This is a genomic window from Pseudoalteromonas sp. MMG005 (assembly GCF_018101015.1).
GTDB classification, from domain to species: Bacteria; Pseudomonadota; Gammaproteobacteria; order Enterobacterales; family Alteromonadaceae; genus Pseudoalteromonas; species Pseudoalteromonas aurantia.
Genome location: NZ_JAGJEK010000026.1, coordinates 1 through 57,671 on the forward strand (window position 1 = coordinate 1; position 57,671 = coordinate 57,671).

Genomic DNA, 57,671 nt, shown 5'->3' on the forward strand with positions numbered 1-57,671 from the left:
TAAACCCCTAAAAGGAAAGGTCATTTTAACCTATCCACATACTGATGATGCTGTGCTATATCAATTTTGGAATCTAAAAGAGCAGTATGGGTGGGAGTATTTAGAAAAGCTGGTTGCAACAAACCCGACTTGGGTACGTGGAACTTCTATGCCGTATGTCGCGATCAGTAATGGTTGGTACGGTGCCAGCTTTACAACATCTTGGGCGTTTGTACCTTGGCCAAACAGTGATACGCGCCTTATTTTACCTAAAGAAGACTATTTTTTAACTTGGTTTCAAGTTGCTGCAATTCCGAGAAATGCGAAGAATAAAGCGGCTGCAAAGTTATACCTAAACTGGATGATATCTAAAGAGTTTCAAAGTAAATGGTTACAATTTCCAGTACGTATGGATGTTAAATCTCCAGGCGGTTATAAATCGGTTCAGCACTACAACACATCACCAGCCGATTTTCATCGATTTATGCTAAAGCGTGACATGGTGGAGCTTTTCCGGTTACAACTAGAACAGTTGATCGGATCATATAAAGGACCAGCACCATTAGAGATGGATTACACTAAGAAGCCATAAAGAATATAAATTGTGTACCTTACGAAAATGTCCGATACTGTCTAGTATTGGACATTTAATGCGTAAATCATTCGCTTAATACAAATCAAAATACCAGCATATTACAATAACTATTAACCTCCTATAATTTATATTATGTTAAATTACCTTTTTCCCGTATATTTGTTGTTGTAAGGGGTCGTTCATTTCTAGATTTAATGATGAAGTGATATTTTAGATTTGATTGCTCTGAAGCCCCTATTAACTAAGGACTTCGCCTAGACTAACGCTAAAATCATCACAAATCAAATTACGTTTGTTTTTAGACAAAACCCGCTCATTTTGACTCATTCCACGATCATTCCTGCTCATTATACGTTTAGAATTAGATCACAATCCTTCACTTTAAAACGTGTTTAAAGCGAGTTTAAATAACGTTTAAACCCAGTTTTAACACCGTTTAAAGTTTCTCTACGGCAACCACACGATTAAAATCAGCCATCACTTGAATTGTGATCAGCGCACTGTCAGTTGTTAGCTTTAGCACGCTTTGATTGTATGCCGCTGAACTTGCTTGCTGAATTAGCTGCATTAAGTTCGCTGTTTGTTCAAATCCAATTGCTGCCAGCGACACACTTATCATCGCGTCATCAATGACCACCAAGGTACTGTGTTCTAAAGCTGACTTAGCAATAACTTTATCAACCGCATTGTTATTCAAGTGCCCGACTATCAATTTTGCACCATCATCTAACTGTCGTCCTAAAGCTTGTTTAGCAGCTGTTGTTGCTATGTGTTTTTTAAAATGTGACTCGCCAGTATTCACCGCATCATTGAACTTTGGGATCAACATCTCTCTAATGTGTTTGTCTTGCTTACAGAGTGTTTTACCTGCAGATATGTCACCACCAAGCCACGCTTTACCTGGATTATAGTCCCAACCCAAATCAATGCCTGGTAAACGTTGTAATTCCTCACCTGTGTTAGCGTCTACCTCAGTAAAATATTTGGTGTGTTCTTTTAATGCGTTTTCAGGTGTGACCGTTAAACCTTGCCGTTTTATCTCAGCTTCACTCAGGTTTACAACTTTGCACCGGCACAGCCAGCCGTTTGGCGGATAATGGGTATCCCAGAAATTATGTTCAATTGGCAATAAAATGTAATTCCACTTGCCATGTTGCGGCCTTCCGCGTTGATCACCAGCCGTCAAATACAATAAATATGGCCTACGCGCTTTTACCCGTTGCTGTTGTTCCCAACGGCCAGCTGCTCGTGCTGTATTTTTGTTATTACGATAAATCGTTTTAGTTCGCCAGCCTCGTTTGCCATTGTATGACCAACCATGCTTAGCAACGATGTCATCAAAGCGTTTTCTAAATGCTGTTCTTTGTTAAGCAGCGGTGAACGGGTACTTTCTCCAAAACAGAGAATATCGAAATCAGCTCAATGGCCCGCAGGTATAACGCAGGGAGCCAAGCAAATAGCGGTTCAAATAATGGTAATATAAGCTTTAACATTACCAATCAAGTTGTCGTGCAGGACGCTCAAGATGATGCAGCCGCAACGCGCACCGGTGAAAATATCGGCCGCCAAATTACCGCGTTGATTTTAAATGATATTCAGAGAATGGTGTTATTATCAAGTCAATTAGGAATGCGGCTTAGTTCAGTTTTATAAGGATAGTAATGATTTCAGGTTTAATGGTTGTGCTTTCATTTATGTTTCTCATTTGTGTATTTTTTTCAAAAACAATTGGTAAAAAATACACAAGTGAGGGTTTTATCAAATCGTGAGTTACTTTCCAATTATTGTCTTCATGAGTATTTCACTGCTTTATTTAAGAGTATTTGGAATAGACTTACGTAACCCAAATTTAACTGATTGGGTAAATGTTGCAACATACTTTAACAACGCATTCAGCCCCTTTTTATTGCTAGTGACAGTGGTATTACTTTACAAAACATGGGACACAAGTAAAACCGAGCTTGAAGAAACAAAAAAAGAATTAAAAATACAAAACACCATATCTAGATACCCTCATCACATTGATATTGTCAGGCATCGATTGAAAACTCTTGAACAGAACCTGAAAATGAACTGTTCTTCCCAGCTGGTTGATGATGCATTCGTATACTTTATGTGTCTTATACAAGAGAACAGAGAGGCGTTAGATAAATTAAGCAGGTTTCAAATTGATTGGACCTTAGGAAACGCTCCTCGCCCTGTTCACCATGACACCCCTATTGAAAAGTACCCAGAAAAATTCAAAAAATCATTTAAGTATCAAATAGAACTTGCAATGATGAATTGCTATCAGGATAAAGAAACCATCGTAGAAAAATTCAGCAATGATGGTGATTTACAATTATGTATTGAGGCAATTGTCAGCTTATTAATAAATCAGCTACTCTTTAAAACTGACCCTCACCTTTACGATGAAGTTCACGCACTTGAGCAGTATAAAATGCTAATTACTGACATCGTAAACGAACAAGATGAAGAACTGCAAAAATTACTCAAGAAAGAGGTAGATTACTATTTCAAACCAAAACTCATCAATGCTTTAGATACTCACTTACGCTCACTACCGGAAAATAACGAGCTGCTAGGTATTTATAGGAACTTACATCGCACCATGTAAACCTAAATGGCCAGCAGATATCATGGCTGAAAGCGAATCAAAAGTGCTTAGAACGAGGATGGTTTAGCTTTAACATTACGAACCAAATTGTCGTCCAGGGCGCACAAGATGATACAGCAGCAACGCGCACTGGTGAAAACATCGGCCGTCAAATCACCGCGTTGATTTTAAATGATATTCAAGAAAACGGTGTTATTATCAAGTCAATTAGAAATGCGGCTTAGCCGTAAAAAATGAACGAGATTAAAAAATTTAAGGACAATAATGGATGTATCTACCTTAATTATCATCTTTGCAATAATTTGCTTAGTGATAGCGTACTACATTGGGGATAAAGCCAAAGAAGATAGGTTTTTACATTACCTAGCCACATTCATATTCTTTTCTATCCTAACCGTGTCTACCTTGTATTTTAATGTATTTGGTTTGGATGTTAATAATTCTAGTTTAGAGGGGTGGACTGGTGCTGCCACATATTTTAATAACGCGCTCAGTCCATTTTTATTGATAGCCACTATAGCCTTACTCTACAAAACATGGGCTACGAGCAAGCAGGAACTTAGTGATACTAAAGATATTTTATCGGATCAAAAAGGGATAACTGAAAGTCAACTAAACCTTCAAAAACTCCAAACTGGTTTAGAAAAAGAAAAGTGGCTAAAATACAAGGTGGAAAGCAGAGCCAAGAATTTAACTCAGTTACTTCAATCAAAAATTGACCCTCTCATAGTAGGTATCTTTATTGAAGAAATTCGATTCAAATTACACGACAAACAAGACCTACCTCATTATAAAATGCTGGAAGATGCATACAACGATCTAGTTTCAGGCAAAGCAACTCACGCAGCCAATACATTAACAAAAGCCCAGCGAGGACTTGAAATCCCTACACCTCAATTCCAACAGGCGCTTGTTAACGATATCATCTCTAAAACACAAGTTGTTGATATTGTTTGCGTCCCTCGATTAACACGTTCTAAAAAGGAAAAAACTGAAGATATCACATCTTTTGGTACATTTTCATCAATAGAGCTAATAAAAGCGACTGATGCCATATTAGGTAGGCCCACTCCAATAAACCTTGATTGGAAATCAGAATTCCCCGTTATCATAGCTGAAGCTGCCTACATGGCAAATAATGGCTTTTTAACCTTAGATAAATTAACTAATAATAAGCATAACGTGCGTAATTACAACATAGATGTCAAAAACTCACTTAATGATATTATCGCTTTAATAAATGACACTGAAGGCTTGGTCGATGACGCCGATCGATTAAAAAGAGAGCTTGTTGAATATCTAAGGTTAACATTGGGGGAAGAGCTGTATTTAAAGATATATCGAGAATTTAACTCAGAGCCTCATATTGGTAAAGTACTAACCCGCTAAGATATGGCAATCAATTTACCTATGTAAACCACTTTCCACACTCCCAAGGGCTCCATAAATTTTTAAACTCGTCACATCAAAACATCGACGAGCGAGAGAATTATGGAGTTTTTACCACTCCCCAAACATCCAGTTACACGTTAATAAAGTCAACAATGCGACAGAAGTATTTGATAATGAAGGCGCGTATTGGGAGTTTGACGTTGAATTTGCAAATGTACCTGAGCCTGCAGCATTAGAGCTTGATGGCTTTTTGGCAAAGCTGCGCGGTTCAGTTGATGCGTTCTTGCTGCATGATGCGCGGTTTGAGCAAACGAATTTAGACACGGTTGCTTATGTGTCGGGCTCTAACCAAGATGGTAATACACTGGCGGTGACTAACCTGCCCTCTGGCCAAATTTATGCGCGGGCTGGCTCTAAAATTCAAATTGGTTCAGGTGGCAGTGCTGAGCTAAAAATACTCACTGAAAATGTAGTCCCACATCGCACGGGGGCGACGATGCTGCGCTTTGAGTCCCCACTGCGCCGTATTCCTGCGCATAACACCCCTATTTACTTTTCAAAACCTACGGGTGTATTTCGCCTGGCGAACAACAAGCAAGGTTTAGCAGACGCACAGTACAAAAATGAGGTTGTGGTACTTGGCAGCTCTTTAATTTTAGTTTAACCATCAGCTTAGCGGCGCGATAACGGCTTAATTCAAAATCGTTATTCGTTGCGATTGCCACGATTGTTCGTGATCCAACTGAACCGCCGCTCATTCTATGTATGGCTTTAACTTCAGCTTCTAACCTTACTTACTTTGGTGTAGGTGTTACATGTCGAATAGCCCAATATTTATAGCTTCTACGATGCACATTGAATACGCGACACAACACGCTAATTAGGTAACACTCTCGTTGATTTAATTTCTCGTTTAACTAGAATTGTTCAGGGAATCGGACATCAAGAGAGCTGTAGCCTTTGTTAATATACCCTTTTCGAATTCAATGCGTTGGATTTGCTTTTTAAGCTCACGGATTTCAATCTGCTCGGGCGTCATTGGTGACGCTAATGATGTCTGGCCATTTCGTTCTTATTTACTTACTGTTGATTTACCAACACCCATAGCTTTGGCCGCATCTTCTTGTGTGTAACCTTGGTCGACTACAAGCTGAGCTGTTTCTAATTTAATTGTCGCAGAATAGGTTGCGCGTTTTAACTTCGTCATTTTTTCACCCAAATTTGTATGCTTATTAGCATAACATTTCTTTCTTAACGGATGGCCAAATTAACTATGCCACTACAGGTTAATGGTAATACGAAGTTGATTAAATTAAGCTTTTTGTCACCACTACTGCCGTTACGAACGAATTAAACTCCTAGTGATTGGACTGTTGGCTTGGTCATAAATGATAGAAATTTTTTGCGATACAAATATTATGTTAAATCTATTGTGATTCTATATTTACTCTTCCACCACTCCCCACTCTTTTTAATAGGGTTATTAGATTACTTGACGTTATACACATCAACAACTGCGTACTCATTTCTATTACACGATCACTAAGTACCAAGGTTTATTTTACATATAAAACATTGAATTTAATTTAAAAAAATTTAATCATAGGGTCTAAAAATAATTGGCTGATGTCAGACTCATGATTCGTTTGATTTCACTCATATAAAATTTGGATTGCTCTGTTATATTATGAACATTAAATATATTTTTATTAGCATCATATCAGTACTTTCTTTGTCGATATGCTCTCACTTTTTTGCCATTGGCCACAACTTAACTTGGATTGGATTCACCCAGCCGCAACAGTTTATTTTATTATTGTTAAGGTTACTGTTTTTATCACTCATCGTTGAGCGTATTGTCGAATTGTATGTCATAGCTTACCGACAACCTGGAAAAATTAAACTCGTAAATAGAATTGATAATGGCAATAAAGATGAACGGATTGAAGCGACAGAATTATTAGCTAGCTACCGGGCAGAAACAACAAAACAAGCGGGCATTGTAGGGTTTTTAATAGGTTTAACCATGGGGCTAGTTGGAATACGTATTTTTTCAGATGTATTTTCTTTTTCGGGGATCCCTACACACCAGCTCATTTTGTTCAATGCATTTGAATTATTTACGATGGGTGCGCTAATGGCCGGTGGGTCAAAAGGAATTAATAAAATAGTTAGCGGTATTGAAGCTTTTGCAAGTATAGGAAAACGCAAGTCTGCGCATTCTGATTGAGCATTACCAGTTCTTTGGTGATGAAATATATGGTCATTTACATTATGTTAAAATGACCATAAACTTTAATTGGCAACGCACGGGTGAAGTTACTTTCCAATTTTTTTAAATTTTAGTGGGCCTTTTTTTCCATCTGAGCTGTAATAGCCAACTAACTGCGTACCGTCATTTGAAAGTGCCAAAGTATGAGTGCCTTCTGTAGTCCAACCTGGAATAGCTTGAGTCACCTTAACCTTATATTCTATCGTATTTCCTGAACGACTTCCGATACCATACTCAACCAGGGGAAGACCTTTAAACTCTACGTAATGGGTTATATATATAGCGTCTTTATCTTGGGATACAATCATGTGTCCATTTTTAAAATGTTCATTATTTACATCCTCCCAAAGACCATTAATATTTTTTGTCTGTGCTGCAGAAACAGAAAACACAGCTAGAAAAGTACTTACAAATAACAAGGTTAATGAATTGTATTTTTTCATCGCTAACTCCATAGCATAAGTATTCCAATAGATTGTGAGACAATGTAGCGTTTAATGAGCTTTATTTCAATTGAGAACGATTACAATATATTTAAAACACTTGCGGTCTTTGCTTATAACTGGATAGTTTCTGAAAGCATTGAAAATAAAACACGAAAATTAGTGATTAATAATATATAAAAATTATTATCGTAGCTATGAATTAAATATTTAAAAACCATAGATATAAAAATCCCCACAACTGTGGGGATTTGAGAATCGGTCACTATTGAAAACATGACAAAGTAGATCTTAGCTCATTGCCATCATCATTTTGGCAGGATTTTCTAAGTAGGCTTTCCATAAGTTATTAAAGCGTGCGATTGTACCACCATCTATTACACGGTGATCGCCAGACCAGCTAACTTGCATTATTGAGCGTGATACAACATTACCTTGCTCATCGAAGCGCGGTAAATGTTGCAATTTACCCAGTGCAACAATGGCGACTTCTGGTTTATTAATGATAGGCGTTGCGGTTGTGCCACCAATTGCACCAATGTTTGAAATTGAAATCGTGCCACCTTTTAAATCATTTGGTGAGACTCGCCCTTCTCTTGCGGCATTGGTTAAACGAGTTACTTCTTGAGCAACATCAACAATTGATTTATTTTGGCACTGTTTAATGTTCGGGACTAATAAGCCCAGTTTAGAATCAACCGCCATGCCAATATTATGATCATCAAAATATGTTAGTTCAGTACAAGCATCATTCACTTGTGAGTTAACAATTGGAAACGCTTTAATTGCTAAAGACAATGCCTTAATGAAAAATGGCATCATGGTTAGCTTTATACCGTCTTTTGCATATTGCTCTTTCAGATCTTTCCGTAGAGCGATTATGTCAGTTAAATCAATTTCATCACTAAATGTAAAGTGCGGGATCGTTGAAACGGATGCGACCATTTGTTTCGCCATAGCCGCTTTCATGCCTCGAATTGGTTCAACGCGTGTGCTGTTTCCTATGATTTCAACTGATTTATTTACAATATCAGTTTGGGTGTCGACCTTGTGATCCGATGTATTTACCGGTGCTTGCTCAATCTTACCTGATACAAAGCGAGCTATATCTTCTTTAAAAACCCGTCCATTTTTACCCGAGCCTGGCACTAGATTAATATCTAGGTCTCTTTCTTTTGCTAACCTTCTTACCGCAGGAGATGCAATCGCTTTGCCATTTGCAGCGAGTTGTGTTTTTACGGGTTCAGCAGCAGTTTTTATGTTTTCTGTTGGGGTCTGTGAAGTGACACTTTGACTTGAAGTTCCACCACAGTCACCTGCTAAGCGCATTTGAAATAACGGGCTATGTACCTGTGCAATCTCACCTTTTTGGTAATAGAGCTTTTCAACAACTCCATCATATTTAGCCGGTATTTGGACCAATGCTTTGTCAGTCATAACATCGCACACAGCTTGATCTTCTTTAATCTCATCCCCTTGTGCAACAAGCCATTCGACAATTTCACATTCAACAATTCCTTCACCGATATCAGGTAAAATAAAATCTTCAAAATGTGTTGCTGAATTTACATTATCTTGCGTGTTATTTGCCGGAGAATCATTGACTGACTCCACGCCAGCAACTTCCATTGCAAAAAGTGGCTCATGTACCTTAGCGATTTCACCTTTAGCATAATGTAACGTTGTTATCACGCCATCATGTACAGCAGGAATTTGAACAAGTGCTTTATCTGTCATAACATCACAAATTGGCTGATCTTCTTTCACTTCATCACCGACAGCAACAAGCCATTCGACAACTTCGCACTCCACAATACCTTCACCAATATCAGGTAAAATAAATTCTTTAGCCATGACTACTCCTTAAAACTCTACAGACTTTTTAATTGCAGCAAATACTTTAAGCGCATCTGGCACATATTCTTTTTCTAACGCTAATGGATATGGCGTGTCGAGACCACACACTCTAGCGATAGGTGATTCTAAGTGTAAAAAACATGTTTCTTGAATCGTGGCTGCTATTTCCGCACCAAAGCCATTTGTTATTGGTGCTTCATGACTAATAATGAGTCTGCCCGTTTTCACAACAGACTTAGCTATTGTGTCAACATCCCACGGGAGAATGCTACGCAAGTCAATGATCTCACAACTAACCCCTGCTTCTTCTGCCTTTTGAGCTGCTTGCTCGATGATCTCCATTTGGGCTCCCCATGCTAAAAGAGTGACGTCTGTACCCTCTTTTACCACTTCAGCCTTGCCGATTTCGATACTATAGTCTTCTTCAGGCACCTCACCAATCGACGCACGATACAAACGTTTGGGCTCAAAGAAAATAACGGGGTTATCGTCTTGAATACATGCACGCAACAAACCTTTTGCTTGGTATGGATTACGTGGCACAACCAGTTTTAATCCTGGAGTATGGGCGAAATATGCTTCAGGTGATTGTGAATGATATAACCCTCCTGCGATACCACCACCATATGGTGTACGAATGGTCAAATTACCTACATCGAATTCATTGCCACTGCGGTAGCGGAACTTGGCAGATTCATTGACGATTTGGTCAAATGCAGGGAAGATGTAATCAGCAAATTGGATCTCAGCTAATGCCGGCGCACCAAAAGCGGCCAAACCATTAGCAAAACCTAAGATACCCTGTTCCGTCAGTGGTGTATTGAAAACACGGTGTTTACCATACTTCTCTTGTAAACCTGATGTGGCTCTGAAAACGCCACCAAAATGACCTACATCTTCACCAAAAATACACGCTTGGTTATGTTCAGCCATTGTAATATCGAGTGCCGAGTTAATGGCGTGTAACATGTTCATTTTAGCCATTATTTAATTCTCCCTGCGGTCACTGGATATGCTTCTGGATGTTGTTTTATGTGCTCTTTAAGTTCTTCGTATTGTTTTTGCAAAGCCGGTATCGGTTGATCATATACATCTGATACTAACTCTTCGAGCGCTGGCTTTTGAATTTTTTCTGCTACTTTTAATGCTGCTAAAATATCTTCTCTGATCTTATCTTTTTCAGCTTCATCTTCTTGTTCATTTAGCCACCCTTGTTTTAATAGCCATTTTTTGTAACGTTCAATTGGGCAACTATCTTTAAATTCGGCTTCTTCTTCTTTACTACGATACCCAGATGGATCATCAGATGTTGAATGAGCACCTAAACGATAAGCGATAGACTCAATTAAAATGGGTTCACCATTTTCAACAGCCATTTTTCTAGCAGCTTGCGTTGCTGCAAACACTGCTAATGCGTCACCGCCGTCCACTCGAATCGTTTTTATGCCGTAACCTACGCCGCGAGAGGCAATCCCGTCGCCTTTAAACTGCTCGTCGGCTGGGGTCGAAATTGCATAACCGTTGTTTCTTGCAAAGAATAATACCGGCGCCTCATGCACTGCGGCCATATTCAAACCTGCATGAAAGTCACCTTCAGACGCGGCGCCTTCGCCAAAATAACAAATGGTCAAATTATCAATTTCAGAACTAAGTTCACCGGTTTTAGGATCAATATGTTTTAGTTTCTGTCCATAGGCATATCCTGTCGCTTGTGGGATCTGGGTACCTAAAGGCGATGAAATAGTTAGGTAGTGTAATTCATTTGAACCGTAATGAACGGGCATTTGACGCCCTTTACCCAAGTCTTTTTCGTTAGAGAAAAGCTGGTTCATAAACTGTTCTAGAGTGAAACCTCGGTATGCCAATGCTGCTTGTTCACGATACTGGGCCATGATCATGTCTTCTGGCTTAAGCGCAGCTGCACTTGCTGTAATTGCAGCTTCTTCTCCTAAGCACTGCATATAAAAACTCACTCGCCCTTGGCGCTGTGCAGCTTGCATACGCTCATCTAATAAACGAATAAAGCGCATAGTCGAATATAGGTTTAAAGCAGTTTCTTGATCGATATCAGGGGCTGTTGCGCCTTCTAATATCTCTCCATTTTCACCAAGTATTGTCAGTGTTGGAATATTTAGGGCATGGCTATCAATAAACTTCAGCGCATGACTGATATTTAGCGATATGTTATTGGGGTTAGTCATAACCTACCTTCTCTTGTTGTCGAAACACATTTGCAAACTATGAGACACCAATTTTTGAGCTTTGGAATATCTACACATTCGCGTTATTTCTTATACGAATAATCTGTGCGACAAATGCAAATTGATTAAATTAAAGCGACCTTCACTTTACGTTAACGTAAAGGGTTATTCAACTGATAGTAGGTGAATAACCCTTAATTTGCATTATATAAGTTGGAAAGTTTTCAATACGGAAATGAAAAACCTTTTATAACAATGAATTAAATGAACTTTTCATTTATTTCCATTGGAATAACAGTTAACAGTGCACGTTGACCTAGTGCAACTTTGGCATTTGGAAAGATTATAGCCTCACCCTCGACTTCCGCAAAATACTGTGTATCACCATCTGTAGCCAATAACGCATTTTTAGAAAAACCCGTGAAATTCACTGCGCTGTCAGGGAATGGGAAAGAAAATTCATCATGAGTTCGGTTTATTGTTCGATGAACTTGAAACAACTCAAAGTCCTGCGCATTAAAATCTCGATATTTCACTTCCTCTTGGCTAATTAATGCGGTCAATGTATCTTTGGTTTTTGCAAATCTAGCCATGTCATTTTCACCGAATGGTTTTACTTGCCCAAGTTCGACGGTAAAGGCATCGGCACCAAATTGAAATGACGAAAAATAACTAAAGGTTGTTGCTGCAGAACGCATTGTTAATACCGTATTTACGCCACAAGACAGTAAAAACTGTAATTGTTGTTTTTTCCATGGTTTGCCATGCAAATATGGATAGACCGCAAATTTTTCATTTTTAGAACCACGAATTGCCGTGTGCAAATCGTAATGGCAGCGGTAACGCCCTTCTTCTACACTGGTAAAGAAGTCAGTCACATAGGTTTCTAATTTTGCTGCTCGAACGCGCTCTGAGTTTGTGATCTCTCCCTTTGCATGTTCACCATTAAAGAGTCGATTTAAGTTTTCTTCAACAAATCGGTTAGCGATATTAATTGATTTCGGGTTACCATAAATAAACAATACTCGCTGTTTTAGTATGAGTTCGCCCTTTATGATCGATTGAATTAACTGATCGCATATTTCGATGGGCGCTGTTTCATTACCATGTACCGCACTTGATAGAACAATATCCTTTGAGGTGTTGCCTTGGGGAGTAAACTGAATAACGCCTGTATCAAGTACTTCCACTAATGTGCCGTTATCCAGCGTGAAATTGCTAGCCGGTAAGTCGAATTCATTTTCACGTGTTAGGGTTAAAAAATCCCCAGTTTCTTTTAATGCTTCAAGGTACATACAGCCACCTGTTATAATAATGTGAGAGTAAATACCCTTAATTAACCCGACTACAATGACGTCTGTCTGCTTATTTAAGGATACAAAAAAGCCATGCATCACGCATGGCTTCAAATAAAAATAAGTTAGCTAATAACAGAATCAACTAACTCTTTTGCTTCTTGCTCAAGCTGAGCCAGATGTGCTTCTCCTTTAAATGATTCAAGGTAGATTTTATATATATCTTCGGTACCTGAGGGGCGTGCAGCAAACCAGCCAAACTCAGTCACAACCTTTAAACCACCAATTGAGGCATTATTGCCAGGTGCGCGAGTTAAAATCTGGGTGATTTTATCACCGGCCAATATGTTCGCTGTTACGTCGCTTTCACTCAGGGCTTTCAGCCTATCTTTTTGAGCTGTGTCAGCTGGTGCGTCTATCCTTTTATATAGTGGCGCGCCAAATTTGGCCTCTAACTCTTTATATCGCTGCGAAGGGGTTTTGCCAGTCACAGCCAATATTTCCGCTGCCAATAATCCAAGGATAAATCCATCCTTGTCGGTATTCCAAACGTCACCATTCAAACGCAAGAAAGACGCTCCGGCGCTTTCTTCCCCACCAAACGCCAACCATTGCTTATTGAGCCCCTTAACAAACCACTTAAACCCAACAGGTACTTCATATACTTCATGATTATTGGCTTGTACTACTTTATCAATCATGCCTGAAGACACTAATGTCTTACCGATTTTAACGTCGCTTGGCCAGTCTCTGTGATTTAATAAATAATCAATGGCAACGGCTAAAAAGTGATTTGGATTCATCAACCCATCTTTGGTTACAATGCCGTGACGGTCATAGTCTGGGTCGTTACCTATGCCAATGTCAAAATCATCTTTAATAGCGATTAAATTAGCCATTGCAAAAGGAGATGAGCAATCCATACGAATTTTGCCATCTTTATCCAGTGGCATGAATCCAAATGCTGGGTCGACAACATCATTAACTACGGTTAGATTTAGGTCATATTTTTTAGCTATAATTGGCCAAAAGTTGATGCCAGACCCCCCAAGTGGGTCAACTCCAATGGTTATGCCTGCAGCAGCAATTGCCTTTAAGTTTATAATGTTCTCTAAGTCATCTATATACGGTGTCATTAAATCTTCGTATTTAATAAAGCCAGAACGTTTTGCTTTAGCATACGGGAATAGCTCTACTTCAACGAGATCTTCAATGAGTAATTGATTTGCTCTGTCTTCAATCCATTTCGTGACATCAGTATCAGCAGGCCCCCCATTCGGTGGGTTATATTTAAAGCCACCATCTTGGGGGGGATTATGTGACGGCGTGACAACAATCCCATCGGCTAACTCATTAGGGTGAGATTTATTGTAGGTGACAATCGCGTGGCTAATCACAGGTGTAGGCGTATAATCATCGTTATCTTGTGTAATAACTTGCACTTCGTTTGCGACTAATACTTCTATAGCTGAATTGAAGGCGGCTTCAGATAGTGCATGGGTATCTTTACCTAAAAATAATGGGCCAAAAATATTATTTGCTTTACGGTAGTCACAAATAGCCTGCGTTATCGCTAAAATATGCGATTCATTGAATTTGACATTGTAAGAACACCCTCGATGCCCTGAAGTACCAAAAGCCACACACTGTTCTGGATTTTGCTCTAGATCGGGTTCATTCAAATAATATGCAGACATCAATTTAGGGATATTAACTAACTCTGATTGCGCAGCTTTTTTTCCTGCACCGGGATGAATTGCCATTAAGATTTCCTTATAGGTAGTCTCGGATAGTTTCAGCTTGTGCTTCATTATAACCAAGGCCAAGTGCAACCTCGTGAAGCATCATTTTTTTACGAGTTGTGTTTGAGTTGGTCATCACCCAATATTCACTGTCCAGAATATTTTTTGGGTTCATACTACTACCACTTTCAAGCAACGCTTCTTTGCTTGTCGCAAAGTAAATTCGATCTCGGCCTTTGATATCAAGTACTTTTTTAAACGCTGTTTTATGTGTACGATGTAAGGCACATAAAATAAACAAAAACCTGCCAACAACACCTTTTTGCATAGCAAGCTCTTCTTTATTTAAAATATTGAATACGTTAGCTGAAGATTCTGACACTTTAGTGACTGTGTCTTCGACCGCCACTTCAGTAGCTACTGGTTCCGCGTCATCTTCCGTAATCGATTGAATACTATTATCAGGAGTCAAATTTAATAAACGACGTAAGATTTGCGAGGCACTCTCACCAATACTTTGAGTGTTACTGGCAATATATTGATAAAGCTCGTCATCTATTTCTATTTTTTTCATGCTTTTCCTGTCATTACTGGTATTAATGCATCTAAAAATGATTATATCCTGATTTCACAGATTACTCTACGGCTTTGCATTTATGTCTTTGACTGGCACAATTAGCACAGATACATTGGAGAAAATATGTTACTAAACTATAAGCAAACAGGAACAGGTCCTAACCTAATTTTGATGCATGGCCTGTTTGGCTCACTAGAGAACCTCAATATAATCGCAAAAGCCTTGTCTGAACACTTTACGGTGGTCAATGTTGACTTGCGTAATCACGGGCAATCATTTCATGATAACCAGATGAACTATGACGTCATGGCAAACGATATCGTTGAATTAATGCACCACCTTGGCATAGAGAAAGCGCATGTTGTAGGCCACTCTATGGGTGGCAAGGTTGCCATGCAGTTCGCGACCCTATACAAAGAAAAGGTCACAAAACTTGTGGTGCTCGATATTGCACCTGTTACTTATCAACCCCGCCATAACGAAATTATTAACGGCCTTAATAAAGTTTCTCTACATCCACACGTCGTTAGTAGAAAACAAGCAGATGAGATTCTATCCGAGCACGTAGAAATGGCGGGGGTTCGTCAGTTTTTATTGAAAAGTTTGGCCAAGAATCCAAACGGCAATTTTAGTTGGAAATTTAATTTACCTGTTATCTCTGCAAACTATCAGAGTATCATTTCTAACATAAAAGCTTATGCAGGCAATTCATGCGACGCATTGTTTATCAAGGGAAATAACTCTGATTACATTCTTGCTGAGCATCGCGAAGCAATTGTGGCCATATTTCCCAACGCAACTGCTAAAGTTATTCATGGTACTGGCCATTGGCTACATGCAGAAAAACCACTGCCTGTAAATAAATCAATTATTGATTTTCTTCAATAATTGTTCGGTTTTTGTTGTACCGCTCTTAATTTATCTTTATTGAGTATGGTATAGTAGCCGCCGTTTAAGTTTTCAGTTGGGTGCATATGGTCAGCCAGTATATTAATGAATTTGAAACCTTAGGACTGTATTTCGCTTTAGCGGGTATTTTCTTTTTTATCGGAATGGCAATTCAAGACGTTTTAAAAAAAGGTGATGTACCCAAGTTTGGTCGATATACTGTGTGGTTAGTATTGTTTCTAGGCTGCTCTGGTTTTATTGCCAAAGGGCTAATTCAAGTCTTTTGGCAAGGCGCAGGTGTTGGATAAAAATGGCCAAATCTGAAACAGACAGAACAACGATTGATTTGTTTGAAAATGAAAAGCGACCAGGAAGACCAAAAACTAACCCACTCCCCAGAGAGGTTCAGTTGAAAGTCAATAAGCGCAATCAAATAAAAAGAGATCGCGCCAGAGGTTTAAAACGTGTTGAATTTAAGGTTTCGTCAGAGCTTTACCAAGCATTGAGCGATATGGCTGATGAGCAAAACATTAGCCGCAGTGCTCTGATAGAGACTATCTTGCAAGAGAAATTAGCGAATAACAGATAGAAGGTAAGTATTTAATGGCAAGCGTAGGTATATTTTTCGGCAGTGACACCGGTAACACAGAACATGTTGCTAAAATGATTCAAAAAGAGCTAGGTAAGCAGCTCATTGACGTCAAAGACATTGCAAAAAGTAGTAAAGAAGAAATTGCTGAATTCGATTTAATTTTGTTTGGCATCCCTACTTGGTATTATGGTGAAGCACAATGTGACTGGGATGATTTCTTTCCAGAACTTGAAGAAGTCGACTTTGAAGGTAAACTAGTCGCGATTTTCGGTTGTGGTGATCAAGAAGATTACGCTGAGTACTTCTTAGATGCTATGGGTATGATCAACGACATTGTGACCGAGCGTGGCGCGATTGTTGTTGGACATTGGGCAACTGAGGGTTACCAATTTGAAGCATCTAAAGCCATGGCTGATGACAATCACTTTGTTGGCTTAGGGATTGATGAAGATCGTCAACCAGAATTGACAGAACAACGTGTAAAAGCATGGTGTAAGCAAGTATATGATGAAATGTGTCTTTCAGAGCTTGAAGACTAAATAAAAGACTACTTTGCACTTCACGCTTTAGCGCGTTATTCTTAAGTCAAAGCAGCGTCGTGCGAATGACTTAAGACAAAACTATAATTAATTGAGACAGAGTGAATGACTGATCACAACTTAGAGTTAAAAAAAGCAGGTTTAAAAGTAACATTACCAAGAATAAAAATTCTTGAAATATTACAATCACCTGACAACCAACACATCAGTGCTGAGGATGTGTACAAGATTTTACTCGATAAAGGTGAAGAAATTGGTTTAGCAACAGTATACCGTGTACTAAACCAATTTGATGATGCTGGCATTGTTACACGTCACCATTTTGAAGGTGGAAAGTCTGTTTTTGAATTATCAGGTAGCACTCATCATGATCACTTAGTATGTTTAAAATGTGGTAAAGTTGTTGAGTTTGAGGATGAGATGATTGAATCTCGTCAAATACAAATTGCTAACGAAAATGGCATACGTTTGACTAATCACTCGTTGTATTTATATGGTGAATGTGAAGACACGGAAGCGTGCAAAAAGTATGCGGATGAAAACGGCAACTAATATTGTGCATTTTTAAAACCGGCTACCTAGCCGGTTTTTTCATGCATTTTTTTCGCTTTCCTGTTGGCTCTTTAAGTTATACATGCCACTTGCTTCAAAGTAATCAACTATTTAACTTTCACTCTTTCCTCCCCTTTTATTGTTAAGCCAGATTAAACACGACTACCTACTGGATATTTAAACAGTCTAAGTTACAATACCTACCTTAGTCATAAAGGATAATTGCAATGTACAAGCTTTTTGAGCGTTTCACTGACCCATTTCCTCAATCCAATGTAGCTCAGCCGCCAAAGTCACTTTTTTCATTTTGTCGTTTTTATACCAAGGGTATGGAGTGGCCGCTAGGTATTATGTCTTTGAGCGCAGCTTTGTTAGCAATACTCGAAGTGGCTTTGTTCGGCTTTATGGGGGACTTAGTTGACTGGCTATCACATTACACACCGGATACGCTCTTTATTGAAAAAAAATCAGAGCTCATTTTCATGGCCATAGTTACGGTTATTGCCTTGCCTCTCATTACTTTTTTTCACTCAGCAATTATCCATCAAAGCTTGTTGGGCAATTACCCTATGTCTATTCGCTGGCAAGCTCACCGATATTTGTTACAGCAAAGCATGGCTTTTTATCAAGATGAATTCGCTGGTCGAATTTCAACGAAAGTAATGCAGACTGCCCTAGCCGTGAGGGAAACTGTAATGAAGTTACTTGATGTTCTGGTTTATATTCTTGTTTATTTCACCGCGATGCTCACCCTTGTAGCGAGTTCTGATCCTCGACTGATGGTTCCTTTAGTACTGTGGTTATTTTTGTACATTGCGGTTCAGTTGTACTTTATTCCTAGGTTGAAGAATATTTCAACTGAGCAAGCCAACGCGCGTTCAGAAATGACAGGTCGTATCGTCGACAGCTATACTAATATTTCTACTGTAAAGTTGTTTTCTTATACACAACGGGAAGAACAGTATGCAAAAGAAAGTATGGAAGTATTTATTGAACCGGTATACAAACAAATGCGCCTTGTAACCAGTTTGAATGTCTGTGTTCAAACTGTTAACTATTTATTGGTATTTACCGTAGCCGCCGTCGCAATCTATTTATGGTCATATAGTGCAATAACCGCAGGCGCTATTGCGATTACAATTGGTTTAGCATTGCGGTTAAATGGGATGGCTCAATGGATAATGTGGGAAATAAGTGGTTTATTTGAAAACATTGGCACCGTTGCCGACGGGATATCCAGCCTTTCTCTAGAGCTCGATGTCACAGATAAACCAAACGCACCTCAACTAGAATATCAGGCTGGAAAAATAACCTTCAAAAATATCCAGTTTGCCTATAAACGCAAAGATAAATCCAAAGAACATAGTGTTATTAATAACCTCAACTTAACAATTCAACCCGGTGAGAAAATTGGCGTAGTTGGCCGCTCAGGGGCCGGAAAGTCAACACTTGTCAATTTACTGCTGAGGTTTTATGACCTAAATAGTGGCGCAATAACGATAGACGACCAAAATATTTCAGATGTGAAACAAGAGAGCTTACGCCAGCTTATTGCAATGGTTACGCAAGATACGTCTTTATTGCACCGCAGCATTGCAGATAATATCTTGTATGGTAAACCGACAGCAAGCGAAGAAGAATTAATCATCGCCACAAAAAAAGCACAGGCATTTGACTTTATAAAAGATTTAGAAGATAGCCACGGTAACACAGGCTTTAATGCACAAGTTGGTGAGCGCGGGATAAAGTTATCTGGGGGGCAGCGTCAGCGCATCGCCATCGCAAGAGTGTTACTAAAGAATGCGCCAATCCTTATTTTAGACGAGGCTACGTCTGCCCTTGATTCAGAGGTTGAGTCTGCAATTCAAGATAGTTTAGATGATTTAATGACCAGCAAAACGGTTATCGCTATCGCCCACCGGTTATCAACTATAGCACAAATGGATCGCCTCATTGTAATGGAACAAGGAGAAATTATTGAACAAGGGTCGCACGAGGTACTATTAAAACAAAATGGTGTTTACGCCAAATTATGGGCTCATCAAACTGGGGGCTTTATTGGGTTGGAGTGACCCCATAACAAAAGATCCGGCATGCTTGGTCAACTAATTCATCAAGCGCGGCTTCACTAAGTGGCGCTTTCCAACTAATTGTTTGCTCCCAGTAGCTCAACTTTTTAAGTCCTCCCCAAAAAAAACCTGCCGCAAATTCTGGACTAAATTCACCTAAACACTGGGTATCTGCCGCATCTTGAAACCATTGCAACATTGATTTCTCACAATTTAAAAAGCGCCCTTTCAAACTTTCAGCGCGCTCTTTTGAGCGCATAGATTCAATCATGACGATTCTCGACAAAGTAAGGTAATCTTCATCATTCAATAGCGCTAGAGCACTAATTGCCAAATGTTTTAGCTGTGATTCAAATTGGTAGTTCGGAATAAATTGAATCGCAGTCAATGGTGTGATCCGCTCAATTAATTGCGAAACTACGGTGTCAAACAATGCGTCCTTAGTCGGAAAGTGTTTATATAAGGTTCGCTTTGAAACTTTTGCTTCGCTACTAATCGCTTCCATTGTCGTTGCTGATAAACCAAATTGGGCAAATTGCGCAATTGCCGCTTTTAAAATATCTTGCTGTTTGATGGAATAATCCGGCATAAGTTACAAATATAAATAATTGGTGGGCCACATTTTAATAAAAAATAGCACAAATAAATAGTACACGATACCGTTTACCTTATATAGCAAAAAGTATACACTTGTGTTTACTTGCATAAAAGTCACCCTAATTTCTTTACATTATGTCGTATTGGGTATGAAATGAACTATGCAAGGTAGTCTATTTGAGTTGTCAATCGCCCTGACCCACTATATTGCCAACTCGTGATAACACTTATGTCTATAAATTTACTTATAAACATAAAATAGGATTTGGAGTGTTTATGTATCCCCCACTTAACAGTCGTTTAAAAAAAATTTCCGTGTTAATAGCATCTTTTACGCTATTAACCGCATGCCAAGATATGCCTGAAGCACAATCAGCAGGCGGTATGCCACCCGCTCAGGTAAGTGTAGAGCCTGTATCAAGGACATCGGTACCAATCATAATTAAATTGCCTGCAACCCTCGCTGGTAACAAAGAGGTTGAGATCCGTGCTCGCGTGTCGGGTATCGTTGAATCTCGTAATTTCGAAGAAGGACAGAAAGTATCTGCGGGTCAGTCCCTATTTACCTTAGACTTAGAGCCCTTTACATTGGAAGTAGAAAAAGCTCAAGCTGAAGTCAATGTGGCGGTTGCAACCGTAAAACAAGCAAAACGAGAACGCGACCGATTACAAAAACTCAAAAATGAGCGTTCAGTATCAAAACGAGATTTCGATAATGCTGCATCAAACTATGATATCGCAGTGGCGAACCTCGCTTCCTCCAAGGTTGCTTTGAATGAATCAAAGTTAGACTTGGAATACGCACACGTAAAGGCGCCTGTTTCAGGCATGATCGGCCGTGAGTTAGTCTCTGAAGGAAGCTATGTATCAGGCCCTGAACTGTTGTTAACCGAGTTGACCGAAACTGACACTATGCGTGTACGATTTGGCTTTTCTGAGCGCGAACAACTTCAAATGCGTAAAGATGTTGAGAATGGCAACTTAAGCTTACCCAAAAATAATGAATTCGATACAAAATTGATTCTTCAGGACGGGTCCACTCACGAGAGTATGGGCAAAGTAAACTTTAGTGATGTTCGCGTTAATCGGTATACCGGAACAAGTGAACTCCAAGCCAAAGTTGAAAACTCCACGGGTCAACTACGACCAGGGCAATTTGTTCGTGTAGAGCTTATTGGCGCCGTGCGAAACAATGCAGTACTTTTGCCACAACGAGCCGTACTTGATAATGGCACAGGTAAGTTTGTTTATGTTGCCACGGAAAATGAACAAGGGACTATGGTCGCACTACCAGCACCTGTCGAGGTTGGAGAATGGGTACATTTAGACGATAAGAACTATTGGGTAATTCGAAGCGGATTAACCGATGGTCAGCCTGTCATCACAGAAGGGTTCGCGCGTATCTTCTTTCCTGGAATGCCTATCGCAATAGCTGATAAAGGAGAGTAACACGATGTTCTCTCGCTATTTTATAGACCGACCAATATTTGCTTTTGTGATCTCTATTGTCATTGTATTAGCAGGGCTTGCTGCAATGCGAAGTTTGCCCGTAGCACAGTACCCTGAAATCGCCCCTCCTGTTGTACAAGTGACTGCAGCGTACCCAGGCGCTTCTGCTGATGTATTAGAGCAAACGGTTGCAGCGCCAATAGAAAATGCCATCACCGGTGTTGAAGGTATGATGTACATGAGTTCGACTAGCACAAGCTCAGGAGCAACCACAATTGCTGTTACATTTGAAATCGGCACTGACGTTGACCAAGCTGCGGTAGACGTAAACAACAGAGTGAAACAGGTTGAGGCTCGATTACCAGAAGAAACCCGACGCCAAGGCGTTCAGGTAACGAAAGGTTCATCTAGCTTTTTACAAGTTCATGCGTTTTATTCACCTGACAATACTCGAACCAGTTTATGGACTTCTAACTATGTCACCATGAACATTCTTGATCGTATTAAACGGATCCCTGGCACCACCAGCGTGCAAATTTTTGGCGCCAAAGATTATGCGATGCGCGTATGGTTAAGACCCGATATTATGAGTCAGCTAGCTGTTACCGTTGAAGAGGTTGCATCCGCTATCCGAGAACAAAACTCACAATATGCAGCTGGTAAGATAGGTGCAACCCCAACCTCAGTGCATGCTCAAGAACTTGTCTATAGTGTGACGGCACAAGGCAGGCTTTCAACACCTGAAGAGTTTGACGACATCATCATTCGTGCAAACCCGGATGGATCAAATCTACGATTAAAAGACATTGCCCGTGTTGAGTTAGGCTCTAAAGATTATGACTTTGCCGGAACAATCAACGGAAAAGAAGCTGTGTTACTTGGGATATTTTTACAACCTGGCGCTAACGCATTAGATGTTGCGGCTCAGGTAAATAGTACAATTGAAGAGTTAAAAACACAATTCCCCATTGGGCTAGCTCATGTTACGTCATACGACACAACACGTTTTGTAGAAGTGTCTATTCGCGAAGTGATTATCACCTTAATGGAAGCCATGGTTTTGGTATTCTTAGTGGTCTATTTATTTTTGCAAAACTGGCGAGCAACACTGATTCCAACATTAGCCGTGCCGGTATCTTTACTAGGTACATTTGCAGGCATGTATATGCTTGGCTACTCAATAAACACCCTCACATTATTCGGTATGGTGTTATCTATTGGTATTGTTGTCGATGATGCGATAGTGGTACTTGAAAATGTTGAACGTATTATGCACGAACAAAAAGCCTCCGCTCGTGATGCTGCAATACAGGCTATGAAAGAAGTCAGTGGCCCCGTAATCGCGATTGTACTTGTGTTATGTTCTGTGTTCGTGCCCATCGCGTTTTTGGGCGGTTTAACGGGCGAATTGTTCCGTCAGTTTGCCATTACAATTTCAATCGCGGTGAGCTTATCTGGTGTGGTCGCGTTAACAATGACCCCCGCTTTATGTGTGCTTATTTTAAAACAAGAACACAAACAAACTGCGCGATTTTTCTTGTGGTTTAATGCGTGGTTTACCCGTGTTACTGGTAAATACGTCGGTGCTGTGAGCTTTATGGTCCGTCGCGGGTTACTTGGGTTCATTTTAGTTGCCGCAATGATCGCTTCAACCGCAACCCTTTGGAAAAGTACACCCGGTTCTCTAGTGCCTGATGAAGATCAAGGTTACTATGTATCTGCTATTTTCCTGCCTGATGGTTCTTCACTTGAGCGTACAGCTAAAGTCGTCGAAGAAGTTATTGCTGCAGTTCAATCTAACCCTGCCAATGAAAATGTTGTCGCTTTTACTGGATTTGACTTCATCGGCGGCGGTTATAAAAACAGCGCTGCGACCCTATTCGTCACTCAAAAACACTGGGACGAACGAGAAATTGACACAAAGTCACTTGTTGGTGAGCTTTATATAAAAACAGCGCATATTAACGAAGCGTTAGTACTGGCATTTAACCCTCCGCCAATATTCGGACTAGGCAGTACCGGTGGGTTTGAAGTATATCTACAAAATAAAGGTGCTGGCGGCCATGAGAAGCTTAAGCAGAATATGCAACTGGTAATGGCTGAGGCACAGAAAAGCCCAGTGTTAGCAAGTTTGCAAACCTTGTGGCGACCTAATGCGCCTCAGCTCAAAGTACATATGGACCGAGAACAAGCCCGTGCTATGGGTGTTAACATCAATAGTGCATTCACCGCGTTGGGAGCTAACTTAGGAACGTACTATGTAAACGACTTCAATAAATTTGGTCGCGCTTGGCAAGTGCTGCTTTCAGCCGAAGCTGAATTTAGGATGACCCCTGAAGACGTAGGTCGTATATACGTGAAAAACAATCAAGGTGATATGGTTCCTATTTCCGCGTTTACACGTATTGAGTACAGCCGAGGACCTGAGAACCTAGAACGATACAACAACCTATCTGCAGTAAAGCTACTGGGTGAAGCCGCCCCAGGATACAGTTCAGGCCAAGCTATAGCTGAAATGGAACGTATAGCCAAAACAGTACTCCCACCCGATATGACTTACGACTGGACAGGCTCGGCCTATCAAGAAAAGCAAAGCTCTGGCACTACAGGTTTAGCGCTGGGCCTTGCTGTTATAATGGTATTTTTAATATTAGCAGCCTTGTATGAACGTTGGTCTTTGCCCTTATCGGTATTACTTGCGTTACCATTTGGTACATTTGGTGCGTTGATCTCTGTATGGATAGCGGGTTTAACCAATGATGTATACTTTCAAATTGGCCTCGTTACGTTACTTGGTTTGGCAAGTAAAAATGCTATTTTGATTGTTGAATATGCGCTTATGAAATATCAACAGGGTTGGAGTGCCAGTGCTGCTGCGCTTGAAGCTGCAAGGCTACGTTTTAGACCGATTATTATGACATCATTGGCATTTATACTTGGGGTAGTACCGCTCGTATTGAGCTCCGGTGCTGGCGCGGGTGCCCGACACAGTGTTGGTACCGGTGTTATGGGTGGCATGATTGCAGCCACATTCTTAGCTATTTTCTTTGTCCCATTATTCTTCTTTTGGTTAACAAATAGAAAGTTAACTGAGAAAAGAAGCAAACAGGAACTTGCTGAAGAAATCGCCCAGCAACATAAAAAGGAACAAGTTGACACCGAAGAAGGGCTTGCATAACCGAAACACGTTAATAAAACGCCAACTACAAAGTTGGCGTTTTTGCTTATAAGCCGTTAAGATTAAATAAAAAGTCAGTAACAGATTAATATATGAGCAGTAGCCTACAAAATACTTTTGATGAATACTTTCAAGTAGAAGACAGTAATCAGGTTAACTTATTTGTTGTCCAAAATAGCGATGTGCCACAAACACAGGCAGAATTAGAAAAGAACATCCCCGCACTATTTAAACTCGCTAATGAAATCAATGAACTAGATAGTAACGCATTAAGACCTTTACGGAATTTGGGGGATGTGGCAACGGAGCTTGCGTCATTTTTACAAGCCCAGTCTCGAAAAATCGATCTGATAATGAGCCATATACTGGCAACAGAGCAACCTGACGAAGACAATGTATATTGTGATAGTTATGGTGGTGGTGGATTGAAAGTAACCTTGGCGGAGAAGATATCTATAGGGACTCAATTACGAACAAAACTGTTTTTAAATCACGAAGCCAGCGCTATTTACTGCTACACACAGGTTATTGCTGTAGAACGGCTCTCTAGTGAAAAGCTGCAACACACGTTAGGTTTTACCCAAATTCGTGATGCTGACCAAGAGTTAGTGGTTCGCGCAAGTTTACATGCCCAGACCCGACAACTAAAAAAGCGTCAATTAACACAGAATAAAGAACAAAATAGCTGACACCAAACATGGGAATGATAAACTAGTAGCTTAGTAATTTATTTGTGTAACATCATGAGCTTTAGACTTTTACCTGAATGGGCACCGCAAGATGCAATTATGTTGACGTGGCCTCATAAAAACACTGACTGGGTTAATATATTATCAGATGTAGAACCTGTCTATGTCACTTTATGTCAACAGATTTCCCAAGTACAGAAAATACTGATCGTGGCCCACACACCGGCGCTAAAACAACATATCACAACACTACTGAATAATGCGTCAATCGACTTAGGTAACATTGTGTTTGTTATCGCCCCCTGCAATGATACTTGGGCTCGTGACCATGGTCCCATTACTGTGGCCAATAAACAAGGGAAGTTAAAGGTAAAAGATTTTACCTTCAATGGCTGGGGGAACAAGTATGAAGCGCAGCTAGACAACAAGCTCAATACTGCGATTGCGACACAAGCTATGAGTGAACACATTCAGTTTGATAGCATCAATTTCGTACTTGAAGGTGGTGGTATTGAAATAAATGAACATGGCACCTTACTGACAACCTCTGCTTGCTTATTAAACCCAAATAGAAACCCTGAATTTAGCAAAGAGCAAGTTGAATATACACTGTCACAAGAATTAGGCGCAGAGGCCTTCTTATGGGTTGAACATGGGTATTTAGCAGGTGATGATACGGATAGCCATATTGATACGTTAGTACGATTTGCGCCAAATAATACGATAGTATACGTAACATGTGATGATATTAATGATGAGCATTATGTTGAATTGGCGAACATGCAGCGTCAATTGGCGTCATTTACAACCCCTTCCGGAAGTAAGTATAATATAGTACCCTTGCCATGGCCAAAAGCGATATATAATGATGAGAAAGAACGCTTGCCGGCAACCTACGCCAATTACCTCATTCTAAATAATACCGTTTTGGTCCCTATTTATGGCGATGACAATGATAGTTTAGCGATCTCTCAAATCCAATCAGCTTATCCCCAGCATACAGTTATAGGCATTGATTGTTTACCTATTATTCATCAATTTGGTAGCTTGCACTGCATTACAATGCAATTACCACGTGGCTTTTTACAACAGGAATAGACTATGAGTACTCACGCCTTAAACGTCGGCATTGTACAACACAGCAACAGTGATGACCTTGCACAAAACGTATTAATAACTGAACAGGGGATCAGAGATGCTGCAAAACAAGGGGCAAAACTGGTTATATTACAAGAATTACATCGCAGCTTATATTTTTGCCAAACAGAAAATACAGACTTATTTGACCTAGCAGAAACGATCCCAGGTCCCAGCACACTTTATTTCGGTAAACTAGCACAAGAGCTCAACATAGTGATTGTAACTTCTCTATTCGAAAAAAGAGCAACTGGTCTGTATCATAACACCGCGGTTGTTATTGAAAGTGACGGCTCTATTGCGGGTAAGTATCGCAAAATGCATATTCCTGATGATCCCGGTTTTTATGAAAAGTTCTATTTTACACCTGGTGATATGGGTTTCACACCGATTGATACATCCGTGGGTAAATTAGGTGTGCTAATATGCTGGGATCAATGGTTTCCTGAAGGTGCTAGGTTAATGGCCATGGCCGGTGCAGAATTACTGATTTATCCAACCGCGATTGGTTGGGACCCTCGAGATGATAAAGACGAACAAATTCGCCAGCGTGACGCTTGGATAATTTCACAACGCGCCCACGCTATTGCCAATGGTATTCCTGTGATCAGTGTAAACCGAGTTGGCCATGAACATGACCCAAGTGGGCAAAGTGATGGAATAACATTTTGGGGTAACTCTTTTGTGGCAGGCCCTCAAGGCGAAATGTTACTGCATGCCAGTGAAGATAAAGAACAAGTATCGGTTGTTAAAGTTGATCAGGCACAAAGTGAATCCGTTAGACGCATTTGGCCGTATTTACGCGATAGACGAATTGATCACTATCAAGACCTTTGCAAGATTTATCGTGACTAAAACAATTAGAAAAACAGATTAGGAGTACTCAATGGCGTCTGCGCATTGGAGCGAATTACCTTGGATTAAAAACTCAAAGGATAAAATACACTGGGGTCAACTAAGTGGCAGCGGTTTAACTATCGCATTAAGCGAAGGAATAAGAAACAACCCAGAGTTGGTTGTTATCGTAACCCCAGATACTCCCTCAGCCTTGCGCCTTGAAATTGAGTTAGACTATTTGTTACCCGATTTACCCGTGATGGTTTTTCCTGACTGGGAAACTCTTCCTTATGATCACTTTTCGCCACATCAAGATATAATATCACAACGATTAGCCACACTTAACGCCCTGAAAAAGCAGAAACAAAGCGTGCTCATTGTGCCTGTAGCCACTTTAATGTTACGTACTGCCCCACCGGCATTCATTTATGGCAATGCACTCCAATTTAAGGTCGGTGATACGGTAGATGCGCAACAACTTAAAAATGCGTTAACAGAAACTGGTTATCGGCATGTTCAGCAGGTAATGGAGCATGGCGAGTTCGCGGTAAGGGGCTCGATAGTGGATCTTTTTCCTATGGGGAGCCCTACTCCGTTTAGGTTTGATTTCTTTGATGACGATATAGACAGCATACGTCTTTTCGATATAGAGACCCAACGCTCTAGCGATAAAGTAGAAAACATTGATTTACTGCCAGCGCACGAGTTTCCAACCAACGATGAAGATATCGAACGGTTTCGAGTAGGATACCGGAATGCATTTGGTGCAAGTGCCGAGCAAGACTCTATTTATATGCAAGTGACTAAAGGTAACTGGCCATCAGGCATTGAATATTATTTGCCTCTTTTTTACGATCAGTTAGCAACCATCTTTGATTATTTACCAGAGAACGCCACTATTGTTCATTTAGGTGATATTGAACATGCTGCTGATGAGTTTTGGCTTGATGTGTATAAACGTTATGAAAACCGCAAAGTGGATCCACTCAGGCCTTTGCTTGAACCAGCGATGTTGTATCAACCTGTAGAAGAGCTGTTTAAAAACTTTAACAGCCATCCTAGGATCCGGCTAAGCGAAGCAAAACTTGGTACAAAAGCAGGTCATACGAACCTCAGCGCAAAACCGATTAAAGATGTGCGTATTGACCACAAACAGACGGATCCATACGCACAGTTATTGAAGTTTGTTACTGCTCAGAAAAAACAAAAATCACGTATTGTGTTCAGCGTTGAAACCGATGGCCGACGTGAATCATTACTCACGCTACTAAAACCGACGGGGTTAAAACTTAAAGAGTTTGATAATTTTCAAAAATTCTTATCTGCAAAAAGTGATGTTGGGCTAGTTGTAAGTCCATTAGAGCAAAGTGTTTACCTCTCTGGAGAGCCCAGCTTAAGCATCATTACAGAACAAGAGTTGTTAGGCGTTAAAGTCTCACAGCGTCGTCGCCGTAAGCATAAGTACGAGCAAGGCCAAGATTCCCTTATTCGTAATTTAGCAGAATTAAAAGAAGGTCAACCCATCGTTCACCTCGATCACGGTGTAGGCCGTTATCTCGGTTTGCAAACCATTGATGCAGCCGGTGTCGCGACAGAATTTGTGACCATTATTTATGCAAATGAAGCAAAACTCTATGTACCTGTTTCAGCGCTGCATATGCTTAGTCGATATTCCGGAGGAGAAGAAGCAAGCGCCCCACTTCATAAATTAGGTTCTGATGTCTGGGAAAAAGCCAAACGTCGAGCGGCCGAGAAAGTCCGAGATGTTGCAGCAGAGTTGCTCGATATATACGCTAAACGACAAAGTAAACCTGGTTTTTCCTTCAAAATTGATGGTGCTGCATATAGGGAGTTTAGTGACAGTTTTCCTTTTGAAGAAACCGATGACCAGCGTAATGCCATTGAAGCTGTTTTGGCTGACATGCAGTCTAATCTGGCGATGGATAGATTAGTGTGTGGTGATGTCGGCTTTGGAAAAACGGAAGTCGCCATGCGCGGTGCTTTTGCGGCGGTCAATGACAATAAACAAGTGGCTGTTTTAGTACCCACTACCCTGCTCGCCCAACAGCATTTTGAGAATTTTAAAGACCGATTTGCTGACCTGCCAATAGAGGTTGGGGTTTTGTCTCGTTTCAACAGCACCAAAGATCAAAAGTCTACATTAACAAAGCTTAAAGACGGCACCATTGATATCGTTATTGGAACCCATAAGCTTATACAAGAGAGTATTAAGTTTAATGACTTAGGCTTATTGGTTGTTGATGAGGAACATCGTTTTGGTGTTAGGCAAAAAGAAAAAATTAAGCAGTTGCGTGCCGATGTCGATATTTTAACACTCACAGCCACGCCTATTCCACGGACACTTAATATGGCAATGAGTGGAATGCGAGACTTATCAATTATTGCCACCCCGCCAGCGAAACGTTTAGCTGTTAAAACATTTGTTAAAGAACGCAATGATGAGTTGATCCGAGAAGCAATTTTGCGTGAGATTAAACGCGGGGGACAAGTCTACTTCTTGCACAACAATGTTGAAACCATCGACAAAACAGCTTCGGATATTGCAGCCTTAGTACCTGAAGCAAGTATTGCCATTGCACATGGACAAATGCGCGAACGAGAGCTTGAGCAGCTTATGGGAGATTTTTATCACCAAAAGCATAACGTACTCGTCTGTACCACCATTATTGAAACAGGTATTGATATTCCTTCGGCAAATACCATTATCATGGATCGTGCCGACAAGCTTGGACTTGCGCAATTACACCAGTTACGCGGCCGTGTTGGGCGTAGCCATCATCAAGCCTATGCGTACTTATTGACGCGAAATACCCAAACATTGACTAAAGATGCTGTTAAACGTTTACAGGCAATCGAGTCTCTTGAAGTTTTGGGGGCCGGTTTTGCGCTTGCCACACATGACTTAGAGATTCGTGGCGCGGGTGAGTTATTAGGTGACGACCAAAGTGGTCAAATTCAATCCGTTGGCTTCACACTTTATATGGAAATGCTGGAACAAGCGGTACAAGCATTAAAAGATGGCAAAGAGCCAACACTTGAAAATTTACTGCAAAAACAGTCTGACGTTGATTTAAAAGTCCCGGCGTTACTGCCGGATGATTATATTCCAGATGTGAACATTCGTTTGAGTATGTACAAACGTATTGCAAGTGCAACAGACTTAGGTGAGTTAGATGAACTGCAAGTCGAACTCATTGACCGATTCAGTTTGTTACCTGATGCCGCTAAAAACCTATTCGCAATACAGGCTCTCAAGCTCAAAGCAAGTAATTTAGGGATCAGTAAGGTCGAGGCAAACATCAAAGGCGGGTACTTTGAATTTAGTACCTCGACAAAGGTTAACCCAACGTTCATTATAGGTTTGATACAAAGCAACCCCTCTATTTATAAAATGGAAGGTGCAAGTAAGTTACGTTTTGCAATCGAAGAAAAGAATGGGCAAGAAAGAATGAAGTTAATCAATGCGATGATGGATGATTTTGACAAAAAGGCGCTGGCATAAATGCACTTAGTAAAAACAATGATCATATTGTTGGCCGCCACAAGTGCTTTCGATGTTCATGCAGTACGATGGTTTGAAATCGAAATGATAGCATTTGAACAAAAAGCATCTCCTCTCTTGCGAGAAGATTTCAGTTTAGAGCATGCTGAGATCAAAGGTAACCGCAAACGAGATTTACTCACTGATGGCTACAATGCGCAAGGACAGCAACACTGCTTAAACGGCGATAGCTTTTTTGACCCTCGGCCACTGAGTGTAAAGTTAACCAGCAAGAATGCGTCATGGCTTTGTACTGACAGCGCCGATTACATGTCTAAATATGATACTTTGCCACTAACGCCTTTCGCACCGGCTCAAGAGCATATGGATAATATTTATCTACTGGCTAAAGAGCAGCTACAATTTGACAATACGGTAAGTAAGCTCAAACGCAAAGGCTTAAAACCAATCTTGCATACTGGCTGGCGTTTTCCAGAGCAAAGTAAACGACGCGCACCTTTTATCAAGGTATTTGCAGGCAAGCGTTTTCCGGTGCCCGTTAGCTACCATATTGCCGACACTGTCACTGAGCAAGGTTATGTGAGCTTATTACCCAAAAAACCACAAGCTATGCCCTCTGAACACGCTGACAACTGGCAAATTGAAGGTTTAGTAAAAATACATGTCCGACACTACCTATACGTAACAACCGATTTAGATATACGTTACGAAATAGAAACTGGCGACACACAAATTGCACGTATGTCTCAGTACACACGGGTTTATAGTGGTGATATGCATTATCTGGATCACCCAAAACTTGGCATAATATTTCAAATTAGAAAATACCAACACTAATAACGGGGAAAAACATGAAACAATTTTTTATCATTGCGGGATTACTCTCGCTTGCCGGATGCTCTAAAGTTTCGCTTGAAAACTACAATAAAATAGAAGTTGGAATGGACAAAACAGAATTAGAACAAGTTTTAGGTACTGCTGATAACTGTGAAGAAAAAACACTGCATACAAATTGTACATGGGGTGACGAAACACAGTATATTAAGGTTACCTTAGTAACCGATAAAGTCACTCTTTACACAAAAAAAGGGCTTGAGTAGTTTCTCCTCTAACTCGAGCTCACCTACAAAGTTAGGTGAGTTCACCAGAATTTCTTTGTTTATTTAAACATACAATTTAGCAGTTGGCCATGGTGATCAAATTACGCCATGGCTTTTTAAAACGGCTGCATTACTTCATTCCCTGCGTATTTCTTCAGACCTACGGCATATCAAAAGATCAATAACGCAAGAATAAGTCGTTATTTATCTACCAAAATTAATATATGTCAATGCTAAGGCTTTTTGGCCAAAGTAACCGCTAATTTCTGACTCCTTTATAAAATACCGACTATTTCAGGCCATTTTTTGACCTTATCATTTTTTACGTTAAAGTTAATAAGGTCAATGCTTTGGATCAGAGCGAATGCGCTATTTCTAGGAAATATGTAGATGGATATTCTAATTATCGATGATGATTGTGTAGATAGAAAGATTATTAAAAAATCATTGAGTGCGTCAACCTCTAACGATCATCACATAGTGGAAGCAAGCTCTGTATTGCAAGGCATTAAAGCCATTAAAAACCGTAGCTTCGATGTCATCATCTTAGACTACCGAATGCCCGATGTTAATGGGCTAGAATTGCTTATCGATCTCCGTTCGAAACCCGACTTGGGCGACACAGCCATTATTATGGCGAGTGGCTCTGAAGAATCACACCTTTCATTGGCATGTATTGAAGCCGGCGCCCAAGATTTTATTTCAAAGCAAGACATCAACCGAGAAAGATTAGATAAAGCACTCCAGCAAGCTAAAACACGCTTTCAAATGGAACAAAAAAAGCATGCTAGCTACCTGCAAGTAAAAGAAATGGCAGAAAAAGATGCGTTAACAGGGCTATCAAACCGTTATCATTTCGACGAGATGATTTCTGCTTTAATCGCAAATAGCAAACGAAATAAGCAAAGTATCGCGTTGCTTAGTCTCGATTTAGACAGCTTCAAAATAATTAATGATACATTAGGCCACAGCGCAGGAGACGCAATATTAAAAGAAGTCGTTAACCGTATCTCGTCATGCTTAAGAAGTAATGAAGGGTTTGCCCGAGTTGGTGGTGATGAGTTCGCCATCGTTATAGGCAGCATTCAAGCCATATCAATTATCAGTGTTATCACAAATCGAATTTGTGATATGTTTAAATCCCCATTTAAAGTAGAAAATCACGAGGTGTATTGTGGCGTAAGTATTGGCGTTGCTTTATTTCCAACAGATGCATGTAACGCCCAAGAGTTGATGAAATGTGCTGACATTGCAATGTATCGAGCAAAACAAAGCGAAGATAATAACATTTGTTATTTCAAGAGCGAATACCAACAAACGTTTCATAGGCGTTTTAGTATTCAAAATAGCATGAGCACACTCTTGCATAGTTCTAGCTTCACGCTTGTATATCAGCCTATTTTTTCTACTATCACATCAGAATTAACCAGTATAGAAGCGTTGATACGCTGGCCAAAATCCGAGCCTATATACACTCCTGATGAATTTATACCGATTGCCGAAGAGTCAGGAATTATCGTTGAGCTCGGACAATGGGTAATAAAAACAGCGATAGCACAATTATCAATATGGCACCATAAATTTAGCCATAAGTTAGCACTCTCGATCAATATTTCCCCCTTACAACTTAGAGACGCTGGGTTTACTGAATTTCTTGTAAGTACCTGTCAAAAATCAGGTATTCATAATCAATATGTGACACTGGAAATTACTGAACCGACCCTTTTCAACAAAAATGAGGTGATTACGGACACGTTAAAACATCTCTGCGAACTCGGCTTTAACTTAGCACTTGATGGTTTTGGGTTGGGGCTTACTTCCATTAACCTCCTGACAACTTCCCCTATTAGTATTGTTAAATTAGATAAAAGTATGCTGACTCTCAATCCGTGTACACATCTCAGTATGCTCAAAGCACTATCACTCATGCTCAATACTTTGGAGTATTCCATTGTCGCAAAAGGCGTAGAAACACAGCAGCAATTAGATCAATGCGCTGAGCTGAGCTTGGCCGGAGTTCAAGGCTTTTTATTAGCAAAGCCAATGTCCACAGAGCATTTAGAAAAACGCTTGGAATACCTGCTCGATACAGTTTAGTGCTTGCAACCTAAATAACCCTTATCGACATAAATTTGAGAGTGCCAGTTATGATACGTTACACATGGTTAATTACCGCCTTAAGTATTTCTATTTATAGCAATGTACCCAAAGCGAAAGAAGCGCCGCTTGATGTTAAGAGTTACTATGGCCACTATGACACAAAAAATAAGGTTGCTGGAAAACCTTCTCCAAGCTTATCAAAAGCCATTATTGAAAAATGGAAGTCACCAGTTCAAGCGAACGCACCGTACAACCTAGCAATATTGTTTCCTCATTTGAAAGACCCATTTTGGGTTGCCGTAAATTATGGGGTATTTAAACAAGCTGAAAAGTTTGGAATTGGCGCAGAGTTATTTTTAGCCGGTGGCTATCGTAACCTTGGCCGTCAAGTCATTCAGCTAGAAAACGTATTGAAACATAAAGACGCTTACGATGGTGTCATTATTGGTGCGGTACAGTTTAAGAAAAGCAAGTTAGAAGACATATACAAAAAGCTAACCGCTGCAGGCATGCCCATAGTCTCCGTGATTAACGATAGCTTTACCCCTACTATTAATGCTAAATCTCTGGTTTCATGGGAAGAGCTAGGCTTTCAAGCCGGTAAGTACCTAATAGAACATGCAAAACAAAAAAGCGTCACAGTCTTAGTGATGCCTGGACCTAAGGGTACAGGTTGGGCACCTGACAGTTTAAATGGATTCAACAAAGCATTGGCACAAGCAAGTGATCAACACAACGCTAAAGTGCTTCCGGCAATTTGGGGCGATACAGGAGATAAAACCCAACGGCATTTACTTAACTTTATTCTAGAAAAACATGACAAAATCGACTATTTAGTAGCTAACGCAATAGCCGTTAATGCCATGGTGACCAAGGGACCCAATGGTGAACCTGCGCCGATTGAAACGTTCAAGAATAAGCATCCTGAGATAAAAATAATTTCAACCTATATTATTCAAGATGTTTTTGATCATATCACCGCAGGAAGAGTGTTGGCATCGTCAACTGACTTAATGAAACAACAAGGTCAAATTGCAGTAGACATGATGATAAAGCTATTAAACGGCGACCAGGTAGGTAGTAAAGAAAGTAACTTCCCATTTCGTGCCGGACCAATCGTCCCTATAATTTCTCAGGACAACATTCAACAGTGGCCATATGAATACTTATTTGGCGAGAGAGAGTTTAAAGCAATTCATGTACTGCCAATCAATCAACCTGTTTTGTTACAGCAGCGGAGTACAAATGAAAGCTAATACAAAATGGAAAGATACGCTGGCAGCTAAATTACTAGTAAAGGTTTTTCAATATTACATTTTTATAACCGTCATTGTGACACTCGCACATATGTCAATGGACTTTTCATTTACAAAAGATATTGTTGAAGATGATTTAAAAGTTTTTCATACATCTTTTGAACCAGGGTTAAGTGTTGCACTTTGGAATCAGGAAGATGACGCATTACAAAGTAGCCTGCTTGCGATATATCATGTTCCCCAAATAGAAGGTGCAAAAATTATTGATGAGAATGGCAACTTTGTGACAGCAATTGGTTATGTCAAAAACGAACATGGTCAAGTGACTTATTATGATCCGAATACGTTGTCACATAATGAGTCGATAAGTGGTGATTCACAAAGCTTATTTTCTTATTCAAATAATATCCATCATCAAGAAGATAATATTAAATATTTAATCGGTAATTTGATCCTCTATTCATCCGATAACATTGTTTTTTCTCAGGTACAGTACGGATATATATTTATTGTTATAAACTCAATAATAAAAACTCTCGCACTGTGGTTGATAGTTTTGTGGCAAAGCAAGCCACTGATATATGACCCCCTTAATCAAATATCCAACAGGCTTAAATCAGAACGCCCTGATACCTTATCAGACCTTCACTTTGACATCTCAAAAAAAGAAAATGGTGAGTTATTATTATTAAAAAACGCGCTGAATAAAATTTTCAAAATGTTAGCGCTATCAATTAAGGAAAGAGACATAGCTCTTAATAAAGCGACTCAACGCAACGAAGAACTATCACAATTTTCATATCGAACATCACATGATTTAAAAGCACCTTTAGTAACAGTTAGGCGGCTGTCACACATCATAATTGAAGATGTTAATAGCGGAGATTATGAAGAAGTTGAATTGAACGCAAACAGAATAGCAACACATGTATCACGACTGGAAAACTTAGTCACCGATATTCTAGACTTAGCTCGTGCGGATTTAGAAATCACAGAGCATGAAACGGTCGTTCTTTCTCAGGTACTTACCGATGTAAAAGAAACTCTATCAGGTGTTTACATCGAAGATGATGTTCAAATAATAGATGATATTGACCCAGAGTTAAGGGTGTATGTACCCAGAGCCCGTATTAACCAAATACTTGAGAATTTACTTTCAAATGCTTTGAAGTATAAGGACCCTTGTAAATTAAAGTGTTATGTGAAAGTTTCCGCACAAAACACCGGTGACGAAGTCTTGGTGGTCATTGAAGATAATGGTGTTGGGATCCCGCTGAAATATCAAACCCAAGTATTTCAAATGTTTCAGCGTTTCCACCCCGAAGTATCATTTGGTAGTGGCCTAGGTATGTATATTGTTAAAAAACATATAGATAATTTATCTGCAAATATTAATTTTACGAGCTCTGAAAAAGGAACTCGTTTCGAACTAACCTTTAAAAATTGAGTGATATATTGTGAAAAAAGTGTCGGTTATGATTATTGATGATGAGTCTACTGATAGGTATATTCTAAAACGTGTGTTGAAAAAATCAGATAAGACAGGCCAAATATTTGAAGCATCTAATGGTCAAGAGGCTTTGTTGTTTTTGGCCGAGCATGAGCGTGGCATTAAAGAATTCCCAGACTCCTTTCCGCCATTAATTGTATTTTTAGATATCAACATGCCAATTATGGGAGGGTTTGAATTTTTGGAGGAGTTTTCAAAATTAAGGAAAAATAAAACGATCTATCAAACATGCTTTTTTGCGATGTTTACCTCCTCAGATATGCAACAAGATATTGAAAGAGCCGAGTCATTTGAATTTGTAAAAGGCTACATCTCTAAAGCCACTTTCACATTAGAAAAGTATAAAGCGATACTGGCTCAACTAAATTGAACAATACGTCTTTTGTGGTTTACCTCCAATCTGACAATGTCATGTAGAAAAAGGTCAGGTTGGAGCAAGCCTTTGTTTGTATTGCGGTTAGACTAGCACCCATTGCTTGGCCAATCACAAATAAATGTAGAACCAGCCTTACCATCAGACTCTACTGTAATTTTGCCCCCTTGATGCTCTAATATTTTCTTCCCAATAGCCAAGCCCATGCCACTGCCTTCAACCTCATCTCTAGCTCTTAGCGTTTGAAATTGCTCAAATATAATATCTTGATTTTTAATAGGGATCCCACAGCCATCATCTTCAATAAAGATACGATACATATTGGCTTGCTTTTCATAATGCACTTTAATACATCCGCACTTATTTGGATGGTGTTTAACTGCATTCGAAATAAGAATATTGATAACTTGATTAAATAAAGTGCGTGGTAATGTTACCCGTCCAGAATCAATATCAAATTTAAAACGATGCGCATCAAATTGCTCAACACAATACACAACCGCTTCATTGAAATCAAAATCTGAATACACTTCTCGGTGTTTACCTACACGAGAGTACATCAGTAAGTCCGTTATCATTTGTTGCAGCCGTTCAGCTCGACTATTAATAAGCATAAGGTTAGTTTGGCTTTCTTCGTCGATATTCAAACCGATATCTTCTAATACCCAGGTCGTTAAATTCGCGATGGCATTGACTGGGCTTCTCAATTCATGAGAAGCCAGATAAATAAAATCCGCTAGCTCCTTTTTGGCCAACTCAAGCTCCGACTGCAAGCGCTTATTTTCTGTTTCGAGGCTTTTGTCGCTCATGACTTTCAAATTATTTTTGATAGCAGTTGTCCTTCTTTAGTTTATGCCTACTTAAATACATAGTCGAAAACCGAGAAATATGTATTACATGCTTATTATATTGTAGTAACACAAGTAAAACATATACAAGCTAGCTCACACTTCACCCCTGAAGCAATGATTTATAAGTCTGTTACACAATATCGCTAGACATCAGTGGCGATAGCCATACTAACACCAGGTAATTAATGGCGCACACTTTCAAGTATTATGATGCATCCTCTCCCTAAGGTTGGTTATGCTGGAATTCACCTACCAATATAATAGGCACTATATTGGCAAAGCCTACGAGCAATATTTGGGCAAAAAAATACCCAGCCTAGCTGGGTATTTACAAAAATTAACTTTATTTCGTCAATTATAGAATTTCTAGTAACTCAACATCAAATACAAGTGTTGAGAAAGGTGCGATTGATGCACCTGCGCCACGCTCACCGTAAGCAAGCTCATGTGGAATGTATAAACGCCACTTTGAACCAGCCGGCATAAGTTGTAGTGCTTCAGTCCAGCCAGCGATAACGCCATTTACTGGGAATTCAGCTGGCTCACCACGATCATATGAGCTATCAAATACTGTACCATTGATTAATGTACCGTGATAATGAACACGTACTTTAGAATCAGCTACCGGCTTTTCACCTTCGCCAGTTGTAACAACTTCATACTGAAGACCTGATTCAGTTACAGTAATTTCAGTGCGCTTTGCATTTTCTTCAAGGAATGAAATACCTTCAGCTGCAAGTACTTTAGATTCTTCTTCACGACGAGTTTGAATTTCAGTATTGATTTTTTCAAATGCAGCTTGGATCTCAGGGATCTCAACACGCATTGCTTCACCAGCATAAGCGTCTTTCATACCTTCAAATACTGAGTGCAAGTTTAAACCTTCAAAAGGGTTTGCTTTAAGTTGCTCACCCATTTGTAAACCAATACCGTAGCTTGCTTTTTCAGCATCTGTATTAAATAAATCTGACATTCTTAATTTCACTTTTTTGTTTCTATTAAAAGACCCGCGCAGTGTAACATAGCCATTATCGAGTTTAAATGCGATTAATCGAGCTTCTCAGCCTGCCATTGCTTGATTTGCAACACAGTATAAGTGGCAAAAGGCAAGCTAACGAGTAACCCGGCGATTAATTCAGCACTATACCCTGACAGTGTTTCAGAAAAGTAATAACCAAACCCAAACACACCACAGAGACTGATAACTATCGCGCTGAATAATGGTGATAGTTTCTCATATTTACTGATCAAGTGACCGACAAGTAAATTAAATAGAAATGTATAGACGAGTGTAGTTACTAAATTCGGGTCTTGCTGGCCATCAATTGATAATACCAAAGCCATTTCTAAGCCACTTAAATAAAAGAAACTAAATACTATCCACAACGCACAATGTTTAACTAAATCAATAGACATACAAGCTCCAAACGAAAAAAACCGCCGTTAGGCGGTTTTTAGAATGAGGTGGCGGAGAGATAGGGATTTGAACCCTAGAAGGGCTACAAACCCTTGCCGGTTTTCAAGACCGGTGCTTTCGACCACTCAGCCATCTCTCCGTTGTTGGCGCGAATACTAGTGGTTTTTTATGGCAGTGTAAAGAAAAACATAATTTTTTTGAATTATTAATAATACTGTTTCGGTCTGCGAGCAAACCACGCCCCGCACATACACAAACAAAATAAGCCTAAACTCACCAATGTAAAATTGATTGCAACAACAGAAAACTCTTTGACAGGTAACGCTACATTAAGTGCTAGTGGCAATAAAGAAAGGCTACCAACAAATAGCAGTACTTTTAATGCTCGATAAAATTCGAATCGACGGCTATAATTCATCCATCCAGACAAAGCACTAACAATAACTCCGGATGCAATAAGTGCAAGTTTGACTTCAGACGTATTAGAAAAGATATACGTACTTATTAATGAGCCTATTAAGCCCCAACTAAGCCATACCCACCAGCTTTCTCGTTCTTTTAAAAATAAATTACCCATGATCTGACTTCTATTATTGTTTTTCAGACAGCTATAGACTACCAAATAAATCGGGCATAAAACAACCATTGATATAATATTCATAATTAGCGCTAAGTCTTGACGGATATAGGCGCATTTAAACCAAAAAAGCCTTAGTTTACACTAAGGCCTTTTTAAAAAATGCAATAATAAATTATGCAGATTTTTTACGTTGAGAAGCTTTTTGAGCCTGTTTTTGTTCTTTTCTCTGACGAAGTACTTCTTGTGCTTCGTGGCCGATATGCCCTTCTCCGCGCTCCTGTGCTAATTGAATTTGCTTTTGGCGCTCAGCAAATCGTGCTCGTTGCTCGTCGGTTAAGCTATCATGACAATGATGACAAGACACGCCTTCCATGTAGTACTCTTGCTTCATTTCTTCTTCAGTAATAGGCATACGACATGCATGACATTGCTCATATGAGCCTTTTTGTAAATCATGATCCACTGCAACCCGGTTATCAAATACAAAACATTCGCCTTCCCATAAAGTTTCTTCTTTAGGGACTTCTTCTAAATATTTCAGTATGCCACCTTCCAAATGATAGACTTCATCAAAGCCCTGCTCCTTCATATAAGCCGTTGATTTTTCGCACCGGATCCCGCCAGTACAAAACATAGCCACTTTTTTATGTTTTTCAGGGTTGAGGTTATTTTCCGCCCACTCTGGAAATTCTCGGAAAGTTTTCGTTTTTGGGTCGATAGCGTGTTTAAAGGTCCCAATTTCAATTTCATAATCATTACGAGTATCAACCACTACGACCTCAGGATCCGAAATAAGCGCATTCCAGTCTTGTGGTTTAACATAACTACCAACGACTTCTAATGGATCAATCCCCTCAACACCCATAGTAACGATTTCTTTCTTAAGTTTTACTTTGGTGCGATAAAAAGGGCAAGTTTCATCAAAAGACTCTTTAGAAACAATATTATCTAAACCAGGTTGTGCTTCTAACCATGCTAGTAACGCATCAATTCCTTCGCGCTTTCCAGCCACGGTACCATTTATTCCTTCAAGTGCTAATAACAATGTGCCACGCACATCGTGTTGCTCCATGACATCATGTAATGGTTGACGTATTTGTTCAAAATTAGGTAACGAAACAAATTTATAAAGTGCACATACTACAAACGGTTTAGACATTGATATTCCTATAATCAGCTTTTTTTGTCTATTCTTGGGATTTTTTGACCCCATAGATCATTTAACCGGAACGTAAATCCGGCGCTAGAGCGCGTATTGTACGGATTTTTGTTTTAATTGCAAAAACCTTGCTAACAAAGCGCTTTTTACTATTAGTGAACGGCTTAGCTTTGCTATAATGGCCTGTCATAAAAAAATTGTTTTGGAGAAAAACGCTTTGCACTTTACCGAACTGGGCATAGACACCCGATTAGAAACACAACTTGCACACCAAGGGATCACTTCACCAACTGAGATCCAAAGTCAGGCAGTACCAACTGCGATTGCTGGCCATGATGTGTTTGCTCAGTCTAAGACCGGATCGGGGAAAACGCTCGCGTTCTTGCTTCCTGCAATTCACCGCGTTATGAAACAACGAGCTCTCAGTAAACGAGACCCTCGAGTGCTCATTATTGCCCCAACTCGGGAGCTTGCAACCCAAGTATTTTCGCAATGTCGATTGTTAATTGCAGGAACGAGTATATCGGTTGTAAAAGTACTGGGTGGTGAAAACTTTAATGACCAAGTTAAAGCATTACGTAAAGATCCCCAAATAGTCATAGGTTCTCCGGGCCGAATTGCCGACCACTTAGAACAGCGCTCATTACAATTATCTGGTCTAGAGCTTCTTATATTTGATGAAGCCGATCGTATGCTTGATTTAGGGTTTGCTCCACAATTAAACCTTATTAATGAACAAGCTAACCACCGACTGCGCCAGACACTCTTATTCAGCGCGACACTCGATCATGCACAGGTAGAAGTTACGTCTCGCAATCTGTTACGTGCACCTAAAAAGATCATTTTAAGTGATGCGCATCAACAGCATGGTGATATCAAACAAACATTATTCTTTGCTGATCACCTTGATCATAAAGATGCATTATTAAAACACTTCGTGACCCAAGATAACGTAGGGCAATGTATCATTTTTACCGCAACGCGAAATGACACCGTGCGTATAAGTGAACTGCTGAATACACTGAAGATTAAAGCGGTTGCCCTTGCTGGTGACTTACCGCAAAATAAACGTCTCGATATTATGGATACATTTAGTCGAGGTTTATTTAAAGTTTTAGTAACGACCGATGTGGCATCTCGAGGTCTTGATTTGTTAAGTGTCACTCATGTAATTAACTTTGATTTACCCAAACAAGCCGAAGAATATGTCCACCGTATTGGCCGTACTGGCCGCGCTGGTTTCAAAGGCACCGCTATCTCATTAGTTGGTCCAAAAGATTGGAACAGCTTTGTTGCTATCAAAAATTACCTCAATGATACATTATCATTTGAAAGTGTTGATGGGCTAGAAGCTAAATTTAAAGGCTTTAGACCACCAAAACCTAAAACTACAAAATCAGAAAAAGTAAAACCCGCTCAACCTAAGGCGGCCAAAAAACCGCTGAGAAGAAAGCCAACAAAGCCTAAAAAGGCCATCCCTGCCCCATTTGATATTGACGGGCATGCTCCATTACGTCGTAAACCAAAGCCAACAGAGGAATAACCATGCTGGGTAGCATTCAAAATTTAATGATCAATGAATTATGTGCCGAAGGCGCATACCTAGACGGTCGCGAGTTAGGCGAGGTTTTTTTACCTAAAGCTGAAGTTGAGTCTCATCTAGAGCTGGGTGATAGCATACAAGTCTTTATCTTCCAAGATTCTCAAGGCCATATGACCGGAACCACGCAGACACCCATTGCACAAGTGGATGAATTTGCACTGTTGCGCGTAAAAGAGATTAACAGCTTTGGGGCATTTCTTGATTTGGGTATCAGTAAAGATATCCTCGCGCCTTTCAATGAACAAAAGCCAAAAATGCGCGATGGTCATAGTTACTTAGTTAAGTTATATCTTGATAATGCGAGTCAACGATTATGTGCTTCCAGTAACATCAATAAATTTGTTAATAAAATAGAGCCCGAATATACACCACTAGAAGAAGTCAATTTAATTGTCGCCTCAAAAACTGATATTGGTTATAAGGTGATTATTAATGAGCAGCATTTAGGTGTTATATTTTTCAATACTATATTCAAGCGTATGTTTATCGGCCAAAAGCTTAAAGGCTTTGTCAAAACAGTACGCGAAGATGGTAAAATTGATGTCGTACTTGAAAAGCCAGGTATGGCAAAGGTGACCGGTTTAAGTGAGCAGATTTTAGCAGAACTCACTGCCAAAGGTGGCTTTATACCCCTTGGTGATAAGTCAGATCCAGAACTCATAAGAAAAACTTTCTCGACCAGTAAAGCAAACTTTAAAAAAGCAATTGGTGGTTTGTTGAAGCAAGGTAAAATTGATATCGAAGCTAAATCAATTACCCTACGAAAATAATTTGCAACCATACCTAAAGGCCCACTATTCAGCGGGCCTAGTAAACGCGTTTGAGTGCATTTGCTCTTCCCTCTAAATCATGACACTTTTTTACAAATATACTACGTATTTATAGCTATACTAACACCCTGATAAAAAAGGATATGTATGAAAAGTACGATTGGATGTATCATTATCTGTATCACGCAAACTGGGTGTATTTTTGTGCCTAAGGATGTCACCTATTATGATGAAAAATGCCAAGTTTATGCGAAGAAGAGTACGCTTGAATCGTCAAATAAAATGATCACGCTAAGTGCATGTGGAAATGAAGTAACGTGTGGCGCAGCACTTGCGAGCGCAGGGTTAGTCAGTGCAGCTAGCTTGGTGGTATCAGGATCCATTTCTGTGATTGCCAACACGGTTTACTGGATTGAAAAAGAAAAAGGCTGTATCACTGACACGCAAAAGAAAGTACACCCTAAACAGCAGCTCGTACCAAAACCAACTGATACGTTACATGACATTTCTGTTAAAGAAGAAATAGTCACAAGTGAGCGCACCTAAAAAGCTTGAACTATCCATATTATTCCAATAGTGAAGAACACTATATATTCAGAGCTTTATGCAAACCGCCTAACTATCAAACACCGTACGATGAAAATGCAACTAAGCTGTGTTCACTTAATGACTGTAGCTCATACATCCAAATAATTTCCCCATCATAAACCCCTAAACGACATTCCCTAATGACGGTGGTATGTACAATAGTGAAAAGTCAAAATTTGTAACGCATTCTTGCCACAAAGTACATACTTTAAACAATAAGCTGGGCAAAGTATCATAAGCAACTTGTATGCTTTAGGTACCTTATTCGTAAGCCATTCATGAATTAATAATTACAGTTATATCTTATAATAAAATGTAATTTTGCTTACTTATGCGATAAGATTACCATCCAGCCCCTTTTAAATTATTACCACTTTTCATAAATCTATGAATAGTTCCTCCCATTTACTAATTCAAGGAAAGACCATGCCCAAGCTTACCTTTTTGGCCACATCAATAGCTGTTACCCTTACTGTTTTGAGCACGAGTGCTGAGTCAACTGAGCAACAAATAAAATTAACCACGGAAGTAATAGAAGTTACAGGCACACGTAGAAGCTTACGAAGCATTTCAGAAAGCACTGTACCTGTTGATATTATAGGTATTGATGACATGGAAAGTTCAGGTCAACTTGAGTTGAGTCAAGTATTAACTACTTTGATCCCAAGTTTTAATTTTCCGAATTCACAATTGGCCGATGGCACTGATCATGCCAGACCGGCTGTATTACGAGGGTTAGCACCCGACCATACTCTGGTACTTATTAATGGTAAACGTCGCCATGCTGGAGCGCTACTTAACTTAAATGGCACCGTAGGGCGTGGCTCATCCGCTGTAGATTTAAATACAATACCAACAGCTGCCATTAAACGCATTGAAGTGTTACGAGATGGCGCCGCCGCCCAATACGGTTCAGATGCAATTGCTGGCGTTATCAACATCATACTGAAAGATGCTAATCATGGTGGCAGCATGTCGTTAACCTATGGGCAGCATGATACCCAAATGGCAGGCTCTGCGCAGCTAACACAAATCTATGCTGACGAAGCAGGTGATCTGGCCTTCAAAAAAGGCAGCGATAGAAAACGAGTTGATGGTGAGACAGCCACTTTCAGTGCCAATATTGGCTTTAGACCGTTCGAACATGGATTTATTAATCTCGCAGCTGAACTAAGGGACAAAAATGCCACTAACCGCTCTGGTATTGACCAACGTGAACAATATGCGCGTGACGGAAACGATAATCTTGACACAAGAGAGTTCTCAGCACAGCGTTATAATCACCGCTTTGGTAAGCCAGAAACCCAAGACCTCGCACTATTTTACAATGCAGGTTTAACGCTTGATGGTGATGCTCAGCTATATTCTTTTGGCAGTTACTCAGTCCGCGAAGGAAACTCAGGGGGGTTCTTTAGACGTGCAAAAGACAGTAGAAATGTTTCTGAAGTATACCCTGATGGATTTTTACCTCAAATAGAGTCTGATGTAAAAGACCTTTCTTTTGCTATTGGTATTTCTGGAACTCACGGAAACTGGGATTATGATTTAAGTACAAATTACGGTCGGAATGACTTTTCATTCGCGGTGGTCAATAGTATTAATACTTCTATGGGCCTTGCGAGCCCAACAGAATTCGATAATGGCGCGCTTATTTATGGACAATGGCTAGTTAATGCTCAAGCAAAAACAGATTTTGATTTAGGCTTGTACGACAGTGTATTTTTTACCGTCGGTGGTGAGTATAGAGATGAAAACTACAAGATCAACGCTGGCGAACTTGCGTCATACCTTACAGTGCTTGATTCACAAGGCCTACCTGTTGCCGCAGGAGGCGCACAAGTACTTGCTGGTTTCTCACCGGCCAGCGCGGTGAACGAATCAAGAGATAACATTGCATTGTTTGCCGAATTTGATACATATATCAATGAAAGCGTAAACGTCATATTCGCAACCCGTTTTGAAGATTATAGCGATTTCGGTTCAACATTAACGGGAAAACTAGCATCGCGTTATGTCGTAAACGAACAACTATCGTTGCGCGGTGCCATTAGTTCTGGATTCAGAGCGCCTTCATTGGCACAAACGTCCTATAAATCTGTAGCCACTGTTTTTGAAAATGGCGTGCCCAATGAAGTTGGCTTATTCCCCGTTAATACAGCTGCCGCCCAAGCGCTTGGCGCTAAGCCGCTAGAAGCTGAAAAGTCCACCAATATGACCGGTGGGTTTATTTATGAACGCGACCAATTTAGCTTTACGCTCGATGCTTACCAAATAGATATCAACGACCGAATTGTACTATCTGAAAACTTAAGTGGATCCGCGGTAGAGCAAATATTAACAGAGGCAGGTGAGAATAATATTCAGCGGGTACGCTACTTCACCAATGCCATTGATTCTCGTACTAAGGGGGTCGATATAGTAGCGACTTACAATTTTGATGTTAAAAACCTAGGCCAATTAAGGCTCAGTGCCGCGATAAACTTTAATGATACTGACGTTACAAATGTCAAAGCAAACCCTGCAGAACTTTCAGCATTAGGTGAAAGTTATCAGTACTTTGCGCGTCGCGAAATTGCCCGTTTTGAAGAAGGTACACCTAAAGACAAATGGAACCTTGTTGCAAAGTGGCACTATCAGCAATTTACGACAACGCTAAAAGCAACACGTTATGGAGAAGTGGTTGATTCATCGAGCAACATTGATAACGACGAGGTGCTTGCAGCAAAATGGATCGCAGACTTAGATGTCGCTTACCGCATTAACGAGCAATGGCGCATTGCCATGGGGGCAAACAACCTATTTGACCAATATCCTCAGGATACCGTTAGTAATATTGGATTTAGTAACTTTAATCAAATATTCCCCTACTCTGGCTTTTCAGCTTACAACACCGATGGGCGTTTTGTTTACGCGAAAGCATCTGTCACCTTTTAATACGCCACCATTAAAAAAGCCAAACAACAGTTTGGCTTTATATTTCTTTTAGTTTGAGAAAGACTCTAGTGCAACGCAGCTGTAAATGGAATACTCTTACAGATCTCAGCTTCGGCAATTAACACCTCTTCTAAGCGCGTATCAATGAGTGCTTTATCGAAGTATTCATACGCCAATTCAACAAATAGATTTTTATGCTTTTCTTCTGATTTAGCAATGGCCACATAAAACTCTTTTTCTTTGCCTTCAGGCAAAGCTTCTGCGACCAAAGAGAACCGTTCGTGTCCTCTCGCTTCTATAACAGCAGCAACCAATAGACGGTCAATTAAAAATTCGTCTTTACCGTTTCTAAAAATGGCTCTAATTTTTTTTATATAGGGGTCTTTTTGATCATTACCTAAAATTATTTCTCGCTCATTCAGCAACTTTAACACTTGTTTAAAATGGATCATTTCTTCAATTGCGAGATCAGCCATCGCCTTCACTAATTTTATTCTGTCTGGATAATGGCTCAACATAGACATGGCCATACCTGATGCTTTCTTTTCTGCTGCGGCGTGATCTTGTAAAAAGGTGCCAAAGTCTTCAAGTACTTTATGTGTCCATTCAAATGGTGTGTGATATTTTAATTCAAACATACTTACTTCTCTTTTATCCTACCTTTCTACTCATTCATAAATATCTAGTAAAAAGCACTAACTAAAAATTGTGTGCATTCTATCGCACATACCAGCGATGACAAAGGCTAAACTGGCGATAATAACACCGTATCTTTATCGACTTTTCCTTCACGAGTAGAAGACACTTTGAGTGGGTGTTTTATCATATTCCAAGCCGTCACTTTGCCCTTTTTATTCAAAAACGGCATTGTCGCTTGCGTTTCTACCTGTAAAAATTCAGCAAGCTGACTCATTGCATCATCCGTCGCTAAATTTAATTCAATATAATCGTGGTTGTGTTCATTGAAAAAATTAATCGCTAATGCTTTATGCTCATTGTAACACTGTGTTAGAAATTGATTATCGCTTGTATTATTAGGCGTGAGGCCATAAAACGTCGTTAAATAGCACCGCTTAATGGTGTCATTAAATCCACCTTGCTCACTAAATAAATTGTTCGACATACGTGTTAGTAACTGCGATATAGAAGGAAGCCACTGGTCAAGCGCTCTATCCAAGTATATGTATTTGGCATCTGGATAGCGATTAGCTAACATTCGATAATCATTAAAGACTGGGGTGTCTGCTAAGACTTCAGCATTTTGAAACGTTTGTCTCGTATAAGCGGTATGTGCTGTCTTAAACCCCAGCTCTAAACATGCTACACATACGCTCGTCGTACCTGTTCTAGGCAGGCCCACTATAAACACTTTTTTCATTAAACGATATACACTATTAAACTCGTTGCACTGAGCCCTAATAATACCAAAAACGTTAACGCCATGCCCACGACTCGAAGTTTTAAATTCTCTCGCTTAATCGCTTGCCAATGAATAACCCTAGCTACAAGAAACACAACGCCAGCAGTATGCACTACCCAAGAGCTAATACCTTGAAACTCTAATATAAATAATAATATAAGGGTAAGCGGAGTATACTCACTAAAATTTGCATGGGCCCTAATGGCATTCGTTAAAGACCGATTTCCACCATCCCCAAGCCCTACTTTTTGTTTTTTGCGAATAGCTATAATTTCAAAGCTTAATTTAATATAAAATAATATAAGCAAAGCCGCATACAGGCTGATCGTCATTGGTCACCTTGTCATAAATTAGTGTAAAGTGACCAATATAGCGAAAATAACCGTGGAGCACCGCTTTTATTTAGTTATCAATTGTGTACACCGCATAGACCTTGGCGTTTAGTGTTAATGCCCCAGTGTTGTAAGCTTGTTCAACATTTCCTGATGATGCATCCGTCAGCTTCATTGACTCAGTGCGTGCGTATGGCGTACGAGGTGTTTCCATGGGCGAGAATGATACAGAATACAAACCATCTAATTTAACTTCAAAATCACTCGCAAGCTCTTTTGCTGCCAATTTAGCATCCTTAATTGCCGCCTTGTTTAAGTCTTTCATTAACGTACTTCTATTACTGACTTCAAACTGGGTGTTATTAAACTCGTTAATGCCGGCATCAACCAATTTTTGTAGTAATACAGGATAGTCCTCAAGCTTTTTCAACGTCAATGTGAGTGTACGGCTGACTCGAAAACCCTCGAACTCTTCTTGATTAGTTGTGCGATTGTAACGAGTTTGCCTATAAACATTAAGCTGTTCAGCATGAATATCGTCCACTCGAATATGGTGAGACTTGGCGATAGCAATTGCATTGGCCATTATATCATCCACGGTTGTCTTTGCCTCTGGAAGCGCTTTACTTTTTTGGGTAATTGCAACTCGAATAACCGCTTGATCAGGTTGCACCTGCATGTGCGCATTGCCTTGGACATAAAGGTGAGGCGTTAGTGGCAAAGAGCCTGCATAACTGTGTGCACAAAACAGTGCTGCAACAACGGTCGAAATTAGTTTCATATTTGTATCCTTATATATTACTGCTAAACATTGAAACATAATGGCCTTAATCATGGCTGAATATTATAGGCATCTCTTAACCCTTGCTCTATAAACACCATCTCCTGTTTAAAAAACAGACCTTTATGTGCGTCAATAATCATTTGCTGCAAAGCGCTATTTTCAAGTGCTAGCTCGAACAAACTAACTGCTTTTCTGCCTTGTTCTGAATTAGCACAAGCAATATAACCAAATATTGTGAGGTCCGCACTCTCTATTTGATGATAAGTCACGCCATCACGTTGTGCTTGTTGTTTATGATGCTCTATGAAAACTGACGTATATTCAATAATACCATCCAGCTTTCCTTGAATGAGCATTTCACGCAGCCGATAAGCACTATTAGCCCCCTCTCCTACAATCAAATTATTACGGTAGGTTGCTATAAAATCGTCTACTTCCTTTCCATAAGAACGCCCTTTAGTCACACCCACACGCAACCCTTTAGAAACGACAATATCTTTCAAAGAAAGCTTTTTTGGTAAATTAGGATAACCACGGAGGATCAACCTATTGGCTGGAAATGCCATCAACGGATATTCAACAAACAAAGCGATTGCTTCACGCTCTGCTGTTTTTACTTTGTTATATAAGCAAATATTCGGATAGGTCTCAAGCTCACGCCACTCTCTAAGGCGGCTTGCTGGAATAAACTCTAATGACACTCTACCCTGAAGTTCGCGTTGCACGTTCAACAATAGCATCGTTGCTAAGTCTGTTGGTTCTTCACCTAAGCTTGGGTTGTAATCTGATGCAATTTGAATTTTCAACGGCCGAGTATCCGCCATTGATGTAAATAAAACCAACGCTAGCAAACAGGTTTTGAGCATTTATGCCTCCAGTTAGGTGAATAAAATGCGTATCTCCTTAGCACTTGAATTATCAGTATAGAATATTTTTGATACAAAAAAGCCAGCATGTGCTGGCTTAAATAAAGTGAATTAGATACTACAACGTTTGTAATTCCTATATTTCGGTAGCCAGTAATTCCGATTAATAGCAGCCCAAATCGCATCATCATCCATTTCAAGCGCAACACCTTCTTCCATTGCGGCTTTAGCAACTGCGAACGCAATGCGTTTACTCAGCGCTTCAATCTCAACTAATGCAGGAAGTAAACTGCCTTTACCAGTATTGGCAAGCGGTGACGACTCAGCCAATGTTTTACTTGAAACCATTAACATTGCGTCTGTAATGCGTGTCGCTTTAGCTGCAATAACACCGAGCCCAATACCTGGAAAAATATAACTATTATTACATTGTGGAATTGGGAATGTATTACCCTCAAATTCAACAGGATCAAACGGGCTCCCTGTGGCAACAATCGCTTGTCCTTTAGTCCACTCAATAACATCTTTAGGGTGTGCTTCTACTTGACGAGATGGATTGCTTAGAGGGAAAATGATTGGCCGTTCACAGCCACTGTGCATTGCACGGATCACTTGCTCAGTAAATAATCCAGGCTGACCAGATACACCAATTAAAATATCAGGTTTTGCACAGTGCATAACATCAAGTAATGAAGCAAAATCACCACTATAACTCCAATCTGCAAGTGCGTCTTTTGATTGCATTAATGCAGCTTGGAAATCACGTAAGTCACTCATACCTTCAGACAGTAATCCAAAACGATCTACCATATAGATTTGGCTGCGCGCTTGCTCGCTTGAAGCGCCTTCGGCTACCATTTGGCTAATAATTTGTTCGGCAATACCGCAACCTGCAGAGCCAGCACCTACAAACACCACTTTTTGTTCTGAGAGCTTTGCACCTTTAACACGGCAGGCCGCTAACAATGAACCAACAGTAACTGACGCAGTGCCTTGAATATCATCGTTAAAGCTGCATATTTCATTTCGGTAACGTTTAAGTAGCGGCATTGCATTAGGCTGCGCAAAGTCTTCAAACTGGAGTAACACACTAGGCCAACGACGCTTTACAGCATCAATGAACAAACCTAAAAACTCATCATACTCGTCTTGCCCAATACGCTTATGACGTGCTCCCATGTACATAGGGTCACTTAGTAACTTCTCGTTATTAGTACCAACATCTAACATAACAGGTAAGGTGTACGCTGGGCTTATGCCTCCACATGCGGTATATAATGACAATTTACCAATTGGGATCCCCATACCACCAATACCTTGATCTCCTAAACCAAGAATGCGCTCTCCATCCGTCACAACGATGACCTTGACTTTGCCTTTAGTCGCATTTCTTAAAATATCGTCTATTTGATAACGATCTTCATAAGAAATGAACAGACCTCGAGAGCTGCGATAGATATCAGAAAACTTTTCACACGCGTCACCCACCGTTGGTGTGTAGATGATCGGCATCATTTCTTCTAAATGGTCACGCACCAACCGATAATAAAGTGTTTCATTGTTGTCTTGAATAGCACGCAAGTATATATGCTTATTTAAATTATCATTGAAGCTAGAATATTGTTGATAACAACGTTCAACCTGCTCTTCGATTGTTTCAAAGCGCGGTGGGACCAATCCCGTTAAATTAAAATTCTCTCGCTCACTTTGGCTAAATGCACTGCCCTTATTAAGTAGCGGCGTTTCAAGAAGATTAGGGCCAGAGAAAGGAATATATAGATAATTTGGATCTGTTTTTTTAGTCATATTTGCAGGCTTGACACATTTTAAAAGGCTAAGAATTTATTATTGCTGAAAGTGACCAAATATCAATGAAATTCGTTCACATCAGACCAATACAATCGACTCTGTAAACACATTGTTAAGCGTAGTACAGAGCCAACTATTATAGCGTAATTCTTCCTGCAAACCTATGACTATTAGTTACTTTCACCAAGAGCAATACCTTCTCGGCGCGGATCAGCACCGCCTAAAAGCACACCATCTTGTACTTGGATCACATGCAGCCCGGAATTTAAGTCTCGTATTTGTACTTTATGCCCTCGTTGTTCAAATGTTTCTTTTTGCTCAACAAGATTTGTCCCCTTCTCAAGCGTTGTATAACGATTTCGATTCGTGATTTTTGGCAAATTGATAGCTTGTTGTGGGGTTAAATCCCAGTCGAGTATTCCAATAATCGTTTGAGCCACATAATTAATAATACGGCTGCCACCGGGGGATCCTACGACCAATTTCAAACTCCCATCCATGTTAAACACCATAACCGGCGACATCGAACTTCTTGGTCGTTTATTCGCCTCAACCCTATTTGCCATCCACTTGCCCCCTTTCTTAGGGCTGAGTGAAAAATCGGTTAGCTGGTTGTTTAACAAATAACCATTAACCATGACCGTAGATCCAAATCCCATTTCAATCGAGCTGGTCATAGATACTGCATTTCCTTCCTCATCTACGATTGAAACGTGGGTTGTTGACGGCAACTCATAACCATCATCTTTTGCGTACACTAACACGTCATTTTTAGGAAGACCGACAGGTACATGATGATCATCTTTATCAGTAATGAGTTGAGAGCGCTTCTTTAAATAGCGTGAATCGAGTAATGCTTTAGTGGGTACATCAATAAAATCAGGATCGGCAACATAGTGATTTCGGTCCGCAAAAGCTAACCGAGATGCTTGAGTAAATAGATGCAATGCGTACGCATCATTCGCTTTATATTGACTCAGCTTCTTCGCTTCTAACAACTTCAGTATTTGCAGCACAGCGATCCCTCCGCTACTGGGTGGCGCCATAGAGCATACTTTGTATTGATGGTAAGGAATGCAAATCGCATCTCGTGTTTTACTCGTATACTTAGCTAAATCACTGAGCTGCAATGTCCCCGGCGCAATTGCCGAAGTTTGCACAGCGTCCACCATCTGTTTGGCATACGGTCCACTGTAAAATGCGTCAATGCCGTTGTTAGCCACTTGTTGGTACAATTGTGCTAGCTCTGGGTTATTTTTTAGTGTGCCAGAGGCTAATGCTTGACCGTTTGGATAAAAATATTCCTTGGCCGGCGAGAGTTTTGACAAGCCAGGATTAAAGTTCTTTTCGAGCAACATATTAAGTCTAGGGGAAACAACAAACCCTGATAAAGCAAGCTCAATCGCAGGCTCAAATAGCACTGACCAGTCAAGTTTACCATGGTCGTTATGCGCACTTTGGAAGGCGTGAAGTAAACCAGGTACACCCACTGAGCGTCCGCCGACAACGGCATCAATCCAACGGACAGGCTTTCCGGTTTTATCTAAAAACAGTGTATGGTCAGCGCCTGACGGGGCTGTTTCCCTACCATCATACGTGATTAGTTTCTTGGTTTTGTTATCAAAATACATTAAGAATGTCCCACCGCCAATACCCGATGACTGTGGCTCAACTAACGTCAAGACCAACTGAGTGGCAATAGCAGCATCAACTGCATTACCGCCTAAGGCTAGCATTTTTTGACCTGCTTTAGTGGCGTAAGGGTTTGCCGCTGCAACCATAAATCTATTTGCGGTAACTTGTTGTTTGTTTTGTAGCCCCGTTGCCCCTTCTGGCTCTCGGGTTTCTCTTTGCTGTTTTCCTCCCGAAATACACGAAGAAACCAACAAAGTAGAGGTGATGGCGACGAGTAATGGCACAGACTTAATCATTTTATTCACTTTTGTATTGTTCTAAGCATTGGCATCATAAAAGTAAATAGGCACAATATGCAAAAAATAAAGATGCTTATAACCAAATTATTATGCTCGACTTACCTTTTGATAAAAAATATATTTTACCACCTCTTTGCCTAATATTGCTAAGTACACTGTTAATGCTGTTCAATAACAATGCATTATTAGAGTTTAACCGCAGCCTCATCGAACAACATCAGTGGTGGCGGCTATTCAGTAGTCAGTTTGTTCATGCCAATTGGACTCACTTAGGGTTAAATGTACTAGGTATTGTATTTATATGGATCCTTCATGCAGAGCACCGTAGCCCGGTTTGTTTCGCGTTACATACGCTATTTTTAGCAATTTGGACCGGTACAGGCATATGGCTTTTTTGTCCTGATATCAATATTTACACCGGATTAAGTGGCTTGCTTCACGGCGTAATAGTTTGGGGGGCTATCAAAGATATCTGCGTGGGAATGCGCTCGGGCGCTTTACTGTTCATTGGCATTTGGATAAAACTAGGTTGGGAGCAATGGCAAGGTCCTAGCGCTGATGTTGGCGCGTTAATCGAATCACGTGTTGCGATTGAAGCACATTTAATTGGTGCTCTCGGTGGTTTGTTGTTAAGTGCGACGTTACTCTACCCCCCAAAAAAAGGCAACTAGACTAGAAACTTTCCAGGATAAAATAAAAAACGCCAACTCAAAATGTTGGCGTTTTATACATGCAGCGTACCTTATAAAATCATAAATTTTCTTTAAATAGCTTGTATATACGGCGATATTCATCTAGCCAACTAGAAGGTTGTACAAAACCATGGGGCTCTACGGGGTAAATAGCCGTTTCAAAGTCTTGCTTTTCAAGTTCAATTAATCGCTGTACGAGTCTTACTACATCCTGAAAGAATACATTATCATCAATCATTGGCGCATTGATCAACAAGTCATTCTTCAAGCCTTCAGCATGATAAATCGGTGAACTTCTGCGATATGCAATTGGATCAACATCAGGGTGATTCAAAATATTCGAGGTATAGGGTGTATTGTAGTATGCCCAATCAGTTACAGGACGCAGTGCTGCACCCGCCTGGAATAAATCTGGTTGCGTAAACAAAGCCATAAATGTCATAAACCCGCCATATGAACCGCCATACGTGCCGACTGCATTGGTATCAACATTCGCATGTTCAGCCATCCATTTAACGCCATCAGCTAAATCTTCAATTTCTGGTTTACCCATTTGACGGTAAATAGCGGTGCGCCAATCTCGACCATACCCTTTTGATGCGCGATAATCCATATCCATAACTACGTAGCCTTCACTTGCTAACAGTGAGTGGAACATGAATTCACGGAAGTACCCAGACCACCCCATGTGAGAGTTTTGTAAATAACCCGCTCCATGATTAAAGATAACGGCTTTACGTTTTTTACCGACTTCACCTTCAACATAATCAGCCGGATAGTACACTTTGGCATACACTGGCTGTTCGGTGTGACTTGAAGGCACTGCCACTATTTTTGGCGCAATCAATTTCTTATTCAAAAATGCATCTGATACAGTATTCGTCAAACGCGTTACCTGCGCGTTCGTTTTAGCATCGGCCACATATAGCTCATTCGGCATCATTATTTTTGAATGATTTAGAAGCAGCTTTGATTCATCCGGACTCAAACTATAATCAGTCATACCATTTAAGTCTGTGAGCGTTTCTTTCACGCCTGTATTTGGATCTACTCGATAAATTTCATATAAACCAGGGTGCTCAATATTCGCTTTGAAGTAAATTGCGCTATCGTCTTTACTCAATGTTAAATGCGAAACGACATAATTACCTGACGTTAACTGTTTAGACTTCCCCGATAAGGGCTTTATGTATATGTGGCTATAGCCTGACTCTTCAGATAAATAATAAAGTGTGTCTGAATTATTCAACCAGCCAAAATCATTGTATGTATAGTTTACCCATGCGTCATCATGCAGACGATGCTGTGGCACAAACTTATCTGCATCAAAATCTACAGTTGCAATCCAGCGGTCTTTGTTATCCCATGCTTCAAGCATAACAGCAACCTCAGTTCCAGATTGATTCCATTGAATGGCACTTTGATCCCAGCCCCAATCGCTTATCAAGTTAATAGCACGAGGTGCTTTAACTGCTTTGTATGTCTCTCCTAACGCTTTCGCATTCTCAGCTTTGACAGCGGCCAATACGTCCTCATCAAAACCAGGTAACGAATTATAGCTCAGGGTAACTTGATTATTTCGGGCCAAATCAAGTAGTAGTACGTCGGAACTTGTTGCTTGTGCTTGCGCTACACGGCGACGCGCTTTAACAGGGTCGATATCCCCATTTTGGCTGACATAGTTAGGCATAATGTCAGTAGCCGCTCGCCAATCTGCGTTATTTGCTGTAACTACAATCAATTTATCACCTGCTGGTGATAAACTCGCTGATACTAGATACTTGTCTTTCCCCAAGTAAAAATGACTATTCGCGATCGTCGTATTCTGTTGTTTAAGTTGCTCTAGACGCTGTTCTTTGTCTTTGCTATTTTTATGCTGTAAAGCAACATACTGAATCAGATTATGCTGCTCTTGTGCTATATAGCCTTTAGGCTCCAACGTACCTTTAGGCGCATCATCTAAGTGCAACTTTACTAGCTCTTTTGATTGGCCGGTATTCACATTAACTGTATAAAAAGTATTTCCAACTCGATATGCAATATCACCCGTTAGTAAAAACTTCAGCTGAGATGCACTTTCTGATGAGAAGGTAAGCTGTTTTATTTCACCAGAGCTAATGGCTTTTACAAATATATTACCCTTAAAAGTATACGCTTGATGTTTTGCATTATCAGAATATATTGCGTTATCCGCACCAATAGAGTGCAACTCTGCCAAAGTTACAGGAACCGGCGCGCTATTGTTAGCTACGATAAACGTATCTTTTAAATCAGTTCCTTCTTGCTTTTGTTTAAACACAACAGTGTTACTATCAGCTGCCCAAAACGCACTTTGTGGACTTCTCCCTAACCAATCTGGGTGAGCCATCGCTTGTTCTAATGTTATTTTTTCACCACCAAAGTCGACGGGGGTGGTGACAACGGTTGCAGGTGTTATTTGTGGCTGAACCTTGTTAGAAGAGTGATTTGTTGTTTGGCAACCAGTTAAAAGTAAACTTGATGCTATAGCGGCTGAGATAATAGATTGTTTAATCATTGCGCTTCTGTTGTTATGAAAATTGTCTCATTTAAGC

General features: G+C 40.1%; 51 protein-coding genes, 1 tRNA gene and 1 pseudogene. 29 read left to right on the plus strand and 24 right to left on the minus strand.

Translation table 11 applies throughout. The features are described 5' to 3' along the window. A partial coding sequence (locus tag J8M01_RS19255; protein ID WP_211059000.1) for an extracellular solute-binding protein occupies positions 1–571 on the plus strand: 571 nt, incomplete at its 5' end. 439 nt (positions 572–1,010) lie between these two features. Here J8M01_RS19255 and J8M01_RS19260 read toward each other — a convergent pair. Then, the gene (locus J8M01_RS19260; protein WP_211059062.1) at positions 1,011–1,907 is read right to left on the minus strand and encodes a phage minor head protein; all 897 of its coding nucleotides are present in this window, start codon (positions 1,905–1,907) and stop codon (positions 1,011–1,013) included. 89 nt (positions 1,908–1,996) lie between these two features. On the opposite strand from J8M01_RS19260, the gene J8M01_RS19265 reads away from it, so the two are divergent. From J8M01_RS19265 to J8M01_RS19280, 4 genes are all read left to right on the plus strand, one after another. Next, positions 1,997–2,227 carry a hypothetical protein gene (locus J8M01_RS19265; protein ID WP_211059001.1) on the plus strand — a complete coding sequence of 77 codons (231 nt, stop codon included), beginning with the start codon at positions 1,997–1,999 and terminating at the stop codon, positions 2,225–2,227. A 139-nt stretch (positions 2,228–2,366) separates the two neighbouring features. Beyond that, positions 2,367–3,191, plus strand: a complete 825-nt coding sequence (locus tag J8M01_RS19270) for a hypothetical protein (protein WP_211059002.1) — start codon at positions 2,367–2,369, stop codon at positions 3,189–3,191. A 264-nt stretch (positions 3,192–3,455) separates the two neighbouring features. After that, positions 3,456–4,580, plus strand: a complete 1,125-nt coding sequence (locus tag J8M01_RS19275; protein ID WP_211059003.1) for a hypothetical protein — start codon at positions 3,456–3,458, stop codon at positions 4,578–4,580. A gap of 253 nt (positions 4,581–4,833) precedes the next feature. After that, entirely contained in the window at positions 4,834–5,247 is a 414-nt protein-coding gene (locus J8M01_RS19280) for a hypothetical protein (protein ID WP_247671201.1), read from the plus strand. Here the strand turns inward: J8M01_RS19280 and J8M01_RS24025 are convergent. Further along, a pseudogene (locus J8M01_RS24025) lies at positions 5,213–5,790 on the minus strand (helix-turn-helix domain-containing protein); the annotation flags it as partial. The gene J8M01_RS19280 and the pseudogene J8M01_RS24025 sit on opposite strands and share 35 nt — an antisense overlap. 480 nt (positions 5,791–6,270) lie before the next feature. Between J8M01_RS24025 and J8M01_RS19290 the strand changes: the two are divergent. Continuing rightward, positions 6,271–6,813 carry a hypothetical protein gene (locus tag J8M01_RS19290; protein ID WP_211059005.1) on the plus strand — a complete coding sequence of 181 codons (543 nt, stop codon included), beginning with the start codon at positions 6,271–6,273 and terminating at the stop codon, positions 6,811–6,813. An 89-nt stretch (positions 6,814–6,902) separates the two neighbouring features. On the opposite strand, the gene J8M01_RS19295 is transcribed toward J8M01_RS19290, so the two are convergent. The 7 genes from J8M01_RS19295 to seqA all read right to left on the minus strand — a co-directional run bounded on the left by J8M01_RS19295 (position 6,903) and on the right by seqA (position 14,967). Beyond that, positions 6,903–7,298: a hypothetical protein gene (locus J8M01_RS19295; RefSeq protein WP_211059006.1), complete on the minus strand. Its 396-nt coding sequence runs from the start codon at positions 7,296–7,298 to the stop codon at positions 6,903–6,905. Between the two features lie 291 nt (positions 7,299–7,589). After that, the gene (locus J8M01_RS19300) at positions 7,590–9,152 is read right to left on the minus strand and encodes a dihydrolipoyllysine-residue acetyltransferase (RefSeq protein ID WP_211059007.1); all 1,563 of its coding nucleotides are present in this window, start codon (positions 9,150–9,152) and stop codon (positions 7,590–7,592) included. Positions 9,153–9,161: 9 nt separating this feature from the next. Further along, positions 9,162–10,139, minus strand: a complete 978-nt coding sequence (locus J8M01_RS19305) for a transketolase C-terminal domain-containing protein (RefSeq protein ID WP_192507574.1) — start codon at positions 10,137–10,139, stop codon at positions 9,162–9,164. Beyond that, the gene (locus tag J8M01_RS19310; protein WP_192507575.1) at positions 10,139–11,356 is read right to left on the minus strand and encodes a thiamine pyrophosphate-dependent dehydrogenase E1 component subunit alpha; all 1,218 of its coding nucleotides are present in this window, start codon (positions 11,354–11,356) and stop codon (positions 10,139–10,141) included. Before J8M01_RS19310 ends, J8M01_RS19305 begins: the two co-directional genes overlap by 1 nt. 260 nt (positions 11,357–11,616) lie before the next feature. Then, complete coding sequence (astE, locus tag J8M01_RS19315) at positions 11,617–12,651, minus strand: succinylglutamate desuccinylase (RefSeq protein ID WP_211059008.1); 1,035 nt, start codon at positions 12,649–12,651, stop codon at positions 11,617–11,619. Between the two features lie 125 nt (positions 12,652–12,776). Beyond that, positions 12,777–14,414 carry a phosphoglucomutase (alpha-D-glucose-1,6-bisphosphate-dependent) gene (gene pgm, locus J8M01_RS19320; protein ID WP_211059009.1) on the minus strand — a complete coding sequence of 546 codons (1,638 nt, stop codon included), beginning with the start codon at positions 14,412–14,414 and terminating at the stop codon, positions 12,777–12,779. Between the two features lie 10 nt (positions 14,415–14,424). Then, on the minus strand, positions 14,425–14,967 hold the full coding sequence (gene seqA, locus J8M01_RS19325; RefSeq protein WP_192507578.1) for a replication initiation negative regulator SeqA: 543 nt from the start codon (positions 14,965–14,967) through the stop codon (positions 14,425–14,427). A 126-nt stretch (positions 14,968–15,093) separates the two neighbouring features. On the opposite strand from seqA, the gene J8M01_RS19330 reads away from it, so the two are divergent. The 6 genes from J8M01_RS19330 (at position 15,094) to J8M01_RS19355 (ending at position 19,613) form a co-directional block, all read left to right on the plus strand. Then, positions 15,094–15,858, plus strand: a complete 765-nt coding sequence (locus J8M01_RS19330; RefSeq protein WP_211059010.1) for an alpha/beta fold hydrolase — start codon at positions 15,094–15,096, stop codon at positions 15,856–15,858. Positions 15,859–15,944: 86 nt separating this feature from the next. Further along, positions 15,945–16,166 (plus strand): DUF2788 domain-containing protein, encoded by a 222-nt coding sequence (locus tag J8M01_RS19335; protein WP_192507580.1) that lies wholly within the window; start codon positions 15,945–15,947, stop codon positions 16,164–16,166. A gap of 2 nt (positions 16,167–16,168) precedes the next feature. Next, a complete protein-coding gene (ybfE, locus tag J8M01_RS19340; protein WP_010363446.1) occupies positions 16,169–16,447 on the plus strand; it encodes a LexA regulated protein in 279 nt (92 codons plus the stop codon). Positions 16,448–16,461: 14 nt separating this feature from the next. Beyond that, positions 16,462–16,989, plus strand: a complete 528-nt coding sequence (gene fldA, locus J8M01_RS19345; RefSeq protein ID WP_192507581.1) for a flavodoxin FldA — start codon at positions 16,462–16,464, stop codon at positions 16,987–16,989. 105 nt (positions 16,990–17,094) lie between these two features. Then, positions 17,095–17,541: a ferric iron uptake transcriptional regulator gene (gene fur, locus J8M01_RS19350; protein WP_210998488.1), complete on the plus strand. Its 447-nt coding sequence runs from the start codon at positions 17,095–17,097 to the stop codon at positions 17,539–17,541. 227 nt (positions 17,542–17,768) lie between these two features. Next, positions 17,769–19,613, plus strand: a complete 1,845-nt coding sequence (locus J8M01_RS19355) for an ABC transporter ATP-binding protein (protein WP_211059011.1) — start codon at positions 17,769–17,771, stop codon at positions 19,611–19,613. Here the strand turns inward: J8M01_RS19355 and J8M01_RS19360 are convergent. Then, positions 19,597–20,199 carry a TetR/AcrR family transcriptional regulator gene (locus J8M01_RS19360; RefSeq protein ID WP_211059012.1) on the minus strand — a complete coding sequence of 201 codons (603 nt, stop codon included), beginning with the start codon at positions 20,197–20,199 and terminating at the stop codon, positions 19,597–19,599. The two genes, J8M01_RS19355 and J8M01_RS19360, sit on opposite strands and share 17 nt — an antisense overlap. A 284-nt stretch (positions 20,200–20,483) precedes the next feature. On the opposite strand from J8M01_RS19360, the gene J8M01_RS19365 reads away from it, so the two are divergent. The 12 genes from J8M01_RS19365 (at position 20,484) to J8M01_RS19420 (ending at position 37,356) form a co-directional block, all read left to right on the plus strand. Further along, entirely contained in the window at positions 20,484–21,656 is a 1,173-nt protein-coding gene (locus tag J8M01_RS19365) for an efflux RND transporter periplasmic adaptor subunit (RefSeq protein WP_211059013.1), read from the plus strand. A gap of 4 nt (positions 21,657–21,660) precedes the next feature. After that, complete coding sequence (locus J8M01_RS19370; RefSeq protein ID WP_211059014.1) at positions 21,661–24,834, plus strand: multidrug efflux RND transporter permease subunit; 3,174 nt, start codon at positions 21,661–21,663, stop codon at positions 24,832–24,834. A 92-nt stretch (positions 24,835–24,926) separates the two neighbouring features. Then, the gene (locus J8M01_RS19375) at positions 24,927–25,523 is read left to right on the plus strand and encodes a PilZ domain-containing protein (RefSeq protein WP_211059015.1); all 597 of its coding nucleotides are present in this window, start codon (positions 24,927–24,929) and stop codon (positions 25,521–25,523) included. Positions 25,524–25,577: 54 nt separating this feature from the next. Next, entirely contained in the window at positions 25,578–26,621 is a 1,044-nt protein-coding gene (locus tag J8M01_RS19380; RefSeq protein WP_210998494.1) for an agmatine deiminase family protein, read from the plus strand. 3 nt (positions 26,622–26,624) lie between these two features. Continuing rightward, a complete protein-coding gene (locus J8M01_RS19385) occupies positions 26,625–27,515 on the plus strand; it encodes a carbon-nitrogen hydrolase (RefSeq protein ID WP_210998495.1) in 891 nt (296 codons plus the stop codon). Positions 27,516–27,546: 31 nt separating this feature from the next. Continuing rightward, positions 27,547–31,020 (plus strand): transcription-repair coupling factor, encoded by a 3,474-nt coding sequence (gene mfd / locus J8M01_RS19390; protein ID WP_211059016.1) that lies wholly within the window; start codon positions 27,547–27,549, stop codon positions 31,018–31,020. Further along, positions 31,021–31,857, plus strand: coding sequence for a CsiV family protein (locus J8M01_RS19395; protein WP_211059017.1), 837 nt, complete (start codon positions 31,021–31,023; stop codon positions 31,855–31,857). Between the two features lie 14 nt (positions 31,858–31,871). Then, positions 31,872–32,120, plus strand: coding sequence for a DUF3862 domain-containing protein (locus J8M01_RS19400; protein ID WP_211059018.1), 249 nt, complete (start codon positions 31,872–31,874; stop codon positions 32,118–32,120). A 390-nt stretch (positions 32,121–32,510) separates the two neighbouring features. Next, entirely contained in the window at positions 32,511–34,217 is a 1,707-nt protein-coding gene (locus J8M01_RS19405) for a GGDEF domain-containing response regulator (protein WP_211059019.1), read from the plus strand. Between the two features lie 50 nt (positions 34,218–34,267). Next, a complete protein-coding gene (torT, locus tag J8M01_RS19410) occupies positions 34,268–35,476 on the plus strand; it encodes a TMAO reductase system periplasmic protein TorT (RefSeq protein ID WP_211059020.1) in 1,209 nt (402 codons plus the stop codon). Next, entirely contained in the window at positions 35,466–36,923 is a 1,458-nt protein-coding gene (locus tag J8M01_RS19415) for a HAMP domain-containing sensor histidine kinase (protein WP_211059021.1), read from the plus strand. Before torT ends, J8M01_RS19415 begins: the two co-directional genes overlap by 11 nt. Before the next feature lie 28 nt (positions 36,924–36,951). Next, positions 36,952–37,356, plus strand: coding sequence for a response regulator (locus tag J8M01_RS19420; RefSeq protein WP_192507418.1), 405 nt, complete (start codon positions 36,952–36,954; stop codon positions 37,354–37,356). Between the two features lie 92 nt (positions 37,357–37,448). Here J8M01_RS19420 and J8M01_RS19425 read toward each other — a convergent pair whose 3' ends face one another. The 6 genes from J8M01_RS19425 to J8M01_RS19450 all read right to left on the minus strand — a co-directional run bounded on the left by J8M01_RS19425 (position 37,449) and on the right by J8M01_RS19450 (position 41,366). After that, positions 37,449–38,168: a HAMP domain-containing sensor histidine kinase gene (locus J8M01_RS19425; RefSeq protein WP_211059022.1), complete on the minus strand. Its 720-nt coding sequence runs from the start codon at positions 38,166–38,168 to the stop codon at positions 37,449–37,451. 397 nt (positions 38,169–38,565) lie between these two features. After that, on the minus strand, positions 38,566–39,183 hold the full coding sequence (locus tag J8M01_RS19430; protein WP_210997579.1) for an FKBP-type peptidyl-prolyl cis-trans isomerase: 618 nt from the start codon (positions 39,181–39,183) through the stop codon (positions 38,566–38,568). Positions 39,184–39,257: 74 nt separating this feature from the next. After that, positions 39,258–39,626, minus strand: a complete 369-nt coding sequence (locus J8M01_RS19435; protein ID WP_211059023.1) for a hypothetical protein — start codon at positions 39,624–39,626, stop codon at positions 39,258–39,260. Between the two features lie 49 nt (positions 39,627–39,675). Beyond that, positions 39,676–39,766 (minus strand) — tRNA-Ser (locus J8M01_RS19440). Between the two features lie 66 nt (positions 39,767–39,832). After that, a complete protein-coding gene (locus J8M01_RS19445; RefSeq protein ID WP_192507414.1) occupies positions 39,833–40,204 on the minus strand; it encodes a hypothetical protein in 372 nt (123 codons plus the stop codon). Positions 40,205–40,379: 175 nt separating this feature from the next. Next, complete coding sequence (locus J8M01_RS19450; RefSeq protein ID WP_211051932.1) at positions 40,380–41,366, minus strand: rhodanese-related sulfurtransferase; 987 nt, start codon at positions 41,364–41,366, stop codon at positions 40,380–40,382. A gap of 217 nt (positions 41,367–41,583) precedes the next feature. On the opposite strand from J8M01_RS19450, the gene J8M01_RS19455 reads away from it, so the two are divergent. The 4 genes from J8M01_RS19455 to J8M01_RS19470 all read left to right on the plus strand — a co-directional run bounded on the left by J8M01_RS19455 (position 41,584) and on the right by J8M01_RS19470 (position 47,261). After that, positions 41,584–42,909, plus strand: a complete 1,326-nt coding sequence (locus J8M01_RS19455; RefSeq protein ID WP_210997582.1) for a DEAD/DEAH box helicase — start codon at positions 41,584–41,586, stop codon at positions 42,907–42,909. Next, a complete protein-coding gene (locus tag J8M01_RS19460; RefSeq protein ID WP_211059064.1) occupies positions 42,906–43,739 on the plus strand; it encodes a S1-like domain-containing RNA-binding protein in 834 nt (277 codons plus the stop codon). The genes J8M01_RS19455 and J8M01_RS19460 overlap by 4 nt, the downstream gene beginning before the upstream one ends. Positions 43,740–43,886: 147 nt before the next feature. Then, positions 43,887–44,285 carry a hypothetical protein gene (locus J8M01_RS19465; protein WP_211059024.1) on the plus strand — a complete coding sequence of 133 codons (399 nt, stop codon included), beginning with the start codon at positions 43,887–43,889 and terminating at the stop codon, positions 44,283–44,285. A gap of 468 nt (positions 44,286–44,753) precedes the next feature. Then, a complete protein-coding gene (locus J8M01_RS19470) occupies positions 44,754–47,261 on the plus strand; it encodes a TonB-dependent receptor (protein ID WP_211059025.1) in 2,508 nt (835 codons plus the stop codon). Between the two features lie 65 nt (positions 47,262–47,326). On the opposite strand, the gene J8M01_RS19475 is transcribed toward J8M01_RS19470, so the two are convergent. The 7 genes from J8M01_RS19475 to ggt all read right to left on the minus strand — a co-directional run bounded on the left by J8M01_RS19475 (position 47,327) and on the right by ggt (position 54,403). Further along, positions 47,327–47,899 carry a tRNA-(ms[2]io[6]A)-hydroxylase gene (locus J8M01_RS19475; RefSeq protein ID WP_192507409.1) on the minus strand — a complete coding sequence of 191 codons (573 nt, stop codon included), beginning with the start codon at positions 47,897–47,899 and terminating at the stop codon, positions 47,327–47,329. Positions 47,900–48,006: 107 nt separating this feature from the next. Next, positions 48,007–48,639 carry a sulfotransferase gene (locus J8M01_RS19480; RefSeq protein ID WP_211059026.1) on the minus strand — a complete coding sequence of 211 codons (633 nt, stop codon included), beginning with the start codon at positions 48,637–48,639 and terminating at the stop codon, positions 48,007–48,009. Continuing rightward, positions 48,639–49,013, minus strand: coding sequence for an MAPEG family protein (locus J8M01_RS19485; RefSeq protein WP_211059027.1), 375 nt, complete (start codon positions 49,011–49,013; stop codon positions 48,639–48,641). The genes J8M01_RS19480 and J8M01_RS19485 overlap by 1 nt, the downstream gene beginning before the upstream one ends. Positions 49,014–49,083: 70 nt before the next feature. Then, on the minus strand, positions 49,084–49,794 hold the full coding sequence (locus J8M01_RS19490) for an SIMPL domain-containing protein (protein WP_211059028.1): 711 nt from the start codon (positions 49,792–49,794) through the stop codon (positions 49,084–49,086). Positions 49,795–49,844: 50 nt separating this feature from the next. Beyond that, positions 49,845–50,663: an ABC transporter substrate-binding protein gene (locus J8M01_RS19495; RefSeq protein WP_211059029.1), complete on the minus strand. Its 819-nt coding sequence runs from the start codon at positions 50,661–50,663 to the stop codon at positions 49,845–49,847. Between the two features lie 111 nt (positions 50,664–50,774). Next, the gene (locus J8M01_RS19500; RefSeq protein WP_192507404.1) at positions 50,775–52,469 is read right to left on the minus strand and encodes an NAD-dependent malic enzyme; all 1,695 of its coding nucleotides are present in this window, start codon (positions 52,467–52,469) and stop codon (positions 50,775–50,777) included. Positions 52,470–52,642: 173 nt separating this feature from the next. Then, positions 52,643–54,403 (minus strand): gamma-glutamyltransferase, encoded by a 1,761-nt coding sequence (gene ggt / locus J8M01_RS19505; protein WP_211059030.1) that lies wholly within the window; start codon positions 54,401–54,403, stop codon positions 52,643–52,645. A 92-nt stretch (positions 54,404–54,495) separates the two neighbouring features. On the opposite strand from ggt, the gene rrtA reads away from it, so the two are divergent. Beyond that, positions 54,496–55,077, plus strand: a complete 582-nt coding sequence (gene rrtA / locus J8M01_RS19510; protein WP_211059031.1) for a rhombosortase — start codon at positions 54,496–54,498, stop codon at positions 55,075–55,077. A gap of 79 nt (positions 55,078–55,156) precedes the next feature. Here the strand turns inward: rrtA and J8M01_RS19515 are convergent, their stop codons facing one another. Further along, positions 55,157–57,634 (minus strand): prolyl oligopeptidase family serine peptidase, encoded by a 2,478-nt coding sequence (locus tag J8M01_RS19515; RefSeq protein ID WP_211059032.1) that lies wholly within the window; start codon positions 57,632–57,634, stop codon positions 55,157–55,159. Positions 57,635–57,671 lie beyond the last annotated feature (37 nt).

Bases quoted from the DNA above. Each gene is read 5' to 3' on its own strand.
- J8M01_RS19360 (WP_211059012.1), bottom strand. From the start codon at position 20,199: ATGCCGGATTATTCCATCAAACAGCAAGATATTTTAAAAGCGGCAATT.
- J8M01_RS19295 (WP_211059006.1), bottom strand. From the start codon at position 7,298: ATGAAAAAATACAATTCATTAACCTTGTTATTTGTAAGTACTTTTCTA.
- J8M01_RS19335 (WP_192507580.1), top strand. From the start codon at position 15,945: ATGGTCAGCCAGTATATTAATGAATTTGAAACCTTAGGACTGTATTTC.
- J8M01_RS19430 (WP_210997579.1), bottom strand. From the start codon at position 39,183: ATGTCAGATTTATTTAATACAGATGCTGAAAAAGCAAGCTACGGTATT.
- J8M01_RS19485 (WP_211059027.1), bottom strand. From the start codon at position 49,013: ATGACGATCAGCCTGTATGCGGCTTTGCTTATATTATTTTATATTAAA.
- astE (WP_211059008.1), bottom strand. From the start codon at position 12,651: ATGTACCTTGAAGCATTAAAAGAAACTGGGGATTTTTTAACCCTAACA.
- J8M01_RS19380 (WP_210998494.1), top strand. From the start codon at position 25,578: ATGAGCTTTAGACTTTTACCTGAATGGGCACCGCAAGATGCAATTATG.
- J8M01_RS19310 (WP_192507575.1), bottom strand. From the start codon at position 11,356: ATGACTAACCCCAATAACATATCGCTAAATATCAGTCATGCGCTGAAG.
- J8M01_RS19375 (WP_211059015.1), top strand. From the start codon at position 24,927: ATGAGCAGTAGCCTACAAAATACTTTTGATGAATACTTTCAAGTAGAA.
- J8M01_RS19405 (WP_211059019.1), top strand. From the start codon at position 32,511: ATGGATATTCTAATTATCGATGATGATTGTGTAGATAGAAAGATTATT.
- J8M01_RS19475 (WP_192507409.1), bottom strand. From the start codon at position 47,899: ATGTTTGAATTAAAATATCACACACCATTTGAATGGACACATAAAGTA.
- J8M01_RS19445 (WP_192507414.1), bottom strand. From the start codon at position 40,204: ATGGGTAATTTATTTTTAAAAGAACGAGAAAGCTGGTGGGTATGGCTT.
- J8M01_RS19435 (WP_211059023.1), bottom strand. From the start codon at position 39,626: ATGTCTATTGATTTAGTTAAACATTGTGCGTTGTGGATAGTATTTAGT.
- J8M01_RS19465 (WP_211059024.1), top strand. From the start codon at position 43,887: ATGAAAAGTACGATTGGATGTATCATTATCTGTATCACGCAAACTGGG.
- J8M01_RS19395 (WP_211059017.1), top strand. From the start codon at position 31,021: ATGCACTTAGTAAAAACAATGATCATATTGTTGGCCGCCACAAGTGCT.
- pgm (WP_211059009.1), bottom strand. From the start codon at position 14,414: ATGGCAATTCATCCCGGTGCAGGAAAAAAAGCTGCGCAATCAGAGTTA.
- J8M01_RS19300 (WP_211059007.1), bottom strand. From the start codon at position 9,152: ATGGCTAAAGAATTTATTTTACCTGATATTGGTGAAGGTATTGTGGAG.
- J8M01_RS19290 (WP_211059005.1), top strand. From the start codon at position 6,271: ATGAACATTAAATATATTTTTATTAGCATCATATCAGTACTTTCTTTG.
- J8M01_RS19480 (WP_211059026.1), bottom strand. From the start codon at position 48,639: ATGAAAAAAGTGTTTATAGTGGGCCTGCCTAGAACAGGTACGACGAGC.
- J8M01_RS19500 (WP_192507404.1), bottom strand. From the start codon at position 52,469: ATGACTAAAAAAACAGATCCAAATTATCTATATATTCCTTTCTCTGGC.
- J8M01_RS19270 (WP_211059002.1), top strand. From the start codon at position 2,367: ATGAGTATTTCACTGCTTTATTTAAGAGTATTTGGAATAGACTTACGT.
- mfd (WP_211059016.1), top strand. From the start codon at position 27,547: ATGGCGTCTGCGCATTGGAGCGAATTACCTTGGATTAAAAACTCAAAG.
- seqA (WP_192507578.1), bottom strand. From the start codon at position 14,967: ATGAAAAAAATAGAAATAGATGACGAGCTTTATCAATATATTGCCAGT.
- J8M01_RS19515 (WP_211059032.1), bottom strand. From the start codon at position 57,634: ATGATTAAACAATCTATTATCTCAGCCGCTATAGCATCAAGTTTACTT.
- J8M01_RS19365 (WP_211059013.1), top strand. From the start codon at position 20,484: ATGTATCCCCCACTTAACAGTCGTTTAAAAAAAATTTCCGTGTTAATA.
- fldA (WP_192507581.1), top strand. From the start codon at position 16,462: ATGGCAAGCGTAGGTATATTTTTCGGCAGTGACACCGGTAACACAGAA.
- J8M01_RS19400 (WP_211059018.1), top strand. From the start codon at position 31,872: ATGAAACAATTTTTTATCATTGCGGGATTACTCTCGCTTGCCGGATGC.
- fur (WP_210998488.1), top strand. From the start codon at position 17,095: ATGACTGATCACAACTTAGAGTTAAAAAAAGCAGGTTTAAAAGTAACA.
- J8M01_RS19305 (WP_192507574.1), bottom strand. From the start codon at position 10,139: ATGGCTAAAATGAACATGTTACACGCCATTAACTCGGCACTCGATATT.
- ybfE (WP_010363446.1), top strand. From the start codon at position 16,169: ATGGCCAAATCTGAAACAGACAGAACAACGATTGATTTGTTTGAAAAT.
- J8M01_RS19355 (WP_211059011.1), top strand. From the start codon at position 17,769: ATGTACAAGCTTTTTGAGCGTTTCACTGACCCATTTCCTCAATCCAAT.
- J8M01_RS19265 (WP_211059001.1), top strand. From the start codon at position 1,997: ATGGCCCGCAGGTATAACGCAGGGAGCCAAGCAAATAGCGGTTCAAAT.
- J8M01_RS19450 (WP_211051932.1), bottom strand. From the start codon at position 41,366: ATGTCTAAACCGTTTGTAGTATGTGCACTTTATAAATTTGTTTCGTTA.
- J8M01_RS19495 (WP_211059029.1), bottom strand. From the start codon at position 50,663: ATGCTCAAAACCTGTTTGCTAGCGTTGGTTTTATTTACATCAATGGCG.
- J8M01_RS19490 (WP_211059028.1), bottom strand. From the start codon at position 49,794: ATGAAACTAATTTCGACCGTTGTTGCAGCACTGTTTTGTGCACACAGT.
- torT (WP_211059020.1), top strand. From the start codon at position 34,268: ATGATACGTTACACATGGTTAATTACCGCCTTAAGTATTTCTATTTAT.
- J8M01_RS19275 (WP_211059003.1), top strand. From the start codon at position 3,456: ATGGATGTATCTACCTTAATTATCATCTTTGCAATAATTTGCTTAGTG.
- J8M01_RS19420 (WP_192507418.1), top strand. From the start codon at position 36,952: ATGATTATTGATGATGAGTCTACTGATAGGTATATTCTAAAACGTGTG.
- J8M01_RS19385 (WP_210998495.1), top strand. From the start codon at position 26,625: ATGAGTACTCACGCCTTAAACGTCGGCATTGTACAACACAGCAACAGT.
- J8M01_RS19415 (WP_211059021.1), top strand. From the start codon at position 35,466: ATGAAAGCTAATACAAAATGGAAAGATACGCTGGCAGCTAAATTACTA.
- J8M01_RS19425 (WP_211059022.1), bottom strand. From the start codon at position 38,168: ATGAGCGACAAAAGCCTCGAAACAGAAAATAAGCGCTTGCAGTCGGAG.
- J8M01_RS19370 (WP_211059014.1), top strand. From the start codon at position 21,661: ATGTTCTCTCGCTATTTTATAGACCGACCAATATTTGCTTTTGTGATC.
- J8M01_RS19470 (WP_211059025.1), top strand. From the start codon at position 44,754: ATGCCCAAGCTTACCTTTTTGGCCACATCAATAGCTGTTACCCTTACT.
- rrtA (WP_211059031.1), top strand. From the start codon at position 54,496: ATGCTCGACTTACCTTTTGATAAAAAATATATTTTACCACCTCTTTGC.
- J8M01_RS19330 (WP_211059010.1), top strand. From the start codon at position 15,094: ATGTTACTAAACTATAAGCAAACAGGAACAGGTCCTAACCTAATTTTG.
- ggt (WP_211059030.1), bottom strand. From the start codon at position 54,403: ATGATTAAGTCTGTGCCATTACTCGTCGCCATCACCTCTACTTTGTTG.